This is a genomic window from Sulfitobacter aestuariivivens, from assembly GCF_014763045.1.
Classification (GTDB): Bacteria; Pseudomonadota; Alphaproteobacteria; order Rhodobacterales; family Rhodobacteraceae; genus Sulfitobacter; species Sulfitobacter aestuariivivens.
Genome location: NZ_JACTAG010000003.1, coordinates 1 through 55,635, shown reverse-complemented (window position 1 = coordinate 55,635; position 55,635 = coordinate 1). Strand labels below are relative to the sequence as shown.

General features: G+C 59.9%; 56 protein-coding genes and 1 riboswitch (1 of these 57 only partly in view). Of the genes, 28 read left to right on the top strand and 28 right to left on the bottom strand.

Going from position 1 to position 55,635, the window contains the following annotated elements:
* Positions 1-959 carry the 5' portion of a glycine cleavage system aminomethyltransferase GcvT gene (gcvT, locus tag H9Q16_RS18150; protein WP_191076899.1) on the bottom strand. The gene continues 166 nt to the left of window position 1, outside the view, so 959 of the gene's 1,125 nt are visible here — the first part of the coding sequence; it begins with the start codon at positions 957-959; its stop codon lies off the left edge, out of view.
* Between the two features lie 145 nt (positions 960-1,104).
* Positions 1,105-1,193, bottom strand: a riboswitch (glycine riboswitch).
* 72 nt (positions 1,194-1,265) lie between these two features.
* Between gcvT and H9Q16_RS18145 the strand changes: the two genes are divergently transcribed.
* Complete coding sequence (locus tag H9Q16_RS18145) at positions 1,266-1,817, top strand: gamma-glutamylcyclotransferase family protein (protein WP_191076898.1); 552 nt, start codon at positions 1,266-1,268, stop codon at positions 1,815-1,817.
* On the opposite strand, the gene H9Q16_RS18140 is transcribed toward H9Q16_RS18145, so the two are convergent.
* From H9Q16_RS18140 to H9Q16_RS18120, 5 genes are all read right to left on the bottom strand, one after another.
* A complete protein-coding gene (locus tag H9Q16_RS18140; RefSeq protein ID WP_191076897.1) occupies positions 1,797-3,194 on the bottom strand; it encodes an MATE family efflux transporter in 1,398 nt (465 codons plus the stop codon). The genes H9Q16_RS18145 and H9Q16_RS18140 overlap by 21 nt on opposite strands.
* Before the next feature lie 77 nt (positions 3,195-3,271).
* The gene (gene gltX, locus H9Q16_RS18135; protein ID WP_191076896.1) at positions 3,272-4,606 is read right to left on the bottom strand and encodes a glutamate--tRNA ligase; all 1,335 of its coding nucleotides are present in this window, start codon (positions 4,604-4,606) and stop codon (positions 3,272-3,274) included.
* A 112-nt stretch (positions 4,607-4,718) separates the two neighbouring features.
* Positions 4,719-5,120: a DUF1801 domain-containing protein gene (locus H9Q16_RS18130; protein ID WP_191076895.1), complete on the bottom strand. Its 402-nt coding sequence runs from the start codon at positions 5,118-5,120 to the stop codon at positions 4,719-4,721.
* Entirely contained in the window at positions 5,117-5,647 is a 531-nt protein-coding gene (locus tag H9Q16_RS18125; RefSeq protein ID WP_343067896.1) for an ankyrin repeat domain-containing protein, read from the bottom strand. The genes H9Q16_RS18130 and H9Q16_RS18125 overlap by 4 nt, the downstream gene beginning before the upstream one ends.
* A gap of 5 nt (positions 5,648-5,652) precedes the next feature.
* The gene (locus tag H9Q16_RS18120) at positions 5,653-7,041 is read right to left on the bottom strand and encodes an MORN repeat-containing protein (protein WP_191076894.1); all 1,389 of its coding nucleotides are present in this window, start codon (positions 7,039-7,041) and stop codon (positions 5,653-5,655) included.
* Between the two features lie 176 nt (positions 7,042-7,217).
* Here H9Q16_RS18120 and H9Q16_RS18115 point away from each other — a divergent pair, with 176 nt between their 5' ends.
* The 3 genes from H9Q16_RS18115 (at position 7,218) to H9Q16_RS18105 (ending at position 10,273) form a co-directional block, all read left to right on the top strand.
* Positions 7,218-7,631, top strand: coding sequence for a GFA family protein (locus H9Q16_RS18115; RefSeq protein WP_191076893.1), 414 nt, complete (start codon positions 7,218-7,220; stop codon positions 7,629-7,631).
* Positions 7,632-7,755: 124 nt separating this feature from the next.
* Positions 7,756-9,414 (top strand): NAD+ synthase, encoded by a 1,659-nt coding sequence (locus H9Q16_RS18110; RefSeq protein ID WP_191076892.1) that lies wholly within the window; start codon positions 7,756-7,758, stop codon positions 9,412-9,414.
* Between the two features lie 58 nt (positions 9,415-9,472).
* Entirely contained in the window at positions 9,473-10,273 is an 801-nt protein-coding gene (locus H9Q16_RS18105) for a CE1 family esterase (protein WP_191076891.1), read from the top strand.
* Here the strand turns inward: H9Q16_RS18105 and H9Q16_RS18100 are convergent.
* A complete protein-coding gene (locus H9Q16_RS18100) occupies positions 10,270-10,959 on the bottom strand; it encodes an ArsR/SmtB family transcription factor (protein ID WP_191076890.1) in 690 nt (229 codons plus the stop codon). The genes H9Q16_RS18105 and H9Q16_RS18100 overlap by 4 nt on opposite strands.
* Before the next feature lie 71 nt (positions 10,960-11,030).
* On the opposite strand from H9Q16_RS18100, the gene H9Q16_RS18095 reads away from it, so the two are divergent.
* Positions 11,031-11,354, top strand: a complete 324-nt coding sequence (locus H9Q16_RS18095) for an NIPSNAP family protein (protein WP_191076889.1) — start codon at positions 11,031-11,033, stop codon at positions 11,352-11,354.
* Positions 11,355-11,410: 56 nt separating this feature from the next.
* On the opposite strand, the gene H9Q16_RS18090 is transcribed toward H9Q16_RS18095, so the two are convergent.
* The 3 genes from H9Q16_RS18090 to H9Q16_RS18080 are packed head-to-tail and all read right to left on the bottom strand — an operon-like array spanning position 11,411 to position 13,790.
* Positions 11,411-12,940 (bottom strand): cryptochrome/photolyase family protein, encoded by a 1,530-nt coding sequence (locus H9Q16_RS18090; RefSeq protein ID WP_191076888.1) that lies wholly within the window; start codon positions 12,938-12,940, stop codon positions 11,411-11,413.
* Positions 12,934-13,602: an SDR family NAD(P)-dependent oxidoreductase gene (locus H9Q16_RS18085; protein ID WP_191076887.1), complete on the bottom strand. Its 669-nt coding sequence runs from the start codon at positions 13,600-13,602 to the stop codon at positions 12,934-12,936. Before H9Q16_RS18085 ends, H9Q16_RS18090 begins: the two co-directional genes overlap by 7 nt.
* Entirely contained in the window at positions 13,599-13,790 is a 192-nt protein-coding gene (locus H9Q16_RS18080) for a hypothetical protein (RefSeq protein WP_191076886.1), read from the bottom strand. The genes H9Q16_RS18085 and H9Q16_RS18080 overlap by 4 nt, the downstream gene beginning before the upstream one ends.
* 295 nt (positions 13,791-14,085) lie before the next feature.
* On the opposite strand from H9Q16_RS18080, the gene H9Q16_RS18075 reads away from it, so the two are divergent.
* On the top strand, positions 14,086-15,654 hold the full coding sequence (locus tag H9Q16_RS18075) for a 2-isopropylmalate synthase (protein WP_191076885.1): 1,569 nt from the start codon (positions 14,086-14,088) through the stop codon (positions 15,652-15,654).
* A gap of 347 nt (positions 15,655-16,001) precedes the next feature.
* Here H9Q16_RS18075 and H9Q16_RS18070 read toward each other — a convergent pair whose 3' ends face one another.
* Positions 16,002-17,753, bottom strand: a complete 1,752-nt coding sequence (locus tag H9Q16_RS18070) for an adenylate/guanylate cyclase domain-containing protein (RefSeq protein ID WP_191076884.1) — start codon at positions 17,751-17,753, stop codon at positions 16,002-16,004.
* Between the two features lie 97 nt (positions 17,754-17,850).
* Positions 17,851-18,435 carry a VOC family protein gene (locus H9Q16_RS18065; RefSeq protein ID WP_191076883.1) on the bottom strand — a complete coding sequence of 195 codons (585 nt, stop codon included), beginning with the start codon at positions 18,433-18,435 and terminating at the stop codon, positions 17,851-17,853.
* A 169-nt stretch (positions 18,436-18,604) separates the two neighbouring features.
* Between H9Q16_RS18065 and H9Q16_RS18060 the strand changes: the two genes are divergently transcribed.
* Genes H9Q16_RS18060 through H9Q16_RS18035 form a run of 6 tightly spaced genes read left to right on the top strand, consistent with a single transcriptional unit; the run spans position 18,605 to position 25,178 of the window.
* The gene (locus H9Q16_RS18060; protein WP_191076882.1) at positions 18,605-19,651 is read left to right on the top strand and encodes a rod shape-determining protein; all 1,047 of its coding nucleotides are present in this window, start codon (positions 18,605-18,607) and stop codon (positions 19,649-19,651) included.
* 48 nt (positions 19,652-19,699) lie between these two features.
* A complete protein-coding gene (mreC, locus tag H9Q16_RS18055; RefSeq protein ID WP_191076881.1) occupies positions 19,700-20,626 on the top strand; it encodes a rod shape-determining protein MreC in 927 nt (308 codons plus the stop codon).
* Positions 20,623-21,162: a rod shape-determining protein MreD gene (locus tag H9Q16_RS18050; RefSeq protein ID WP_191076880.1), complete on the top strand. Its 540-nt coding sequence runs from the start codon at positions 20,623-20,625 to the stop codon at positions 21,160-21,162. The genes mreC and H9Q16_RS18050 overlap by 4 nt, the downstream gene beginning before the upstream one ends.
* 4 nt (positions 21,163-21,166) lie before the next feature.
* The gene (mrdA, locus tag H9Q16_RS18045) at positions 21,167-23,110 is read left to right on the top strand and encodes a penicillin-binding protein 2 (RefSeq protein ID WP_191076879.1); all 1,944 of its coding nucleotides are present in this window, start codon (positions 21,167-21,169) and stop codon (positions 23,108-23,110) included.
* Entirely contained in the window at positions 23,107-24,252 is a 1,146-nt protein-coding gene (gene rodA, locus H9Q16_RS18040) for a rod shape-determining protein RodA (RefSeq protein ID WP_191076878.1), read from the top strand. Before mrdA ends, rodA begins: the two co-directional genes overlap by 4 nt.
* Positions 24,249-25,178: an NAD(P)-dependent oxidoreductase gene (locus H9Q16_RS18035; protein ID WP_191076877.1), complete on the top strand. Its 930-nt coding sequence runs from the start codon at positions 24,249-24,251 to the stop codon at positions 25,176-25,178. Before rodA ends, H9Q16_RS18035 begins: the two co-directional genes overlap by 4 nt.
* A 77-nt stretch (positions 25,179-25,255) precedes the next feature.
* Here the strand turns inward: H9Q16_RS18035 and H9Q16_RS18030 are convergent, their stop codons facing one another.
* A complete protein-coding gene (locus H9Q16_RS18030; protein WP_191076876.1) occupies positions 25,256-27,271 on the bottom strand; it encodes a M3 family metallopeptidase in 2,016 nt (671 codons plus the stop codon).
* A 96-nt stretch (positions 27,272-27,367) separates the two neighbouring features.
* On the opposite strand from H9Q16_RS18030, the gene H9Q16_RS18025 reads away from it, so the two are divergent.
* Positions 27,368-28,576, top strand: coding sequence for a trans-sulfuration enzyme family protein (locus H9Q16_RS18025; RefSeq protein ID WP_191076875.1), 1,209 nt, complete (start codon positions 27,368-27,370; stop codon positions 28,574-28,576).
* A 73-nt stretch (positions 28,577-28,649) separates the two neighbouring features.
* Here the strand turns inward: H9Q16_RS18025 and H9Q16_RS18020 are convergent, their stop codons facing one another.
* The 5 genes from H9Q16_RS18020 to H9Q16_RS18000 form a co-directional block, all read right to left on the bottom strand.
* The gene (locus H9Q16_RS18020) at positions 28,650-29,705 is read right to left on the bottom strand and encodes a HesA/MoeB/ThiF family protein (RefSeq protein WP_191076874.1); all 1,056 of its coding nucleotides are present in this window, start codon (positions 29,703-29,705) and stop codon (positions 28,650-28,652) included.
* Complete coding sequence (gene dut, locus H9Q16_RS18015; protein ID WP_191076873.1) at positions 29,705-30,157, bottom strand: dUTP diphosphatase; 453 nt, start codon at positions 30,155-30,157, stop codon at positions 29,705-29,707. The genes H9Q16_RS18020 and dut overlap by 1 nt, the downstream gene beginning before the upstream one ends.
* Before the next feature lie 2 nt (positions 30,158-30,159).
* A complete protein-coding gene (gene coaBC, locus H9Q16_RS18010; protein WP_216859498.1) occupies positions 30,160-31,353 on the bottom strand; it encodes a bifunctional phosphopantothenoylcysteine decarboxylase/phosphopantothenate--cysteine ligase CoaBC in 1,194 nt (397 codons plus the stop codon).
* An 85-nt stretch (positions 31,354-31,438) separates the two neighbouring features.
* Entirely contained in the window at positions 31,439-31,948 is a 510-nt protein-coding gene (locus H9Q16_RS18005; protein WP_191076872.1) for a GNAT family N-acetyltransferase, read from the bottom strand.
* 88 nt (positions 31,949-32,036) lie between these two features.
* Positions 32,037-32,915: an RNA polymerase factor sigma-32 gene (locus H9Q16_RS18000; RefSeq protein ID WP_191076871.1), complete on the bottom strand. Its 879-nt coding sequence runs from the start codon at positions 32,913-32,915 to the stop codon at positions 32,037-32,039.
* A gap of 92 nt (positions 32,916-33,007) precedes the next feature.
* Here H9Q16_RS18000 and cobU point away from each other — a divergent pair, with 92 nt between their 5' ends.
* From cobU to H9Q16_RS17980, 4 genes are all read left to right on the top strand, one after another.
* Positions 33,008-33,529, top strand: coding sequence for a bifunctional adenosylcobinamide kinase/adenosylcobinamide-phosphate guanylyltransferase (gene cobU, locus H9Q16_RS17995; RefSeq protein WP_191076870.1), 522 nt, complete (start codon positions 33,008-33,010; stop codon positions 33,527-33,529).
* Positions 33,526-34,107, top strand: a complete 582-nt coding sequence (locus H9Q16_RS17990) for a histidine phosphatase family protein (RefSeq protein WP_191076869.1) — start codon at positions 33,526-33,528, stop codon at positions 34,105-34,107. Before cobU ends, H9Q16_RS17990 begins: the two co-directional genes overlap by 4 nt.
* Before the next feature lie 60 nt (positions 34,108-34,167).
* On the top strand, positions 34,168-34,851 hold the full coding sequence (locus tag H9Q16_RS17985; protein WP_191076868.1) for a glutathione S-transferase: 684 nt from the start codon (positions 34,168-34,170) through the stop codon (positions 34,849-34,851).
* Between the two features lie 117 nt (positions 34,852-34,968).
* Positions 34,969-36,483, top strand: coding sequence for a YifB family Mg chelatase-like AAA ATPase (locus H9Q16_RS17980; RefSeq protein ID WP_191076867.1), 1,515 nt, complete (start codon positions 34,969-34,971; stop codon positions 36,481-36,483).
* Here H9Q16_RS17980 and H9Q16_RS17975 read toward each other — a convergent pair.
* The 4 genes from H9Q16_RS17975 to rsmI are packed head-to-tail and all read right to left on the bottom strand — an operon-like array spanning position 36,449 to position 39,596.
* Positions 36,449-37,372, bottom strand: coding sequence for an alpha/beta hydrolase fold domain-containing protein (locus H9Q16_RS17975; RefSeq protein ID WP_191076866.1), 924 nt, complete (start codon positions 37,370-37,372; stop codon positions 36,449-36,451). The two genes, H9Q16_RS17980 and H9Q16_RS17975, sit on opposite strands and share 35 nt — an antisense overlap.
* Positions 37,369-38,304 carry a glutathione synthase gene (gene gshB / locus H9Q16_RS17970; protein ID WP_191076865.1) on the bottom strand — a complete coding sequence of 312 codons (936 nt, stop codon included), beginning with the start codon at positions 38,302-38,304 and terminating at the stop codon, positions 37,369-37,371. Before gshB ends, H9Q16_RS17975 begins: the two co-directional genes overlap by 4 nt.
* Before the next feature lie 57 nt (positions 38,305-38,361).
* Positions 38,362-38,736: a YraN family protein gene (locus H9Q16_RS17965; RefSeq protein ID WP_191076864.1), complete on the bottom strand. Its 375-nt coding sequence runs from the start codon at positions 38,734-38,736 to the stop codon at positions 38,362-38,364.
* Positions 38,733-39,596 carry a 16S rRNA (cytidine(1402)-2'-O)-methyltransferase gene (gene rsmI, locus H9Q16_RS17960; protein WP_191076863.1) on the bottom strand — a complete coding sequence of 288 codons (864 nt, stop codon included), beginning with the start codon at positions 39,594-39,596 and terminating at the stop codon, positions 38,733-38,735. Before rsmI ends, H9Q16_RS17965 begins: the two co-directional genes overlap by 4 nt.
* An 89-nt stretch (positions 39,597-39,685) precedes the next feature.
* Between rsmI and H9Q16_RS17955 the strand changes: the two genes are divergently transcribed.
* A complete protein-coding gene (locus tag H9Q16_RS17955; RefSeq protein ID WP_191076862.1) occupies positions 39,686-40,870 on the top strand; it encodes a penicillin-binding protein activator in 1,185 nt (394 codons plus the stop codon).
* Between the two features lie 10 nt (positions 40,871-40,880).
* Positions 40,881-43,658, top strand: coding sequence for a [protein-PII] uridylyltransferase (locus tag H9Q16_RS17950; RefSeq protein WP_343067895.1), 2,778 nt, complete (start codon positions 40,881-40,883; stop codon positions 43,656-43,658).
* Positions 43,659-43,691: 33 nt separating this feature from the next.
* On the opposite strand, the gene H9Q16_RS17945 is transcribed toward H9Q16_RS17950, so the two are convergent.
* On the bottom strand, positions 43,692-45,374 hold the full coding sequence (locus tag H9Q16_RS17945; RefSeq protein WP_191076861.1) for an MltF family protein: 1,683 nt from the start codon (positions 45,372-45,374) through the stop codon (positions 43,692-43,694).
* A 211-nt stretch (positions 45,375-45,585) separates the two neighbouring features.
* Between H9Q16_RS17945 and murJ the strand changes: the two genes are divergently transcribed.
* On the top strand, positions 45,586-47,136 hold the full coding sequence (gene murJ, locus H9Q16_RS17940) for a murein biosynthesis integral membrane protein MurJ (RefSeq protein WP_191076860.1): 1,551 nt from the start codon (positions 45,586-45,588) through the stop codon (positions 47,134-47,136).
* Here the strand turns inward: murJ and H9Q16_RS17935 are convergent.
* Positions 47,133-47,828: a rhomboid family intramembrane serine protease gene (locus tag H9Q16_RS17935; protein WP_191076859.1), complete on the bottom strand. Its 696-nt coding sequence runs from the start codon at positions 47,826-47,828 to the stop codon at positions 47,133-47,135. The two genes, murJ and H9Q16_RS17935, sit on opposite strands and share 4 nt — an antisense overlap.
* Before the next feature lie 74 nt (positions 47,829-47,902).
* Here H9Q16_RS17935 and trpS point away from each other — a divergent pair, with 74 nt between their 5' ends.
* The 6 genes from trpS to H9Q16_RS17905 all read left to right on the top strand — a co-directional run bounded on the left by trpS (position 47,903) and on the right by H9Q16_RS17905 (position 52,438).
* Positions 47,903-48,925 (top strand): tryptophan--tRNA ligase, encoded by a 1,023-nt coding sequence (gene trpS, locus H9Q16_RS17930; RefSeq protein ID WP_191076858.1) that lies wholly within the window; start codon positions 47,903-47,905, stop codon positions 48,923-48,925.
* Positions 48,926-49,010: 85 nt separating this feature from the next.
* A complete protein-coding gene (locus H9Q16_RS17925) occupies positions 49,011-49,424 on the top strand; it encodes a hypothetical protein (protein ID WP_191076857.1) in 414 nt (137 codons plus the stop codon).
* Between the two features lie 94 nt (positions 49,425-49,518).
* Complete coding sequence (locus H9Q16_RS17920) at positions 49,519-49,995, top strand: VOC family protein (protein ID WP_191076856.1); 477 nt, start codon at positions 49,519-49,521, stop codon at positions 49,993-49,995.
* A gap of 59 nt (positions 49,996-50,054) precedes the next feature.
* Positions 50,055-51,161, top strand: a complete 1,107-nt coding sequence (locus tag H9Q16_RS17915; protein ID WP_191076855.1) for a class II histone deacetylase — start codon at positions 50,055-50,057, stop codon at positions 51,159-51,161.
* 6 nt (positions 51,162-51,167) lie between these two features.
* On the top strand, positions 51,168-51,746 hold the full coding sequence (locus tag H9Q16_RS17910; RefSeq protein WP_191076854.1) for a nitroreductase family protein: 579 nt from the start codon (positions 51,168-51,170) through the stop codon (positions 51,744-51,746).
* Positions 51,731-52,438 carry an EI24 domain-containing protein gene (locus H9Q16_RS17905; RefSeq protein WP_191076853.1) on the top strand — a complete coding sequence of 236 codons (708 nt, stop codon included), beginning with the start codon at positions 51,731-51,733 and terminating at the stop codon, positions 52,436-52,438. The genes H9Q16_RS17910 and H9Q16_RS17905 overlap by 16 nt, the downstream gene beginning before the upstream one ends.
* Here the strand turns inward: H9Q16_RS17905 and H9Q16_RS17900 are convergent.
* Both H9Q16_RS17900 and mce read right to left on the bottom strand, forming a co-directional pair.
* Positions 52,398-52,691, bottom strand: coding sequence for a DUF1467 family protein (locus H9Q16_RS17900; RefSeq protein ID WP_191076852.1), 294 nt, complete (start codon positions 52,689-52,691; stop codon positions 52,398-52,400). The two genes, H9Q16_RS17905 and H9Q16_RS17900, sit on opposite strands and share 41 nt — an antisense overlap.
* Entirely contained in the window at positions 52,691-53,095 is a 405-nt protein-coding gene (mce, locus tag H9Q16_RS17895; RefSeq protein WP_191076851.1) for a methylmalonyl-CoA epimerase, read from the bottom strand. Before mce ends, H9Q16_RS17900 begins: the two co-directional genes overlap by 1 nt.
* 132 nt (positions 53,096-53,227) lie before the next feature.
* On the opposite strand from mce, the gene H9Q16_RS17890 reads away from it, so the two are divergent.
* The gene (locus tag H9Q16_RS17890) at positions 53,228-53,947 is read left to right on the top strand and encodes a response regulator (protein WP_191076850.1); all 720 of its coding nucleotides are present in this window, start codon (positions 53,228-53,230) and stop codon (positions 53,945-53,947) included.
* A 27-nt stretch (positions 53,948-53,974) separates the two neighbouring features.
* Here the strand turns inward: H9Q16_RS17890 and H9Q16_RS17885 are convergent, their stop codons facing one another.
* Positions 53,975-54,697 (bottom strand): GNAT family N-acetyltransferase, encoded by a 723-nt coding sequence (locus H9Q16_RS17885; RefSeq protein WP_191077137.1) that lies wholly within the window; start codon positions 54,695-54,697, stop codon positions 53,975-53,977.
* 161 nt (positions 54,698-54,858) lie between these two features.
* Here H9Q16_RS17885 and H9Q16_RS17880 point away from each other — a divergent pair, with 161 nt between their 5' ends.
* On the top strand, positions 54,859-55,053 hold the full coding sequence (locus tag H9Q16_RS17880; protein ID WP_191076849.1) for a hypothetical protein: 195 nt from the start codon (positions 54,859-54,861) through the stop codon (positions 55,051-55,053).
* On the opposite strand, the gene H9Q16_RS17875 is transcribed toward H9Q16_RS17880, so the two are convergent.
* Positions 55,045-55,635: DUF1501 domain-containing protein (locus H9Q16_RS17875; RefSeq protein ID WP_191076848.1), on the bottom strand; the 591-nt coding region annotated here is incomplete at its 5' end. The genes H9Q16_RS17880 and H9Q16_RS17875 overlap by 9 nt on opposite strands.

Below are 55,635 nucleotides of genomic sequence, written 5' to 3'. Positions count from 1 at the left end.
ACCACCCCGACGCGCGAACCGCCGACCTCGGCATCAAATATCTCGACGCCGTCGCGCATCGGCGCACGGCCTTCGGGCCGCAACCCGACCCGCTTGCGCTTTATACCAACGGCAAATGCAGCCTGGATTGCTGCCGCACCGGGAAATCCACCCGCACGGTCTCCGCCCGCCCGGCGCACTTTCTGGATCGCCCAGTTCAGAGCGCCCTCAATCGGATTGGTGTCCGCATCAATATCATTGCCATAAAGGCAAAGACCGGCCTCCAGCCGCAGTGAATCACGCGCGCCCAGCCCAATGGCCTTAACGTCCTCGTGCGCCAGCAACTTCCGCGCCAGCAGTTCGGCCTCATCTGCCAGAACGGAAATCTCGAAACCATCTTCGCCGGTGTATCCTGACCGCGATGCCCAAACCTCAATCCCGTCAAGCGTCAGATCGGCAACATCCATAAACGCCATCTCGTCGGCGCGCGCATCCATCCCTGCAATGACTGCGCCTGCCTTGGGGCCCTGCAGCGCAATCAACGCGCGATCGGTGATCTCGGTGACCTGTATCTCGGGTTCGACTGCCGCGCGCATGCGGGCAATGTCAGCTTCCTTGCAGGCCGCATTGACGACAACAAGCAAATGATCGCCGCGCCGCGCGAACATCAGATCATCCTCGATACCGCCTGTTTCATTGGTGAAGAACCCGTACCGCTGGCGGTCCTGTTCCAGACCCAGCACATCCTGCGGGATCAAGGCCTCAAACGACCTTGCCACATGATCCCAGCTTTCGCCTGACAGGATCACCTGCCCCATGTGGCTGACGTCGAAAAGCCCGGCAGCACTGCGCGTGTGCTGGTGTTCCTTCATGACCCCAAGCGGGTATTGCACGGGCATCTCATATCCCGCAAAAGGCACAACCTTGGCGCCAAGTTCCACATGCAGATCGTAAAGTGGCGTACGGTGCAGATCGCTCATGGGTCCCCTCCCCTTATTCCGGAGCCCACAGACATCCGGCATCAACGCGCTGATTGATCAGCAGCCCTCGATGCCCCCTCTGTCCTTTCGCCTGAGATCGTTATCCCTTCGGCGGCCCGAAACCCGGGCTCTCTCCAGAGTGTCTTTTTCCATCACGGTCCATGAGCCTGAGAGTTTCCGGGGCGGTTGCTCCTTCGGCATCGTCCTTGCGGGCGATTCTCCCATGACGGATACCTTTACGTATGCTGCGGCATACCGTGCCGTCAAGCGCTTGTAGCAGGTCGCTGAAAATGCTCAATAAAGCTCATGACACCTTACTTTTTCGGCTACGGCAGCCTCGTCAACCGCGCCACCCATGCCTATCCTGACGCGCAACCGGCCTCCCTCAGTGGTTGGCGCCGCACGTGGGTGCAGACCCCCGCGCGCGCAGCAGTCTATCTGTCGGTGGAACCCGCAGCAGATGTCAGCATCGATGGACTGATTGCCGCGGTTCCGGGGGCGGATTGGGCAGCGCTTGATCAACGCGAGGCCGCCTATGCCCGGGTCGCGTCTGGCGGCGCGGTTTCACATGCCCTGTCGCCTGCACCCGATGTATCCCACTACACCGTCACCGATACCCGCCATGTCACCGCCAACCCGTTCATTGTGCTAAGCTATCTCGACATCGTCGTGCAAGGATTCCTGCGAGAATATGGAAAAGACGGCGTGGCCCGCTTTTTTGCCAGCACGGCAGGGTGGGAGACCCCCATCCTGGATGACCGCGCGGCACCGCGGTACGCGCGGTATCATCAGTTGACCAAGGCAGAAGAGGCATTGGTGGATGACCACCTCGCGGCACTACCGACGCGCGTGAAATAGCGTCATCAGCCGGCCTTCGCGGCCAAAAATCGCCTCTTTGGGTTCGCGTTCCCCGCCGCCTCGTGCGATGACCCGCAACGCCAGCACCCAGGCGATAACGCCAAAAAGCACACCCGCCGCGGCCTGTCCGATCAGCACCCCCGGTGCGCCATAAAGTGCCGAACCTGCCCAGACAAACGGGATCAGCGCGACCGCATTGCGCCCCCAGTTGGTATAGGTGGAATAGAACGGGTGGCCCAGGTTGTTGAAGGCTGCGTTGGCGACGAACAGAATGCCCGGAAAGAAAAACAGCAGCGATAACGGTCCGCAGAAGAGGTAGATCAGTTCGCGGGTAATCCCGTCAGCCTCAAACAAGGCCGCGATCGGCCCCCGGAGGACAAAAAGCACTGCCGAAACCAGTACTATGACGATGGCCGTGAACCAGACTGCGGCCCTGAAGCCTTCGCGCACGCGGCTCATGTTACCCGCGCCAAAGTTCTGGCCCAGGATCGGGCCAACCGCACCCGACAGCGCAAAGACCACACCAAATGCGACCGGGATCAGGCGCCCCACGATGGCCATGCCAGCCACCGCAGCCTCCCCATAACCCGCCATCGCGCGCGTCACGAACGCCTGCCCCACAGGGGTGGCAATCTGCGCCAGTATGGCGGGAAAGGCGATGGACAGAACCGGCATCAGATCGCGCCGCATTCCCGGCAGGTGCGGCATCGCGATGCCGCCATAAATCCGGATCAGCGGGAGTATGGCCACCAAGGCGATCACGACCCGCGCAATGGACGAGGCAATCGCGGCACCCGTCAGTTCCAGATCCAGCCCGAAAATCAGGATCGGATCCAACACCGCATTCACAACACCCCCTGCAATCGTCGCCATCATGGCGCGGCGCGCATCGCCATGCGCCCGCAATATTGCCCCGCCCATCATCCCCACCATTAGGAACGGAACGGAAGGAAGGATGATCGCCAGAAAATGCACCGACAGATCCGCCGTATGCCCGGTGGCCCCCAGCAGCGCCACAAGATCGGCCAGAAATATCCAGACAATGATGGAAAAAATCACCCCAAAGATCACACCGTAGGTCAGCGCATGCGTGGTCCGCTCGCGCGCCAATGCCTCATCGCCGGACCCCAATGCGCGCGCAACCAATGCGCCTGCCGCAATGGCAAGCCCAATGCCGAACGAGGTCGTGAAGAACAGGATCGCACCCGCATAGCCGATGGCGGCCGCCAATTCGGCCTTACCCAGCATGGCAATGAAAATCATGTCGACAAAGTCGACCAGAAAGACAGCCATCAGACCCACGGAAGAGGTAAGCGCCATTACCGTGGTATGACGAAAAAGGTTCCCCGTCAGAAACTTTGCCTGTGCATCAGCCATGGGGCGCGGTCCCCCGTTTCACCCTTTTTCAAATACCTCAGCGCGCCCTTCGATACAGGCGCGCGGTCAGGGTGACACTAGCCCCGGGCCTTCACGACCTGCAACAGTGGCATCACTTGCGCCATTTCCGGCCCACTTTCCTGCCCGGTCAGCGCCAACCGCAGGGGCCGGAACAAGCCACGCCCCTTACGCCCCGTCGCCTCTTTCACGCCGGCAGTCCAGGTGCCCCAGGTTGTTTCATCAAATGGCATATCAGGCAGCATCGCGATGGCCTCGGCCACAAATGCCGCGTCGTCTGCCTCAATGATTGGCTCCGCGCCGTCGCGAAACATGGCCCACCAGCCGTCAAGATCAGCCAATGTCTGGATGTTCTCGCGTGTCACAGCCCAGAACTGCGCTGCCTTGCCGTCTGGCACACCAACTGCACGGACCGCTTCAGCGACCTCATCCAGCGGCAGTTGCGACAAATACCGGCCCGTCAGCGGGAATAGATCGGCGACATCGAACTTGGTCGGGGCGGACCCGAACTGAGCGATATCAAAACCCTCCGCAATCGCCGCCAGATCATCGTGCAATTCGACCGGGTGCGAAGATCCCAACCGCGCCATCAGGCTCAGCAGGGCTGCAGGCTGCACGCCTTGTTCGCGCAGATCGCGCAGCGCCAGCGTGCCCAAGCGCTTGCTCAGCGCCTCGCCCTTTGGGCCAGTCAAGAGCGAATGGTGCGCAAACAGGGGGTGCGAACGGCCCAGAGCGCCCATGATCTGAATCTGCGTTGCGGTATTTGTCACATGATCTGATCCGCGCACCACATGGGTCACACCCATATCCGTGTCATCCACCACGCTGGCCAGCGTATACAGGATCTGGCCATCGCCCCGGATCAGCACCGGGTCCGAGACAGACGCCGAATCAATTGAGATATCGCCCAGAATGCCGTCATCCCACTCGATCCGCTCCTGGTCGAGTTTAAAGCGCCAGACGCCGTTACCGCGCTCCGCGCGCAGTGCATCCTTTTCATCATCCGACAAGCCAAGTGCCGCGCGGTCATAGACCGGTGGTTTGCCCATGTTGAGCTGCTTCTTGCGCTTGAGGTCCAGTTCGGTCGGCGTCTCGAAGGCCTCGTAAAACCGTCCCATCTCGCGCAGTTGATCTGCGGCGGCGTGGTATCGGTCCAGCCGCTCTGACTGCCGTTCGGTCCGGTCCCAATGCAGGCCCAGCCATTCAAGGTCCTCTTTGATACCGTCGACGTATTCTTCCTTGCTGCGCTCAGGGTCAGTGTCATCAATGCGCAGGATAAAGGTGCCGCCAGCCTTGCGGGCAATGAGATAGTTCATCAACGCCGTGCGCAGATTGCCGACATGGATATATCCGGTCGGAGAGGGGGCAAAACGGGTGACGGTTGCGGTGGACATCTTGACGCTCCTTCTGGTGGGCCGTGATGTGTCACAGGGGGCGTGGCTTGTCCAGCAACCGGGACGTCCGGAACGGGAGTGTCTTTCGCCCCCATCCGGTGGGTGGCGCGGATCAGGTCGGGTGCACCGGCCAGCGCATCCCGAGATCTTTCAGGCCCGCGCGAATAAGCTCACCCAGCACATCGATATCCGCATCCTCCAGCTTATTGAGGTACAGGCACGACTTGCCTTTCGAATGCTTTCCCAGCCGCGCAAGTATATCGCCAAAGTCGGTATAGCCCGGCATGATATAGATGCTCAGCTTGGCCTTTCGGGGCGAGAACCCTGTTGCAAGATAAGACCCGGAGCGCCCTGAGGCGTAGGTATAATCATAGCGTCCATAGCCCAGCATGTCGCCGCGGTAGAGTAGTGGCTGCCAGCCAGTGATCTTGCGAAAGAGCGCATCAAGGCGGGCAGCCTCGGATTTGCGTCGGTCAGGCTCAACTGCGGCAAGGAATGTTTCAACTTCGGTCATGTCGCACCCTTTCGATCCGGGACATGTGCATCGATGAAATCTGCCGACGCGGGATGCCCCAAAAGGCGCGCTTCCTCGGCCGGGGTGGTACAATCGTCAATCCGGGTGCGTCTGTCGCGATCAGCGCCAGCATCCATGAGCATGACCATCGCTCTTTCGTCATCCATCACCGCCGCGCGGTGCAGCGGTGTCCAGTCCTGCGATCCATGCTGGTTCACATCTGCACCGGCCGCGATCAAAACGGAAAGGATTTCGTGACGGGCCTCACCCTCCAGCTCAAGACAGTCATCAAAGACGGTATAGCCATCGTCCCCCCGGAAATTCAGATCGGCACCCTCATTGATCATCCAGGTGACAGCTGCCGGGTTCCCGCTGACAATCGCATATGAAATCCATCTGTTCCCAAACGTGCCGTCGCCCCCTTTGGGAAAGTTGCCGAGGTGCCGCTGCGCGTCGACAAGACCCGCGATATTGCCCTTGGCGCAATAGTCGACAATGATCTCACGATCTGTCCGACCGCCCGTCATGCGCGTCACCCGCCTTCGTTCAGCGCGCCATTCTCCCACTGACCGCTGGCCTCTTCGCCGGTGGCGTAGCGCATCGTGCCTGCGCCCTGGCGTTTGCCGGCCTTGAAGCTGCCTTCGTAGACATCGCCATTGTCGTAGGTTGCAATACCCTGACCGTCAATTTCGCCGTTCATCCAGTCACCGTCATAGCTGAACCCGCTGACCATCGTGATCTTGCCCTTGCCGTGTCGCTGGCCGTTCTCAAAAGCACCTTCGTATACGGTGCCATCTGGATAGGTCGCCTTGCCGATTCCGTGCCGCTGGCCCTCGATCCAGTTCCCCTCGTACCGATACCCATCGGCGTAGGTCATAACACCTTGCCCGTGATTGCGCGCGTTCTTGAACATGCCGTCGTAAACAACGCCGTTGGCATAGGTCGCCTTGCCCTTCCCATCGATCACACCCGCAGCCCAGGCCCCTTCATACGTGGAGCCGTCGGGGTAGGTTATCTTTCCCGTGCCATCCGCCAGATCATCGCGGAAAGTCCCCACATAAACCGACCCATCGGGGTAGGTGACCTTGCCCTGACCTTCGATTTGCCCGGCAACCCAATTGCCTTCGTAGACATAGCCATCTGTGCCGGTAAAGGTGCCCTGCCCCTGACGGCGGTCATCCTTGAACTGGCCCACGTAAACATCGCCGTTCTCGTAGGTGACTTTGCCCTGTCCTTCGCGGCGCCCTCCGACAAGGTTGCCTTCATAGACATCCCCGTTTGGCTGCGACAGTTTTCCGGCCCCATCAATCTGGCCGTCTTTCCACATTCCGACGTAGACCAGACCGTCAGGCATTGTCAGCTTGCCTTGGCCTGAGCGTTTGCCTGCAAGGATTTCGCCCTCATAGACCGCCCCGTCCGGGTAGGTGATCGTGCCCTGGCCCTGTTTTGCCCCATCAACCCAGTCGCCCTTGTACTCGTACCCGCCGGGGCTTTGCATCACGCCCTTGCCATGATGCTTGGCATTGCGAAACTGGCCCTCGTAGCGCACGCCGTTGGCATATAGCGCAACCCCCTGGCCCATGATGGCACCCGCCACCCAATCACCTTCATAGGTCCCGCCATCGGCAAAGATGATCTTGCCGAAGCCCTCTGGTTTGCCTTTCGCAAAACTGCCTTCGTACACCGATCCGTTGGGAAAGCGTGCGGTGCCCTGCCCTTTGATCTCTCCCTCGACCCATGCGCCGGAATACTCATACCCGTTGGGCAACCTATAGGTGCCCTGACCGTGCTGCAGCCCCCCCTGGAAGGTGCCTTCATAGACGCCTCCGTCATCATATTGCTTGGTCTGAACCTGACCCTCCTGCGCCGTGGCCGCCAGTGGCAACAGCGAAAGGATCAGAATAATTCTACGCAACGACATCAGATGCAGCCCCCTGGATCACCGCCGGTACCGGCGTTCCGGCCCGGTCGTGGCCGCACCCCTGCGACCGTGCATCAAGCCTAAGCAATGGAAAGAAATGGAGCAATGTCTTTTCAGGTGCTTGGCAAGAAGCCTCTGTCGGTCATAATCTGCCACACAAGCAAAAGGATCCGCAGATGAGCGATACGGCGACATTCACAGGCCAGTGTTACTGCGGCGCGTTGGCCTACAGCGCTGCGGGCAAACCCATGTTCAAGGCACAATGCCATTGTCGGGAATGTCAGTACTTTTCTGGCGGTGGCCCGAACTATTTCATGATCCTGCCGGTTTCAGGCTTCGAATGGACCAAAGGCGCGCCGCGGACCTTCACCCGGTCCGACCTTGATGCGCCCGTGACGCGCACCTTCTGTGAAACCTGCGGGACACACATCACCACGGAACTGACCGATGGCGAACGGCTGGTTCTGAAAGTCGGAACGCTGGACGATCCTGCAACATTTGGCGGACCACGCGCGGCGATCCACATGGCGGATCAGCAGCCCTTCCACCTTGTCGCACCAGATGTACCTTGTTTCGACCGTCTGCCCTAATGGCATGTCCGCCCCTGCATCATGTGCGGATTAACCAAGCGGCCTATGCGCATCTGCTTTCGCCTTTCCCCCGGTGATTGATCTGCTACATCGCTTAAAGACAGGATAACTCAGGGCCAAAACCATGGCAGACACCTTTCGCATCACACTTGGCCAGCTGAACCCCACCGTTGGTGATCTGGCAGGCAACGCCGCGCGCGCGCTTGAGGCGTGGGAAGCCGGCAAGGCGGCAGGTGCCGATATCGTCGCACTGCCTGAAATGTTTATCACCGGATACAATGCGCAGGATCTGGTGATGAAAAAGGCATTTCAGCTTGATGTGATGACCCACATCACCCAGTTGGCACACGATTGCGCGGATGGACCTGCGTTGGCTATCGGCGCGCCATGGGCCGAGGGGACAGAGCTATTCAATGCCTACCTGATCCTCAAGGGTGGCAAGATCGCATCGCGCAATTTCAAGCATGAACTGCCCAATGAGACAGTGTTCGATGAGGTGCGCATCTTTGACAGTGGCCCGTTGGGCGGCCCCTATTCAGTGGGCAACACGCGCGTCGGTTCACCCATTTGCGAGGATGCCTGGCATCCGGATGTGGCCGAAACGCTTGCAGAGACGGGGGCAGAGTTTCTGCTGGTACCCAATGGATCGCCCTATTACCGCGACAAGATGGACACGCGGCTTAACCATATGGTGGCGCGCGTGATCGAAACCGGTCTGCCCCTGATCTATCTGAATATGGTGGGCGGTCAGGACGACCAGATCTTTGACGGCGCAACATTTGCGCTGAATCCCGGCGGCAAGCTGGTGATGCAACTGCCTCCCTTTGATGAGATGATCCATCACGTGGATCTGAAACGCGGGCCGGACGGCTGGCGGATCGTAGAGCAACCGCTTGCCCCGCAGCCCGACGCATGGGAGCAGGACTACCACGTCATGGTGCTGGGCTTGCGCGACTACATGCGCAAGACCGGTTTCAAAAAGGTCTTGCTGGGCCTGTCGGGGGGCATCGACAGCGCCATCGTCGCCACCATCGCTGTGGATGCGCTTGGCGCGGACAATGTGCGCTGCGTGATGCTTCGGTCAGAGTACACGTCTGAGGGATCACTGACGGATGCAGAGGCTGTGGCGAAAAACCTTGGCTGCCGCTACGACTACGTGCCGATCTCGGAAGGGAGGCAGGCGATCACCAATACGCTGGCGCCGCTGTTCGAAGGCACCGAACCGGGACTGACCGAGGAAAACATCCAGTCCCGCCTGCGCGGCCTGCTGCTGATGGCCCTCAGCAACAAATTTGGCGAAATGCTTTTGACCACGGGTAACAAATCCGAGGTCGCCGTTGGCTACGCAACGATCTACGGCGACATGTCCGGCGGCTATAACCCGATCAAAGACCTGTACAAGACGCGGGTTTTCGAAACCTGCCGCTGGCGCAATGCCAACCACCGCGACTGGATGGTGGGCCCCAAGGGCGAGATGATCCCCGAGACGATCATCACCAAACCACCCACAGCAGAGCTGCGCGAGGATCAAAAGGACAGCGACAGCCTGCCAGATTACCCCGAACTGGATGCTATTCTGAATATTCTGGTGGATCAGGACGGGTCGATTTCCGATTGCGTGGCCGCTGGGTTTGACCGGGACGTGGCCAAGAAAGTGGAACATCTGATCTACATCTCGGAATACAAGCGCTTCCAGTCGGCGCCTGGCCCGCGCCTCACAAAGGGCGCCTTCTGGCTCGATCGGCGCTATCCCATCGTCAATCGCTGGCGCGACCCAAGCTAGTTTCAGCGCCACGTTCTTGTGAATTGCGCCGTCCGTACCTGCAAGGCATGGTTGGCACATGCGATATCTGATTTTTCTGCTGAGTTTTCTTGCCGCGCCCGCATTGGCGTGCGGCCCCGATTCCAATTGCCCGGTCGGTGACCGGCACTACCGAATAGTCATGCCGCAAGGCCATGACGGTGCGTCGCCCGTGGGCGCACTGATGTGGAGCCATGGGTACCGCGGCTCGGCCCAGGGTGTCATGCGCAATGGCAGTCTGCGGCGCATGGTGTCGGACGCTGGCCTTGCCCTGATTGCCATGCAGGGGGTCGGGGGTACGTGGGACCTGCCTTATGGTCCGCGCACATTTGACAGCACCGGTGCGGCGGAGTTCGCCTATTTTGATGCGGTCATCGCAGACGCAGCAAAACGTTATCCAATTGATACGACCCGGATCGTCGCCAGCGGCTTTTCTGCAGGCGGTATGGTGGTCTGGAACCTTGCCTGTTCCCATCCCGACCAGTTCGCCGGCTTTGTTCCGATGTCCGGCACCTATTGGCTAAGACCCCCGGAAGTCTGTAGTGCTCCGGTGTCCAGCATCGTGCATATCCATGGGGATGCAGACAAAACGGTGCCCCTTGACGGTCGGCCGATCCGGGAAACCAAGCAGGGCGAGGTCAGCGAGGCACTCGCGCATTACTCTGCATTCGGCGGCTTTGGTTCTGTGCAGTCTTCAGAAGCGGGGGATCTGGCGTGCGAGAACCGCGCCAATGACGCAGGTGATATCCTGGAGTTCTGCCTCTTTCCCGGTGGCCACTCATTCCGCACCGAACACCTGCGCTACGGCATAGAGCGGTTGCGGGATGCGGGGCAAATCTAAAGCGTCGGCGCGCCGAAGGTCTGATCAAACTCCGCTTTGCCTGAAGGCGAAAACGCCACCACCCGCGTTCCATCGGCCCGCGTACACCAACCCTTCGTCACCATCTGTGCCAACAAAGCCCGACCGACGCTGCCCGCCAAATGAGTTTGCCGCGCACTCCAGTCCAGGCAAGTCCGGCAGAGCGGCGTCTTCGATTTTTTCAGAAGGTGCAGGTCAACACCAAAGTCACACACAAAGATGCACCCTGCGTCGGTCAACGAGACACTGCCGCTCTGCTCTTCAAGATAGCCACGCTCCAGCAAACCCTGATACAGCGCGATGCCCCGCGCGCCTGCCAGATGATTGTAACACACCCGGGCTTCGCGCAGTGCTGCATCCTTGGGGCCGGTGCGCGTGCGCAAGTGGCCCGCGCCTGCGGCCAGTCCCATCAATGCTTCAAGAACTTGACCAACATCGTCCCCTCCAAGCGTGAAATACTTGTGCCGTCCGGATTTGCGCATGCAGATCATATGCGCTGCTTCCAACTTGCTCAGATGCGCGCTGGCCGTCTGCAAGGTCACACCCGCCTCGCCCGCCAGTTCGGTGGCGGTCAGGGCCTTGCCGCTCATCAACGCAGTCAGGATATTGGCGCGCGCCGGATCACCAATCAGCGCGGCAATCCGCGAAATGTCAGGGCCTTCTTTCATAGTTCGACCTTAGCCGAAGCATTCACGCCAGACAATCCGCTAGGCTGCTCACGAACATGAAAGGAAACACCATGCTGACCTGCATTATTCGCTACCAGATCGACCCGAACAAACACGCGGCCTTTGACCGTTACGCCCAGAACTGGGGTCAGGCGATTCCGCGATGCGGGGCAGATCTTGTCGGGTATTACGCCCCGCACGAGGGGTCATCGACGCTGGCCTACGGCATCTACAATATCTCCAGCCTTGCCGACTATGAATACTACCGCGCGCGCCTCAAGGACGATCCGCTGGGTCGCGAGAACTATGCTTTCGCGCAGTCAGAAAAGTTTATCTTGCGCGAGGATCGCACATTCCTGCGCCTTGCTTCCGCCCCGCACAACATTCCGACATGATCGCTGACTACTTGGAAGTCCCGCCTGCCGTGGGACCCTAAGCCAAAAGGGACTTCCTAGACACTTTCTTTCGCCTCCAAACGGGCAAGCCATGTCTCTGCATCCTTCAGCACCGTTTCGCGGCGCTCTTTGTCCATGCGATCCCACGTCCGGTACATATTGCCCATGCGCGGGTTGTTCTCGAACCGCGCGCGATGACGGTCCAAGAAATGCCAGTACAGCAGATTGAACGGGCACGCCCCTTCGCCCACCTTCTTTGACACGCTGTAATGGCAGCCTTTGCAATAATCGGACATGCGATTGATGTAGGCGCCGGACGACACATAGGGTTTGGATGCGATGATGCCGCCATCAGCGAATTGGCTCATCCCGACCACGTTGGGCGCTTCGACCCATTCGTAGGCATCGGCGTAGACCTCAAGATACCATTCATGGACCTGATGCGGGTCAACACCCGCCAGCAGCGCAAAGTTGCCCGTGACCATCAGCCTCTGGATATGGTGGGCATAGGCGTGTTCACGGGTCTGCGCGACCGCCTTGGAAATGCAGTTCATCCGCGTCTCTGCGCCCCAGAAAAAGGCGGGCAGATCGCGTGTGTGGCCCAGCCCATTTCGCGCAGCATAGTCGGGCCCTTCGAGAAAGTAGATACCACGCACGTATTCACGCCACCCGATGATCTGACGAATGAATCCTTCGGCGGCATTGATGGGCACATTGCCCTTTTTCCAAGCAGCCTCGACCGCCTGGCAGACCTCCAATGGCGCCAAGAGGCCCAAGTTGATGTAGGGTGACAAAACCGCGTGATAGAGAAACGCCTCCCCCTCCAACATCGCGTCCTGATAATCGCCAAAGCGCGGCAGGGCCTGCGCCACAAAGTGGTCCAACGCCTGCAATGCTTCCTCGCGCGTGGTGGCAAAATGGAACGGACGTACATCGCCAAAGTTGTCGCCAAAGCGCGCCGCGACAAGTTCAAGCACGTCCTCGACCACCACATCGGGCGTAAATTTAAGCGGGCCCTCACTTGTGATTTCTCCGGGTGCCGGCTTGCGATTGTCGTGGTCATAGTTCCACTTGTCACCCGCTGGTTTCCCGCCCTCCATCATCAGCCCGGTCTTGCGCCGCATATCGCGATAGAAATACTCCATCCGCAGCGCCTTGCGCCCTTCTGCCCACGACTCGAATTCTGCGTGGCTGGCAATAAAGCGGTCATCGTTCAGGATATGGGTCTTGATCGGCGCATGTTTCAGCTTGTTGATGAGCCGCCATTCGCCGGGTTCGGTGCAAATCACCTCTGATGCGCCGGTTTCAGTCGCCCGGCGCAAAACCTCGCCGATGATGGAGCCCGCGTTCTCGGTATCGTCCAATTGGGTATAGCGCACATCCCATCCAGCACTTTGCAAGGTTATTGCAAACTTGCGCATCGCCGAAAAAATCAGCGCGATCTTCTTGGGATGATGTCTGACATAAGTCGCTTCGTCGTTCACCTCTGCCATGACAACAATGTCGTTGGCCTGATCAGCCTCGCGCAACGCGGACAGATCCGCGCTGAGCTGATCGCCCAGCACCAGCACCAATCGCGCTACCATGGCACGGCCTTTCCAGCCCAATCGAAGAATTGCCCGGTATCATCCGGGACCAGCCCGTCAATGACATCCAAAAGATGCGCCGCCGCCTCGGAAGGTTCTGTCGCAGGGTGGCGACCGAGGTACTTTTCAGTGAACTGCGTCTTGACGGTACCGGGATGCATCGCGACGCAGATACTGTGAGGATGACTGCGCGCCAATTCGATAGAGGCCGTGTGCACCACCTGATTGACTGCCGCCTTAGCCGTTCGGTAGCTGATCCAGCCCCCCAGCCGGTTGTCCCCGATGGAGCCTACGCGCGCCGACATAACTGCAAAGACGCCGCGCGTGTCCTTCGGCAACAGATCTGCGGCATGGCGTAGCACAAGTGCAGGGCCCACGGCATTGAGCGTCAACTGATCAGTCATAGCCTGTTGCGAAATCGCTCTGATGGTCTTCTCAGGCTCCGCACCATCAATCTCAAGCGCGCCGGTGGCGACGATGATCAGATCATATGGCCCTTTGAGCGAGCCCAGTGCCCGGTCTACGGATGCCTGGTCCGTTATATCGAACCCATCAACTGACCGCGAAAGCGTTTGCACACGCAGCCCGCGCTCCTCAAGGGCTTTGACCAGCGCCCCTCCGATCCCCCCGGAGGCACCGATGACCAACGCTTGCCCGCTCAAGACGCGTCAGAACTTTGCAGAATTTCGCTCAGCACAAAGGCGACGTCGTCAAGATCGACGTTCATCACCCGCGTGCCGCAGTCCTTGACCCTTTCGGCAAAGTCCAGTCCGTAATAGGCCAGTGCTGCTTCCAGATCATAGACCTGAAGCTCCAATGCGAGTGTCTCGGTATGGGTTGTATCCGACATGCGCAGGCTCCTGTGAAAAAAGAGGATAGAACGCATCAAAGGGTCTTCAAGCTCAGGGCCGATATATGACAGCTGCGATATTCTGCGCGCGGCCCTCTTTTCATTTGCCCAAGCTGGCGTATAAATGACGCCATGACACATGCAGCCCATATGCCGACCCTACCCTGCGCGCGCGCAGGTCTGCTGCGTGCCTCCCTACTGCTGCTAATCCGCCTCTGAGCGTGTCCGTCGGCGCGCCTGCTCAGAGGATCGCATGCGCGCCAATCGGATGAATGCAGATAGAAAGTTCCACACCATGACAAAAGAAGCCAAACAAGACCGCGTCTTGATCTTTGATACCACCTTGCGCGACGGCGAACAGAGCCCAGGCGCCACGATGACCCATGCCGAAAAGCTGGAAATCGCAGGCCTGCTGGATGAAATGGGCGTCGACATCATTGAAGCCGGATTTCCCATCGCCTCTGAAGGGGATTTCAATGCGGTGTCCGATATCGCGCGGCAAACGCAAAATTCCGTCATTTGCGGCTTGGCGCGCGCGCAATTCGGAGACATCGATCGCTGCTGGGAGGCCGTCAAACACGCGCGCGCGCCGCGCATTCATACGTTTATCGGTACCTCGCCCCTGCACCGCGCCATTCCGAACCTCACGAAGGACGAAATGGCCGACCGCATCCATGAAACCGTGACCCACGCACGAAACCTCTGCGACAACGTGCAGTGGTCTCCGATGGATGCGACCCGCACCGAACTCGACTACCTCTACCGCGTGGTCGAAATTGCCATCTCTGCCGGGGCCACCACCATCAATATACCCGACACGGTGGGCTATACTGCCCCACGTGAAAGCGCCGATCTGATCACCAAGCTGATTGAAAATGTGCCGGGCGCGGATGAGATCACCTTTGCAACCCATTGCCACAACGATCTGGGCATGGCGACAGCGAACAGCCTTGCCGCGGTTGAGGCGGGCGCGCGCCAGATTGAATGCACGATAAACGGGCTTGGCGAAAGGGCGGGCAATACCGCGCTGGAAGAAGTCGTAATGGCGATGAAAGTGCGCAACGATATCATGCCCTACCGCACAGAGATCGATTCAACAAAGATCATGAACATCTCGCGCCGGGTTGCGGCTGTGTCAGGGTTCAGCGTGCAGTTTAACAAGGCCATCGTCGGCAAGAACGCCTTTGCCCACGAAAGCGGCATCCATCAGGACGGCATGCTGAAGAACGCAGAAACTTTTGAGATTATGCGCCCCGAGGACGTGGGTCTTTCAGAAACCAATCTGGTCATGGGCAAACATTCAGGCCGCGCCGCGCTGCGCTCCAAGCTTGAGGATTTGGGGTTCGAACTGGGAGATAATCAGCTCAAGGACGTCTTCGTCCGCTTCAAGGAACTGGCCGACCGCAAAAAGGAAATCTACGAGGATGATCTGATTGCGCTGATGCGCACGTCCACCGATCCGGAAGAAGACCGGGTCAAGCTGGTGTCAATGCATGTGGTCTGCGGCACGGAAGGGCCTAATCAAGCGCGGATGACCCTCGAAATCGAAGGACAGCAGCAAAGCACTGAGCAGACGGGCGATGGCCCTGTCGATGCTGCTTTCAACTGCGTCAAAACTTTGGTCGCGCATGATGCAAGACTGCAGCTTTATCAGGTACACGCGGTGACGGAGGGCACGGATGCACAAGCCACGGTCAGTGTGCGCATGGAAGAAGACGGTCGGATCGTGACAGGCCAGTCAGCGGATACCGATACGGTGGTGGCCAGTGTGCGGGCCTACATTCATGCGCTCAACCGCCTGCTGGTGCGCCGTGAGAAGGGCGGCACCGACAAACGAGAGATCAGTTACAAGGATGTCGGATAGCATTTTCGAACCGCTAACGCGGTCCGACAGGTTGGGGGCTCTGCCCCCAAACCCCCGGGATATTTGGCGCCTGCAAAAGAACGATCCTATATGTCGCGTGTGCTTTACGACTTATTAGGTATAGCGCGGCATTCTTCTTTAGCGGTACAGGCGGGGACGCCGATGGCCGTGCCTGCGGAAGAAGACGAAGTGCTTTTTTCGGTCGGGGGGCCGGTGTGCCCCCCGTTTTTCTTTGATGCCCGATCCTCTTCTTTTGTAGGCCAAAAATATCCTGGGGGGTCTGGGGGGCAAAGCCCCCCATGGATCTTAGCACAGCTATTGGGGTTCGAATGGGTCTTCAAAAAACTTTAATGGTTTGCAACCAGCGTAGGACCTGTCGCTGAGACAGCGTCCGGCAATCCAGCTGTTCTCACACGTTCCAGCAACGTGTTCATGATTTCTGGATCCTTGAACAACTCTTGCTGGGCAACGTATTCCGTCGTCAGGATCGGATCATCTGCCAGCACCTCAGCCACCAATGCTCGGGCGCGTGGAACGTCACCACGCGCCACGCGGCTGGCGGCCCGATAAAGCCGCGACCGACGGGTCTGAAAGTTAAGGCTGCGCGCCTCAGCGTTCACCTCATCAAACCGCCCCAGCGCGTAAAGTGCCGCAACCCGTTCCTCGATAATCCAGACCGGAAGGAAAGGATCCAATGCTTCAGCGCGCTCAAGCAAATCAAGCGCCCGATCAAGTTGACCGTCAAATGTATAGAACGCAGCGCACCGGCCCAGGATATAGGCATCATTTGGGGCCAGCTGCAGCGCGCGTTCGTGATGACGACGGCTGGCCTCAAAATCGCCGTTCAACTTGATTTGGACGATGCCAAAGATACGGTGCAATTCGGGGTCTGACGTATCGAGCCCCATTGCCCGATCAAGAATGTTCGAGGCCGCCTGCAGGTCGAAATCAGGCAGGTAGCTCCAGGCGCACACCTCCATCGCCAGCGGTCTTGCAAATCCGGGGTCGGCCTGCTGGGAGCGCTGGAACCATTCTATCGCTTCTTTCGCATGGGCATCTGAAACGCCTCCCATGCGATGTTTGTCCAGCCCGCGCAGATAATATTCATAGGCCGTCATGTTTTCCGGCCGCTTCATGCGCACCGCGCGGATCCCCTCGTGATCAATCCGCCCCGACACGGTCGCTGCGACCCGCGCGCAGACATCTTCCATCGCATCAAGCAACTCATCAAACGGACGCTGAACCCGATCGGTCCAGACGACACCGCCATTGTCGGTCCGCGTCAGCGTGACATTCATCCGCACCCGCGATCCAAGCTTGCGTACAGCCCCGGCAAGGACATAGCTCACGCCCAACGCATCTCCCACGATGACCGGATCATCTGTATCCAGAGATCGGGAAGCTGTCCGCGAACTGACAAAAAGCGATCTGATGAGGCTGAGTTCATGGATGATATCATCCGTCAACCCTTCGGCAAGAAAGTCCTGATCTTCATCCGTCTTGCCGCCGGTCCTGAAGGGCAGGACAGCAATCGAATTGGGCCTTTTGCGTGTTTGTGGGGCCTCGATCGTCGGCGCTGTTTGATACACATGCCGGTCCATCGTGGTGCCAACCCGCATAACCCGCATCGGTTCGCCAAGCCCCTTGAACTGCTGTTCGCCCAGATCTGAGAAACTGCAAGGCGACACACGCCGGACTTGATCATAAAGAGCCGCCGACACGTCGATCTCGCCTGGTTCGGCGTGCTGTTGCAAACGCGCGGCAATATTGACACCATCCCCGCGCAGATCATCGCCTACCTGCACCACATCTGCCAGATGCATGCCAAACCGCATATCTTTTGGCGTAAGTCCCTCAGCAGAGCCCAACAAGGATCGCGCCTCGATCGCAGCCTTAAGCGCATTCACAGGGCTGTCGAACTCTGCCAAAAGCGCGTCTCCGGCGGTGTTGAAAACACGCCCCTTGTGTCGGGCGACGGCACCTGCGGCAACCTCAAGCCCGTTCATTACGCGCGCCAGCGCGCCCTCTTCGTCGTGCTCCATCGCTGCCGTGGAGCCGACGAAATCGCCGATCATGATGGTGGCAAGCTTGCGCTCCAACGGGTATGCTCCTTGTTGCGATCAAGGGGAACACTAAAGCAAAACGCACTGCCCACCAAGACGCCGAAATTTCACAAAAAGACCTTCAGGCCTGCGATCAACTGTAAGGGTTTCTGGCATCCCGGTCCGCACTCAGAGAATTCTGCGAACGCTCGACAATCATGATGCTGGCGTCTGCCAAATGCTGCCGCTGGATATGGGGATCGCCTGCTGCCACCCGCAGTTTATGCGCCTCCAGCATGACTTCGGCGTGGTTTGACCCGCGCGGCGGGATGAAAGTGTAGCATGCCAGCTCAATCAGCAGCCCCAGTGGGTCTTTGAAATAGATTGAATGCATGAAGCCCCGGTCCTTGACGCCGGAGTTTTCGATGCCACGCTCTGCCAGCCGATCCAGCACCTGATCAAACATCGCGCGATCCACCTCAAAGGCGATATGGTGCACGCAACCGGGATCCATCGGGGTTCGGTCGTGCATGGGCTTGCGGTTTTCATTGGTAAAAATCGTGATCAGCCGCCCGTCGCCGGGGTCAAAATATAGATGCCCTTCGTCCGCATTATCCAGATTGGGCTGGTCAAAGATGAACGGCATGCCCAGCACACCTTCCCAAAAGTCGATGGAGGTCTGGCGACCGGCACCTGTCAGGGTAATGTGATGCACCCCAAGGCTCTGGATTTTTTTCATGGCTTGCTCCCTTGCTGACCCACGCATGTTAACGCACTTATCACAAGCGACAACATGCCGAATGGGCGTGGAATCCCCCTTTCGCCCTCGCCCGCACCTGCCTATAAGGGCCATCTGCCAGCCTGCGTGAGAGTCGCGGGCCAAAAGAATTTCATATAGGACTTGAGGCATGTCTTTGTTTGGAAACCTGCGTGGGTTGTTTTCGTCTGATATGGCGATCGATCTGGGCACTGCGAATACGCTGGTCTACGTCAAGGGCCGCGGCATCGTGCTGAGCGAGCCGTCGGTGGTGGCCTACCACATCAAGGACGGGGTCAAGAAGGTGCTCGCCGTAGGCGAGGACGCCAAGCTGATGCTGGGTCGCACGCCGGGCTCCATCGAAGCCATCCGGCCTATGCGGGAAGGCGTCATTGCAGATTTTGATACCGCCGAAGAGATGATCAAGCACTTCATTCGCAAAGTGCACAAGCGATCCACCTTCTCCAAGCCCAAGATCATCGTCTGTGTCCCGCATGGGGCCACCCCGGTGGAAAAACGTGCTATCCGCCAATCCGTTTTGTCCGCTGGTGCACGCCGCGCCGGGCTGATTGCCGAGCCCATCGCTGCGGCCATCGGCGCGGGCATGCCCATCACTGATCCCACTGGCAACATGGTTGTGGACATCGGCGGCGGCACCACTGAAGTGGCGGTCTTGTCGCTGGGCGATATCGTTTACGCGCGGTCGGTCCGTGTTGGTGGCGACCGCATGGACGAGGCGATCATCAGCTATCTGCGCCGCCAGCAGAACTTGTTGGTGGGCGAAACCACGGCTGAGCGGGTGAAAACCTCTATCGGGACGGCCCGCATGCCTGACGACGGGCGCGGCACGTCGATGCAAATCCGCGGGCGCGATCTGCTTAACGGCGTACCAAAGGAAATTGAGGTCACCCAAGCCCAGGTCGCTGAGGCGCTGGCCGAACCCGTGCAGCAGATTTGCGAAGCGGTGATGACAGCGCTCGAAACCACTCCGCCTGACCTTGCGGCAGATATCGTGGACAGGGGCGTGATGTTGACGGGCGGTGGCGCCTTGTTGGGTGATCTCGACCTTGCATTGCGCGAACAAACCGGGCTTGCCGTTTCGATTGCAGACGAATCCCTTAACTGTGTGGCGCTCGGCACCGGCAAGGCGTTGGAGTACGAAAAACAACTGCGCCACGCCATCGACTATGACAGCTGATCCTTGTTAGGATAGTGACGCCCGCCCGCCGGGCAGGAGCGTTTAGACATGGCCAGAGACCGTTCCAGCAGCAGCGACTATACCGGCCCCATGCGCCGGTTGCTCCTGGCTGTGCTGATCCTGCTTCTGGGGGCAACGTTTCTGCTTTGGCGCATCGACAGTCCCCGCGTCGAGCGGTTCCGCGCGCAAATTACCGACAGCCTTGTTCCAAACCTTGATTGGGCCATGGCACCCGTGACCGGCACGGTAAACCTGATCCGGGACTTTCAATCATACCAACGCCTTGCGGAGCAAAATCAGGAATTGCGCAGCGAATTGAGACAAATGCAGGCATGGAAGGAAGCCGCCTTGCAGCTAGAGCAGGAAAACGCGCGCCTGCTGGATCTTAACAAGGTGCGCCTTGACCCCCGCCTGACATTTATCACGGGTGTCGTGCTGGCCGATAGCGGATCGCCCTTCCGGCAATCGGTGCTGCTCAACGTGGGCGCACGGGACGGGCTGGTGGATGGCTGGGCGACAATGGACGGTATCGGGCTGGTGGGGCGCATCTCGGGTGTGGCAGAGAACACCGCGCGGGTGATCCTGCTGACAGACGCCTCCAGCCGTATTCCGGCAACAATCCAGCCTTCCGGCCAACGCGCCATCGTCGCGGGCGACAACTCTGGCAACCCGCCCATCGACTTTCTGGAAAACCCGGACCTCGTGCGTCCCGGCGACAGGGTAATCAGTTCAGGCGACGGCGGCGTGTTCCCGGCCGGGCTGCTGATCGGGCAGGTCGCCGCTGACCCCGGTGGCCGCCTGCGGGTCAGGCTGGCTGCTGATTACGAGCGGCTCGAATTTTTGCGGGTGATGCGACATCACGGCAATGAACCGGTGTCGGATACGGCAAAAGTTGTCGGGGATCGTGCAGAAATCACGACCCCTGTGCTGGCGCCAGCACCAGCCACTGCGCCAGCCGAAGGGGACGATCAATGAACGATCAATCCCCCACCCGGCTGTGGCTGATGCGGGCGGCGTTTTTTGTGCTGGCGCTGGTGATCCTGTTTTTCCACCTGCTTCCGCTGGAGACCACGCCGCGCCGCTGGGCAGGCCCGGACGTGCTGCTGGCCTTTGCCTGTGCGTGGTGCCTTCGGCGTCCTGAGTATGTGCCCTCGGTCATTCTTGCACTAGCCTTTTTGCTGGCCGATCTGCTGCTCCAACGTCCCCCCGGCCTATGGGCCATGCTGGCACTCGCAGGATGCGAGAACCTCAAGTCGCGCGGCAGACCCCTTCGTGATGCAAGCTTTGCCGTGGAATGGATGACCGTGGCAGTCGTCATCTGCGCCATTACCTTCGTATATCGTCTGGTTCTGATCGTCGCGCTTGTGCCCGTCCCCCGGCTAAGCCTCACGCTGTCCGAATTGGGCATGACGGTGCTGGTCTATCCGGTTATCGTTGGATTGACGCATTGGGTGATGGGCGTGCGCAAGGCTGCACCCGGCGATCTGGACGCTTTGGGACAACGGGTGTGATGGCATGAGACGCAATCGCGCAGAGAACGATGCAAGCCACATCAAGCTGACCCGCCGGGCCGCGTTGTTGGGCGGTGCGCAACTGTTGTTTATGGGGGGACTGGCCGCCCGCATGCGGTATCTGCAGGTGGATCAGGCCGACCAATTCCGGCTGCTGGCAGAAGAAAACCGCATCAACATTCGCCTGATCCCGCCCACCCGTGGCGAAATCTTTGACCGCAATGGTGTGCGGTTGGCTGAAAACGTGCCCTCCTATCGGATCGTCATTGTCCGCGAAGATGCGGGAGATGTCGACATGGTGATGGAGCGTCTCGCCCAGATCATCAACATCGACCTTGATACCTACGAACGCGCGCTCGAAGAGATCAAGCGCTCTGCCCCGTTCCTGCCCGTCACCATCGTCGAAGACGTTAGCTGGGACGAAGTCAGCCGTGTGTCGGTCAACGCCCCGGCGCTGCCCGGCATCTCGCCCGAAGTCGGCCTGACGCGGGTCTACCCGCGGGGCGAAGACTTTGCGCACGTGGTTGGGCGCGTCGGTCGGGTCAGCCAAAAGGATCTCGATGCGCTGGAGGACCCCGACCAAGTCCTGCGCATTCCCCGCTTTCATATCGGCAAGATCAACGTAGAAGCCCGGGTCGAGGACAAGTTGCGCGGCACGGCTGGCACCAAGCAGGTAGAGGTCAACGCCACCGGGCGGGTGATGCGCGAACTCGATCGCCGCGAGGGTCAGTCCGGTGCAGACGTTCAGCTGACAGTAGACGCGAACCTTCAGGGTTATGTCCAGGCGCGCCTGGATGGCGAAAGTGCCGCCTGCATCGTCATGGATTGCGAAAACGGCGATCTGGCGGCCATCGCATCCGGCCCCAGCTACGATCCCAATCTCTTTATCGGTGGTATTTCCTCCAAGGATTACAATCCGCTGCTGAACTCCAAATACCGCCCATTGGTCAACAAGACTGTCCAGGGCACCTATCCGCCGGGCTCCACCTTCAAGATGGTCGTCGCTATGGCCGCGTTGGAAGAAGGGCTCGTCGGCCCCGACGAGACGGTCTATTGCCCCGGCCATATGGAGGTGGCAGGCCGCAGGTTCCACTGCTGGAAGCGGGCGGGGCATGGCTGGGTCGATCTGGCCACGTCACTCAAGCGATCCTGCGACGTCTACTACTACGATCTGGCGCTGAAGGTCGGAATTGAAAAAATCACCGCGATGGCCAACCGATTTGGCCTGGGTGTGCGGCACGACCTGGAATTGTCCTCCGTCGCCGCTGGGCTGACACCCACAAAGGCCTGGAAACGTCAGGCACGATCTGCGGATTGGGTGATTGGCGATACTGTTAATGCGTCCATCGGGCAGGGCTTCACGCTGGCCTCGCCTTTGCAACTTGCGGTCATGTCTGCACGCATTGCCACGGGCAACGAAATCCGTCCAAGGCTCATCAAATCGGTGGACGGCGTGGAACAGCCCAGCGGCAATGCGGGCTCCCTTGGGATGAACGAAAACAACCTGCGCAAGATGCGTCGCGCGATGTATCAGGTCGTCAATGACCGGCGTGGCACGGCCTATCGCAGCCGCATCATTGCCGATGAATTCCGCATGGCTGGCAAGACCGGAACAAGTCAGGTGCGCAATATCACAGCCGCCGAACGTGCGCGCGGGGTCACGCGCAATCGTGACCTGCCGTGGGAACGGCGCGATCACGCGCTTTTTGTCAGCTTTGCCCCCTATGAAACCCCCCGCTATGCCGTGGCCGTGCTGGTCGAGCATGGCGGCGGCGGCTCTACCGCGGCAGCGCCAATTGCGCGTGATGTTATGTTACAGGCGCTGGCTGGCGGCACGCCACCGCTCGAAGCGTATCCTACCGCAGACCGCGACCGCATCGAAGAGCAACAGAAAAAGCTGCGTGCCCTGCGCCCGCCGGTGTCGCTTGATGGGGAGGATCAGGCGTGAGCTATCTTGAATATACGGTCAAACACACGCCGTCGGGATTTCGCAAGATCCTCTTCCTGAACTGGCCGCTTGCGATCCTTCTTGCAGCGGTCTGCGGCGTTGGTTTTCTGATGCTTTATTCGGTTGCTGGCGGGTCATTCAGCCCTTGGGCAGAACCTCAAATGAAGCGGTTTGGCGTGGGGTTGGTCGGCATGATCGTCGTCGCGATGGTGCCGATCTGGCTGTGGCGCAACCTGTCGGGTCTGGCCTTTGCCATGGCCTTAGTGCTGCTTGTGGGGGTCGAATTCTTTGGCGAACAAAGCAAGGGCGCACAGCGCTGGATCGATCTGGGTTTCATACGGCTGCAGCCATCAGAACTGATGAAGGTCACGCTGGTGATGTTTCTTGCCGCCTATTACGACTGGCTGCCCACAAAGAAGACATCGCGACCGTTCTGGGTGTTGCTGCCGATTCTGATCATTCTGGTGCCGACGTTTCTCGTTTTGCGGCAGCCTGACCTTGGCACTTCCATCCTGCTCCTGACCGCCGGTGGCGGCTTGATGTTTCTGGCAGGCGTGCATTGGGCATACTTCGCAACCGTCATCGCGGCGGCGGCAGGGCTGGTCATCGCCGTGTTTCAGTCCCGCGGTGCATCGTGGCAGCTTTTGAACGACTATCAGTACCGCCGCATTGATACCTTTCTCAATCCTGCAGTCGATCCACTTGGTGCCGGATACCACATCACCCAATCCAAGATTGCCCTCGGATCAGGCGGCTGGACGGGTCGTGGCTTCATGCAAGGCACCCAGTCCCGACTGAATTTTCTGCCTGAGAAACATACTGACTTCATCTTCACCACATTGGCCGAAGAATTCGGTTTTGTCGGCGGAATATCTCTGCTGGGTCTTTACGCGCTGATCATCATTTTCTGCGTGGTGACGGCCGTGATGAACAAAGATCGGTTCTCGTCCCTGCTGACCCTTGGCATCGCACTGAACTTCTTCCTGTTCTTTGCCGTCAACATGTCAATGGTCATGGGGCTGGCGCCGGTTGTCGGCGTGCCGCTGCCGCTGGTCAGCTATGGCGGATCAGCGATGCTGGTGCTCCTGCTGGCCTTCGGTCTGGTGCAATCGGCGCATATCCACAGGCCGCGACAATCGTGATTAACGTCCTGTTTTCTGCACCGCACGAGCGCTGGGAAGCCTACGCGCCGCACCTGCGTGCCGCGTTTGACGCCGCAAGCCTGAATGTACATTTGGCCCCCGATTTACCACCCGACCAGGTCGACTATGTCATCTATGCACCGCGCGGCGATCTGGACGATTTTACGCCCTACACGCGGTGCAAGGCCGTGCTGAGCCTGTGGGCCGGTGTTGAACAGATTGTCGGGAATGATACGCTGACCATGCCCCTTACACGCATGGTCGATCCGGGTCTGACCAGAGGCATGGTCGAATGGGTCACAGGCCATGTGCTGCGGTATCACCTCGACATGGACCGTGATATCATCCGCACAGACGCCCAATGGGACGTGCATGTCCCTCCTCTTGCAGCGGAAAGATCGGTTGTCGTGCTGGGGCTAGGCGCCCTGGGGTTGGCTGTTGCCGAAACGCTCAAAGGGATCGGTTTTGACGTCTCGGGCTGGTCACGCACCGCCAAATCAATCCCCGGCATGCGTACATTTCATGAACCCGGCGGTCTGACAGCCGCGCTGTCACGGGCCGAGATCGCGATCCTGCTGCTTCCCGACACGCCCGCCACGGAAAACACCCTGAACGCACACACGCTTGCGCAAATGCCAAAAGGCGGGCGCATCATCAATCCGGGCCGCGGCGCTCTGATTGACGACGACGCGCTGCTTGAAGCTCTTGATGCACGCCACATCGCACACGCCACACTCGATGTGTTTCGGGTCGAACCGTTGCCCGCAGATCATCCGTTCTGGTCGCATCCCAACATTACCGTCACGCCGCATATCGCGGCAGAAACCCGGGCCGGCACAGCATCGCAGGTGATCGCAGAAAACATCCGTCGCTGCGAAGCAGGCCAATCCCTCCTCCATCTGGTGGACCGCCAAACAGGCTACTGAAGTGCACAGGTATTTTCAAAAGGTTGAAATCGAAATGCAGCCCCTCTCATTTCACCCTTTTTCAAATACCTATGCCGTCAAGCCGCCGCCAGGCCCCGTCCTCTGAGTAGGGCCTCAACCCCGGGCAGACGTCCCCGAAACGCCACGTAAAGCTCTGCTGCATCGCGGCTCCCGCCTGTGGACAGAATATGTGTTTCCAGCGCATTGGCGCGTTCTGGGTCGAACGGGCCCCCCGCTTGCTTGAAGGCCTCAAAAGCGTCCGCATCCATGACTTCAGACCACATGTAACTGTAATATCCGCTGGAATAGCCGTCCCCTGCAAAGACATGGGCAAACTGCGGTGTCGCGTGTCGCATGCGGATCGCGTCGGGCATGCCGATTGTTTCCAACACCTCGGTCTGCCGCGCCATCGGATCAGAGGGCGCCGGACCATCATGAAAGGCCAGATCGACCAGGGCTGAGGCCACGTATTCCACCGTCTGAAATCCCATGTCGAAGGTGGACGCCCCCAACACCTTTTCGAGCATCTCTTTCGGCATCGGTGCCCCTGTCTCGGCGTGGATCGCAAATTCGCCCAACACTTCCGGCTGGTCGAGCCAATGCTCAAAAAGCTGACTGGGCAACTCCACGAAATCACGCGCCACAGAGGTGCCGCTGACACTTTCATAGGTCACATCCGACAGCATCTGGTGCAGTGCATGGCCGAATTCATGAAAAAGCGTGCGCGCATCATCGTAACTCAGCAAAGCTGGCTCAGCCTTGGCAAAGTTGCATACGTTGATCACAATTGGCGTCTGCACCTCGGGGTGTCTGGCCTGCGACCGCATCGCCGAGCACCATGCGCCAGAGCGTTTTGCCCCCCGTGCGAAGTAGTCACCGACAAAAACAGCGACATGTTTTCCATCGCGCGTGACCTCCCATGCGCGGCAATCGGGGTGGTAAAGCGGGATATCCAGCGGCTGGAACGCCAGCCCAAACAGCCGCGCAGCGCAGGAAAACGCCGCGTCGATCATCCGATCAAGCTGGAAGTACGGCTTGAGCGCAGCCTCATCCAGATCATGTTCAACCGCCCGCCGCTTTTCTGCGTAATAGCGCCAGTCCCATGGCGCCAGATCACCGTTCACGCCATCATCCTGCATCATCTTCTGCAGCACCCGACCATCGGCCGCGGCTTGGGCCTTGGCAGGCTCCCAGACATCCATCAGCAGTTTTCGGACTGCCTGCGGCGTCTTGGCCATCTCCGTTTCCAACTTGTATGCAGCAAAGTTATCATAGCCCAGCAGCTTGGCGCGTTCCTCGCGCAAAGTCAGGATTTCAGCCGCAATGCCGCGATTGTCCGTCTCACCACCATTCGCGCCACGCGCCTCCCACGCGCGAAAGGCTGTTTCGCGCAAATCGCGCCGGGGCGAGAATTGCAGGAAGGGAACGATCAGTGACCGCGACAGCGTCACCACAGGGCCCTCCACGCTCTTCTCCGCTCCAGCCGCATGGGCCGCGGCAACCACAAAATCGGGCAACCCTTCCAGGTCGTCCTCAGAAAGCGCCATGTACCAGTCACGCTCATCCGCCAGCAGGTTCTGAGTGAAGGATGTTCCAAGCACGGCAAGCCGCGCCTTGATCTCTTTCATGCGGTCCTCAGCAGCGCCCTCCAGGGCCGCACCTGAACGCACGAAGCCACGGTGGGTGAGCATCAGAACGCGCGCCTGCTCGTCCGTCAGATCCAGCGTGTCGCGCTTTTCCCACAAGTCGGCGATGCGGGCGAAAAGCGCCTTGTTCGCGGAGATATCAGAAAAATGCGCGGCCAGTGTCGGGGAGAACTGCCTTTGCAGCTCTTCGCGCTTGGGATTGCTGTCCGCGCCGGCGACTGTAAAAAACGCACCCAACACCTTGTCAAGCGTCTCGCCTGCGGCTTCCAGTGCGCCGATCACGGTATCAAAGGTGGGCTCGGTCACAGATGCTGCAATGGTATCTATCTCAGCTTTGTGCTCCGCAAGCGCCACCTCCAACGCAGGCGCAAAGTCTTCGTCGGTGATACGGTCGAACGGGGCGACCTCAAAGGGCGTGTCCCAGTCCTGCAGCAGGGGATTTGTCATAAAGCTCTCCTTTACGGCATAGGTAGGGCGCGTAGCGGGGGGTTGCAATCGGCAGCCTGCCGAACGACGGTCCGTCAAAGACCAAGGGAGTGATCTATGACCAAGCGCAACACCTACGAGGGGCTCATGACCCGCGCCATTCATGCAGGCGAAGGACCAGACCCAACCACAGGGGCCTCGGCGCCCGCGATCCATATGTCCTCCACATTCGTGTCTGACAGCGTCGCGGGGTTCTCTGCCCATGATCTGCAAGATGACAGCCCCTACCTCTATGCCCGCTGGTCAAACCCGTCAGTGCACATGCTGGAACGCAAGATCGCGGCCCTTCAGGGCACTGAGGACTGCCTGTGCACCGCATCCGGCATGGCCGCAGCCGCCGCGATCCTGCTGACGTTTCTCAGCAAGGGCGATCATCTTTTGATATCTGACGTGTCCTACGCCGGGGTGGCCGAACTCGCGCGGGACACCCTGCCGCGCTACGGCGTTGAAGTCACTGCAGTGGACATGTCCAACCTTGACGCAGTGGCCGCCGGCCTGCGTCCGAACACAAAGCTGGTCCATGTAGAAAGCCCGGTTAACCCCATCATGCGACTGACAGATATTTCGGCAGTAGCGACATTGGCTCATGACGCAGGTGCGTTGCTGTCATGTGACGCGACCTTTGCCTCGCCGCTGGGGCTGGATGCTGCGGCCCTTGGGATCGACCTGGTGATGCATTCCACGACCAAATACTTGGGCGGACACGGGGATGCGGTAGGTGGCGCTGTTGCTGGCACTTCGGATCTGGTCAAACAAATGCGGCTCGAGGCCGGGATACACCACGGATCAATCCTGTCCCCCTTCAACGCCTGGCTGATCGCTCGCGGCGCGTCGACCCTGCCCCTGCGCATGCGGGCCCACCAAAGCGGCGCGCAGGCGGTGGCCGAATGGCTCGAGGCGCAACCGGGTGTCACTCATGTGGCCTATCCCGGCCTTGCATCCCACCCGCAACACGATCTGGCGCAGGCGCAGATGCAGAACTTTTCAGGCATGCTGAGCTTTCAGGTGGGCGATGTGGCGGCTGGCGAACGCGTCGCCCAAGCGATGATCGACAAGTTGAAGATCGTGCACTACGCCGTATCCCTCGGCCACCATCGCAGTCTCATTTTCTGGATGGAAACCAATGGACTGATGGAAACTTCCTTCCGTTTGCAAGGGGAGGCACTTGAAAGCTACAGGGCCTTCGCGGGCGACGGTATTTTCCGCATGTCCGTCGGGCTGGAAGACCCCGAGGATATCATCGCGGATCTTTCACAGGTCCTCTGAGCCTTGGCGCACCCGTCCGCGCTTTCACCCTTTTGAAAATACCTGAATCTGCCCGCCGCGTCTCGGTACACCCTCAAAGGGGGGCGCCTTGCCCACCACAAACCGCACAATCCGCGCGCCGCGACACCCCAATTGTGCGGCTTTCACCATATAGCGCATCATAGATCACCATCTGCCCGCGCAGTGGCGTCCCGGCCTGCGTGATCAGCTTGATTGCCTCAATTGCCATCATCGACCCGATGACACCGGGCAAGGGACCAATCACACCGGCCTCGGCACAGCTGGGCGCCAGGTGCGGCGCAGGTGCCTTTGGAAAGATACATTGATAGCACGGCGCCCCCTGTGCGGGGTCAAAGATCGACAGCTGTCCTTCCCACTGGCTCAGCGCGCCTGAGACCAGCGGCTTGCCTGCGGCAACGCACGCGCGGTTGGCCAGATAGCGCGTTTCGAAATTGTCGGTGCCGTCCAGAACCAGATCAAAATCCGCGATCAGATCGGCGGCGATGTCTTCGGTCAGGCGACGGTTGTAGGGCCTTACCGTCACAAAGGGGTTTTGCGCGCGCATGGCGGCCTCGGCGGAAAAGACTTTTGGCATACCAATATCGGCATCGCGATGAATGACCTGCCGCTGCAGATTGGCATTATCAACCACGTCATCATCAATGACGCCGATGGTTCCGACCCCGGCTGCGGCAAGGTATTGCAACACCGGCGCTCCAAGTCCCCCGGCCCCGATGACCAGCACTGCCGCATCTTTCAGGGCCTTCTGACCCGGCCCGCCAACCTCGCGCAGAACAATATGGCGGGCATAGCGGTTGAGTTCGGTTTCCGAAAAGTTGCCCTTCGGCTTGTCCGGAAGAGAACTTGCAGGCCCGGACGCGCGGGCGCGCAACCAAATGAGCCCGGCGCGATAGCCAAACACAAGCACGCCAAACCCGCATAATATCAACCAAAGTGCCGCACTGCCTCCGGTGACCTCCTTCAGCGGGTTGCCCTCGGGAAAGACAAGCTGCACGCCCAGCACAGCGACATAAAGCAATCCCAGAAGGGTCAGCCGCAGCTTGCGCGGCATCCCGGCAACGCCACCAAAAAACCAGATGGCCGCTGCCATGATAAATACGAATAGCATCAGCCCGCCCCGGTGGAGCCATAGCCCCCCGCACCGCGCGCCGTGCTGTCCAGCTCCGGCACCACATCAAATGTCGCTTGCACCACCGGTGCGACGACCATCTGTGCGATGCGCATGCCGTGGGTAATCTCGAACGCAGCATCCCCACCGTTTTGCACGATCACCCCCACCTCGCCGCGATAATCGCTGTCGATGGTGCCGGGGCTGTTGGGCAAGGTGATCCCGTGTTTCAATGCAAGCCCGCTGCGAGGTCTGATCTGCACCTCAAAACCGTCGGGGATAGCCATGCGCAGACCCGTCGGTACCAGCAGGCGCGCTCCGACCTGCAGGGTGATGGTGCCGCGCGGTAAATGGGCCCGCAAATCGGCCCCTGCTGACCCCGAGGTCGCATAAACAGGCAAACCGATGCTTTGGTCCGCGCCCTCTACCCATTGCAAGTTAATCGTGACCACGCTTAGCCCAGCGCCTCTGCAATCCGCTGGGCGAGCTTTTGCGCAACGTCATCCTTGCGCATGCGTGGCCAGCTCTCTGCGCCTTTGTCGTCGATCAGGATCACCGCATTTTCACTGCCACCCATGATCCCGGTGCCAGGCGAAACATCATTGGCGACAATCCAGTCACATCCCTTGCGTTCGCGCTTGGCAGTGGCGTGATCCTGAACGTCGTTGGTTTCAGCCGCAAACCCCACGACCAGCGCGGGTCGGCCGTTCTTCATCTGGCTCACCGTCTTCAAAATGTCAGGATTCTCTGCAAATTCCAGCTTTGGCAAACCATCCTTGGATTTCTTCAGCTTGCGGTCGCTGGAGCTGCTCACACGCCAGTCAGCGACAGCGGCGGCAAAGACGCCTGCGTCGACCGGCAGTGCCGCTTGAACGGCATCAAGCATCTGTTGTGCGGTCTGGACAGCGATCACTTCGACCCCATCGGGGGGCGGCACATCGGCAGGTCCTGTGACAAAAACCACATGCGCACCCAGCGCGGACAGGGCGCGTGCGACGGCGGCACCCTGCGCCCCGGAGGACCGGTTTGCAATGTAGCGAACCGGGTCGATGGGCTCGTGCGTGGGGCCCGACGTCACCAGCACGCGTTTCCCTTCAAGCGGACCGCCTGCTAAACTTGCCTCAATGGCTGCGACAATCTCCAGCGGCTCGGCCATGCGCCCGGGGCCAAACTCTCCACAGGCCATGTCACCATCATTTGGACCAGCCACCGTGATCCCGTCAGCCCTGAGTGTTTCAAGATTGCGTTGGGTCGCTGCATGTTCCCACATACGCACGTTCATCGCGGGCGCTATCAGGACAGGCGTGTCCGTGGCCAGCAACAGGGTCGAAGCCAAATCATTGGCATGCCCCTGCGCCATTTTTGCCATCAGATCCGCCGTTGCCGGCGCAACAACCACAAGGTCGGCCACGCGGCTCAGCTGGATGTGCCCCATCTCGGCCTCATCGCCCAAATCAAAGAGATCGCGGAAAACCTTTTGTCCTGCCAACGCAGACACCGACAACGGCGTCACGAATTCCTCGCCCGCTTTTGTCAGCACTGGCGTCACCAGCGCCCCGCGCTCGCGCAATCGGCGGATCAGATCAAGCGATTTGAATGCCGCAATGCCGCCGCCAATGATAAGCAGAATATGTTTGCCAGCCAGCATGATGCGCCTTTCCGTGGCTTTCGGTCAGCGCCGACAATAGGACGGGCGGGCGTGTTCTGCCAGCCCTGCCGCAAACCTCCGCGTCTCAGTCAAACCGATAGGCGTAGATGTTGTTGAGATAGCCCTCATCTTTTATGGCAAAATGCGTCTCTCCCACGTGCTCAAAACCCTGCCCAAGATAAAACGATATCGCCGGGTCATTTTCCGCATTGGTGGTCAGCCAAACACAGGCTGCAGCCTGATCGCGGCAATGGTCCAGGGCCGCGGCCAGCAGGCGTTTTCCGATGCCTTTGCCATGGTGCCGCGGCTGCACGTAAAAGGTGGCGATCTCGTACTTTGACAGGCCATCAACAGCAGCCAAGCTGGCTGACGACACCCGGACAAACCCGTCGATCCCATCTTCGTTCTCGGACACGACAATGAATTGGTCTGGGTCACGAATGAGGGCGTTGGTCTTGGTCGGGGTGAATTCCGCCAACACATAATCGGCGAAGAACGCGGTCACACCGCGTTTCAGATACGTGCCGACCCAGACCTCGATAGAAATCGCAGCAATGCTCGAAGCGTCTGAAATGTCGGCCGTTCGAAGTGTCATGGCAGATAGATGCCATGATCCACGCAAGGGTCAATGTGATTCCCTGTCATCTGACCTGCAAGAAAAACGGGCCCGAAGGCCCGCCGCATCAGTTCAGGAAATGAAATACTTCGCGGGACTGCCCCTCAAGTGACTTGCGCATCTTGATAAAGGCGGCCGCTTCAAGCTGGCGCACCCGCTCTTTGCTGAGGCTCAATTCATCGCCCAGGCTTTCCAACGTACGCGGTTGGTCGCGCATCTTGCGTTCACGGACAATGAACTGTTCGCGTTCGTTCAACGATTGCATTGCCGTCACCAGCCAGTCGCGCAGTTGCGCGGTGTCGTGGCTTTCCTCGACCTGTTCTGCCGCCTGTGCGCTTTCGTCGACCAGCGCATCAATCCACTCACGCCCCTCATCCTCTGCCGACTGGGTGGCGTTAAGCGAATAGTCAGACCCGGAAAGGCGCCCTTCCATCATTTCAACATCATGCAGCGGCACCCCGATTTCGGTTGAGATCAGTTGACGCAGCTGATGCCGGTCCAGCGTCTCTCCACTGGCGGCAGCCTCACGCTCAAGCTGCGACTGCACCCGGCGCATGTTGAAAAATAGTGACTTTTGCGAAGACGTGGACCCTGTGCGCACCATCGACCAGTTGCGCATCACATGGTCCTGAATGGAGGCTTTGATCCACCAGACAGCGTAGGTCGAAAACCGCACGCCCCGATCAGGGTCAAACTTGTTTGCCGCCTTCATCAGACCCAGACCAGCCTCTTGAATCAGATCATTCATCGGCGCGCCATACCGCTTGAACTTTGACGCCATGGAGATCGCAAGACGCATATACGCCTGGATCAATCGATGCAGCGCTGCCTCATCCTGATGGTCGCGCCAGGCGTACGCCAGCGCCAGTTCCGTTTCCGCATCAAGCAGTTCAGCTTTCATCGCGGTTCTCGTCAGAGAAAAGTCTCGTGCCGTTTGAAGTGTCATCGCATTTACCCCCTGAATTCGGCACAACTTGAGGTCGCGCTTCTTAAGATATACGCATCAACCTCGATTTGGTTCACTTGAGAGTTAATAAAATGTTGCCATCAGGCACGTTCGTCCTAGGTGGCGCAGCCTCTGGAAAATCCGCTTGGGCGGAATCCTTTTGCGAGTCGAGCGACTTAACGCTCAACTACCTTGCTACAGGGCAAGCCCGCGATGCCGAAATGGATCAGCGCATAAAAATCCATAAAGATCGACGAAATGACCGATGGCAGACAATCGAAGCACCGTTTGATCTGGCTCCCGCGCTGGCCGCTCTGGACGGTGACTCAATTGTTCTGATCGACTGCGCCACAATGTGGCTCAGCAACCACATGCTTGCCGAAACTGATCTGGCTGCGGCCCAGGACGATCTGCTTCTGGCGCTTCAATCCTGTGCGGCCAAATGGGTCATGGTTTCCAACGAGGTGGGTCATGGCGTCGTCCCGGACAACGCACTTGCCCGGCAATTCCGCGATGCCCAGGGTCGGCTCAACATCGCGCTTGCGGCGCATGCGGACCTTGCCGTTCTTGTCACAGCCGGGCTGCCCCTGACCCTAAAGGGGACCTTGCCATGACCACGTGGCACTGGGTTCGCCACGGGCCGACGCACGAGAAATCCTTTGTCGGCTGGCGCGACGTCCCGGCGGACCTGTCTGATACCGCTCAGATCGCGCGGCTTAGCGCACATTTGCCATCCGACGCACTTCTGATCTCCTCTGATCTCGTGCGCGCCAGCGCCACGGCGGACGTGTTGGCAGCCTCAGGCCGGAACCGCCTGCGGCACGAGGCCGACTTGCGTGAACTTCACTTTGGTGAATGGGACGGCCTGGGATGGAAAGCCGTCGCCGAACGCGATCCTGTGCTCTCGCGCACCTATTGGGAAAGTCCGGGCGACACCGCACCACCCGGCGGCGAAAGCTGGAATGCTGCAGCAGCCCGCGTCACCGCCTCCGTCGACCGCCTGACACAAGCCCATCCGGGCCAACACATCATCGCTGTGGCGCATTTCGGAACCATTCTCACGCAAGTGCAGCGCGCACTGGGCGGGGACGCGGTCAAGGCGATGGGTCACAAGATCGATAACCTTTCGGTCACCACACTGGTCCATGCGTCGGGGGGCTGGCAGGCAGAACAGATCAATCACCTTCCGTGATCGGCACCGCCACAAATCTGCATTTGTTTTCAGCCCTGTCCAGAGCTTAGCCTACGCGGCATGACATATGATATCTACATCGGCGATCGCACCTTCTCCAGCTGGTCCTTGCGGGGCTGGCTCATGCTGGAAAAGTTCAACTTGCCTCACAGAACACACCTTGTGGGACTTTATACCGGCACAATGAAGCAGGACATGGCGGATTTGGCACCGGCTCAACTTGTCCCGGTTCTGCGCACCCCTGAAGGAACAGTCGTTGCCGAAAGCCTTGCGATGGCCGAAACGCTGGCCGAACGGCATCCGGCCGCAGGAATGTGGCCTGAGGATGCGGCGGCACGTGCCACCGCACGCTGGCTATGCGCATCCATGACCAGCGGATTTGGGGCCTTGCGCGGGGCCTGCCCGATGCAATTGAACCATGTGAATGTCGGCTTCGGGGTCTCTGACGACGTGCGAGAGGACCTTCGGCAGATCGAGGCACTTTGGCAGCACGCATCTGCCTTCCGAGACGCAGACAGCCCTTGGCTTTTCGGGCGCTATTCCCTGGCGGATGTTTTCTTTGCCCCCGTCGCCGCACGCATCATCGGGTATGACCTGCCGGTCTCGGATAGCGCACGCGCCTATTGCAACGCCACTATTGCAGACCCCGTTTTCAAAGCCTGGCGCGCCGAGGGCCAAAAGGTTTCATACGACCCGCTGCCCTATGACATGGGCCTGCCGACGCGCACCTGGCCTGAGAAATAACGCAGTCCATGCGGTCTCCCCTGAACCGGCCCACACGATCACCGGCCACAGGCATTAACCATTCCTAAATACCCCTGACCTACCCATTAACCACGAAGACGGGAAAGATGGGTCCACATGGTTTCACGCGCCTACACCGTGGCGTTTCAGGGGGTTGAGGCCCGAATGGTCGAAGTGCAATGCGCCGTGACAGCGGGGCTGCCTGCATTTTCCATTGTCGGTCTGCCCGACAAAGCCGTGTCTGAGGCGCGCGACCGGGTGCGCACCGCGCTGACCTCCATGGCCATCGCCTTGCCTTCCAAACGCATCACCGTAAACCTCAGCCCGGCAGATTTGCCCAAGGAAGGCAGCCATTTTGACCTGCCCATCGCGCTGGCGCTCTTGTCGGCGCTGGATATCCTGCCCGATGATGTGGTTCAGAACGTTGTGGCGCTGGGAGAGCTGTCACTCGACGGCACCCTTGTCCCGGTGGTGGGGGCCCTGCCCGCCGCGATGGCTGCCGCGACCCAAAACCGTAGCCTGCTCTGCCCGGCCGCGTCCGGCGCCGAAGCTGCGTGGGTCGGCAATGCGCAAGTTATTGCGGCGGCCTCTCTGGGCGATGTCGTGCGCCATTATACCGGCCAGAGCCCCCTCAACCCAGCGGAACCCGGTGAAGTCGCCGCAGCGCCCATGGGCCGCGATCTGCGTGACGTGAAAGGCCAGGAACGCGCCAAACGCGCGCTCGAAATTGCAGCGGCCGGGCGGCATCATCTGATGTTTGTTGGCACGCCCGGATCCGGCAAGAGCATGCTGGCCGCGCGGTTGCCTTCCATCCTGCCCCCGCTGACTGCGCCAGAGGCGTTGGAAACCTCGATGATCCACTCCCTCGCCGGGTTGCTGGACGAAGGCGGCATTTCCCGGGCGCGCCCTTTCAGAGAACCGCATCACACCGCGTCGATGGCCGCGATCATAGGAGGCGGCAGGCAGGCCAAGCCTGGCGAAGTCAGCCTAGCCCACAACGGCGTCCTTTTCATGGATGAGTTTCCCGAGTTTCCGCGCACCGTTCTGGAAACCCTGCGCCAGCCCATCGAGACCGGCGAAGTGATGATTGCCCGGGCGAACGCCCACGTGAAATACCCCTGTAAGTTCATGCTGGTGGCGGCCGCAAATCCCTGCAAGTGCGGCTATTTGAGCGATCCGGCCCGCGCCTGCGCCCGGGTGCCGCACTGCGGGGAAGACTATATGGGCCGAATTTCCGGCCCGTTGATGGATCGCTTCGATTTGCGCGTTGACGTGCCGCCCGTTTCCTTCACAGATCTGGACCTGCCCGCAAGTGGCGATACGTCAAAAGTTGTCTCAGACCGTGTGGCTGCGGCGCGGAGGCGTCAGCAGAACCGTTTCGCCGATCTGGATGGCATGTCTGTCAATGCAGATGCCGAAGGCGACATGCTGGAGGAAATCGCCACCCCCGACACCGAAGCCCGCGATCTGCTGACCCGCGCTGCTGAGCGGTTCCATCTGTCCGCGCGGGGCTATCACCGGGTGATCCGCGTGGCCCGCACCATTGCCGATCTGGATGGTTCGGAAACGGTGCGCAAACCGCATATGTCCGAAGCGGTCAGTTTTCGCCTTGCGACGCCCGCCTCTGGGTGATCCATGCTGCAAGGGTGTTCAGCGTGTGCCGTGCCTCTGGCAGAATGTTGTGAAACAACGGCCAGACATGCGGCAGATCCCGTTCTTCGACAAACGTCACATCTCCCCCCTGATCCCTGACCCGCTGCGCGATTCCGCGTGCGTCATCGCACAGGATTTCGCTGTCCCCAACGGTAAGCCACAGCGGTGCCGCACCGATGAAATCGGCAAAAAGCGGACTGACTTTGGGGTCATCCGCCGCGTGACCGGCAAGATAATGACGGGTCATTTCGCCGGCACGCTCGGGCGGCAAGATCGCTTCGCGCTGCGCATTTGCGGCAAAGCTCTTGCCCGAATACGTGAGATCAGCAAGCGGCGAAAAGCAGAAAACCCCTGCGGGCATCGCGTCGCCCTCGCGGGCCAGTTCCGACATCAGGCCCAAGGCAAGCGCCCCTCCCGCGCTGTCCCCGCCGATGAATATGTTGTACGCAGGCACGCCGGTAGCACGCAAACCTTTCCAGGCGGCGCGCACATCCTCCGCTGCCGCCGGATAAGGCGCTTCGGGCGCCAGTCGGTATTTCGGCAAGACCGCGCGCGCGCCCAATCGCCGCGCCAGTTGGGCAACCATTGCAGCATGGGTGCGCGGGCTGCCAAAAACAAAGCCGCCACCATGAATGTACAAGATCACGATATCCGAACTGTGAACACGTGGCACGATATCCAACGCATGAACCAGCCGCTGACCGGCCTGCAGACGTATCCACTGCTGCTGGGTGCCGCGCGGGGCATGAAACAACAACCGCGCCTTGCGCTCGAACGAAACGCGTAGGCCCTGCGGCGTGCTGCGTGCCATGTGCCGCCGTTCGGTCAATCGCAGATAGGTGTTCAGAACGGGGCGCAGCAAGCTCACGCAATCTTGCCCTCGATCGCCTCCCAGATCTTGCCGGCGATGTTGACGCCGTCAAACCTCTCCAGTTCCTGAATGCCTGTGGGCGACGTCACATTGATCTCAGTCAGGTAGTCGCCGATGACGTCGATTCCGACAAAGATCTGACCGCGCTCTTTCAGAAGTGGGCCGATGCGCTCGCAAATCTCCTTGTCACGTGCAGAAAGCCCGATTTTTTCAGGTCGACCGCCAACGTGCATATTCGACCGCGTCTCGCCTTCGGCAGGAACGCGGTTGATCGCACCCACGGCGTCGCCGTCCACAAGGATCACCCGCTTGTCACCCTTGGACACGGCGGGCAAGAACTTCTGAACGATCAGCGGCTCGCGCGAGAACCCCGTGAAAAGCTCGTGCAAGGAAACGAGGTTTCGGTCATTCGCGTCCAGACGGAAAACTCCTGCGCCACCGTTACCGTAGAGCGGCTTGAGAATAATATCTCCGTGCTTGGCCTTGAACGCCTTGATGGTTTGCAAATCCCGCGCAATCGTTGTGGGCGGCGTCAGGTCCGGGAAGTCGAGGACCAGCAGCTTTTCTGGGAAATTGCGGACCCAGAATGGGTCGTTGACCACCAGCGTGCTCTCTTTCAGGCGGTCCAGCAGGTGGGTGGACGTGATGTAATGCATATCAAAGGGCGGATCCTGACGCAGCCAGACCACGTCAAAGTCCGCCAGATCGACCTCTCGCTCCGGGCTGAGGTGCGCATGATTCCCCTGTACCCGCTGGACGGAAAAATCCTGCCCGCGCGCTGTGATCCGACCTTCCTGATAGGCAAGTTGGTCAGGGCCGTAAAAGAACAGCTCATGCCCGCGTGCCTGCGCTTCTTCTGCCAGTCGAAAGCTGCTGTCGGCGGCAATGTCCACGTCCCCGATCGGGTCCATCTGAAAGGCGATTTTCATGCGGCTCTCCCTGCTTTTGCTCTTTAGATGGCGCAGCAGAGAGGTCAGTGCAATGGGTCAGCCGTGACCAAAGGCATTTTCGATGATCTGCGTCTGGCCATGCTGATCGACCAAAGCCACGTCAAATCGAACGTTCGTAAGACTGCCGCTGGGTTCATCGGCCAGAAATTCTTCGGCGGCATTACAGATGCGTTGCATCTGTCGCGCAGTGAGGTTTTCGGCCGCCCGGTGGAAATCGCGTGATTTCTTGACCTCCACAAAAATCAGGTCGTCGCCATCACGCAGGATCAGATCAATTTCACCGCCCTTGCCACGCCACCGGCGGCGCGCAACCGCATAACCGCGACGCGCGTAGTCCTGTGCAATGCGGCATTCGGCGGCGGCCCCCGCTTCGTACGCCATCTGGCCACGATGCTGTCCGATCCGGGTCATTGAGTATCCTTTTGAAGCGAAAGTGCCATTTGATAGACCTTGCGGCGTGGCATTTCCAACGCTTGAGAAACGGCATCCACTGCATCCCGCATCGACATTCTGGACAATGCATCGCGCAACGCGGCGTCCACCTCATCAACACTTGTCGTTTCTACCTTAGTCCGTTCAATCAGAATCACGAACTCCCCTTTAGGTGCCTTTTGATTAAATTTTTCCGCAACTTCCTCCAGTGATCCCCTGACCACCTCCTCAAATTTTTTGGTCAACTCACGGCAAACCGAACAGTATCGCCCTGGCCCCAGCACATCTGACGCATCCCGTAGCATTGCCAGCACCCGCTTGGGCGATTCGTAGAACACAAGTGTGCCCGGCACTGTGCGCAACGCTTCCAGCGCCTTGCACCGCGCGGACTTTGCGTTTGGCAGGAATCCGGCAAAGAAAAAGGCATCCGTGGGCAGCCCGCCCACCGCCAATGCCGTCGTGACTGCAGAGGGGCCGGGCGCTGACGTGACGGCCAGGCCCGCGTCGCCCGCAGCGCGCACCAGCTCGAAACCGGGGTCGGCAATAAGCGGCATGCCCGCCTCTGACGCATAGGCAACTGACTGCCCTTCCCTGATCGCTGTCAGCAGACGCTCCTGAACGGCGCGGCCCGAATGGTCATGCAGCGCATGAACACGCCTGTCGCCAAGTGGCACGCCGTGAATATCCATCAGCTTGCGCAGGCTACGTGTGTCTTCGGCGGCCAATTGATCCGCGCTGGCAAGCACATCAAGCGCACGTAACGTGATGTCACGTGCTGTACCGATCGGGACGCCGACCAGATACAAACCGGCGCTTAGCCGCTGCATTTGGTAATTCAACGCTGGACCCGCCTTTCGCACGCTCTATGATCGCCGCAAAATGAACACCGCCCAGACGTGCGGTATGATATCCGGGGGTTACTTTGACGATGATTGCTTTTTTCGACGCAGGCCGCAAGAAGATGCGCCTTTTGCTACTGCCACTCTTTGCGCTGTTCCTGGCCGCGTGCGACATGGGCTCGATCGGCTCACTGGCCAACGCGGGGGGGCCCAGAATTAACACAAACGCGCCGGTGCCTGTGGCCCTTCTGGTGCCGCGCGGCGGGTCGTCTGCGGATGATCTGCTCGCACAGAACCTTGAAAATGCAGCGCGTCTGGCAATGCGTGATCTTGACGGCGTAGAGATCGACCTGCGCGTTTACGGCACAGCGGGCAATGCCGCAACAGCCGCAAGTGCGGCCTCTCAGGCCGTGTCCGAAGGGGCCAAGATCATTCTTGGTCCGCTCTATGGCGAGGCCGCGAATGCGGCAGGTGTTGCGGTGTCAGGACAGGGCGTGAACGTGCTGTCCTTCTCCAACAATGCGACAATCGCAGGGGGCAATGTCTTTGTGCTGGGCCCCACCTTTGAAAATACCGCGGATCGGCTTGTCCGATTTGCCAAGAAGAATGGCAAAGACCGCATCGTCATTGTGCATGCGGAAGGCATTGCCGGACAACTTGGCCGGAACGCAATCCAGCAGGCCATTGCGGCCAACCGGGCAACGCTGGCAGGCACCGTGGAATATGCCCTCAGCCAAGAAGCCGTTACCGCCGCCGTGCCCCGCGTCAAAGCCACGATGGAGGGCAGCGGCGCGAACGCGCTTTTCCTGACGTCCAACTCGGCCACGGCGTTGCCGCTCTTTGCTCAATTGCTGCCAGAAGCCGGGATCTCACCAGCAGGCACGCAGTTCATCGGCCTGACACGCTGGGACATTCCGCCTCAAACGCTGGCCCTGCCGGGCGTTCAGGGCGGGTGGTTCACGTTGCCGGATTCTGCGTCGTCCAGTGCCTTTGCCCAACGCTATATCGCCGCATATTCAGAACCGCCGCATCCTCTGGCGGGGTTGGCCTTTGACGGTATCGCCGCTGTCGGCGCGCTGGTGCAATCGGGAAAATCAAAAGCGCTGTCCGGTGCGGCCCTGACACAAGGGTCGGGGTTCCGCGGGGCTTCGGGCATTTTCCGTCTCCGCCGCGACGGGACAAACGAACGCGCACTGGCTGTTGCGACAATCCGCAACCAGCAAGTGGTCGTATTGGAAGCAGCACCACAGGCCTTTGGTGGCGCCGGGTTCTGATTTGAACCCTGTGGGCTCCTCTGAAACACTGCAGGAAGCGGCCTCGGAAAGGCCGCTTCTCATCTGCCCATCACAGGAAATTTTTGACATCGAAGCGGTCAAGGCAGACCTGGTCTCCGCCCTATCGGGTACCGAAGGCACCGCCAGACGCAGCGCCGCTGTCGCCGTTTTGCGGGTCGCGCGCAAGACCGGTCGGGACCGCATCGCGGCCGCCTTTGCCGCGCACCCATTTGATGCGCGCGGCATGACCCGCGCCTACACCTACCTTGCCGATTGTCTGGTCCAGCAAGCCCTCTACGTTGCCACCGCCCATCTGCACCCCAATCCGAACCCGACCGAAGGCGAACGCCTGTCGGTGATCGGCGTCGGCGGCTATGGCCGGGGCGAAATGGCACCGTTCTCGGATGTCGATCTGCTCTTTTTGATCCCGTACAAAGCCACCGCCTGGACCGAGAGCGTGGTGGAAAGCATGCTGTACATCCTGTGGGACCTGAAGCTGAAGGTCGGCCACGCCACGCGCACCGTGCAGGATTGCGTGCGTCTGGGCGGCGAAGATTTCACGATTCAGACCGCGCTGCTGGAACATCGGTTCATCGCCGGAGATCAGGGGCTGGAACAAGAGCTTGCCATCCGGCTGGAAGCGCACCTGTTTTCTGGTTCCGGCACCGACTTCATCGAAGCCAAGCTTGAAGAGCGTGATCGCCGCCACTTGCGTCAGGGCGCCCGCTATGTGGTTGAGCCCAATGTGAAGGAAGGCAAAGGCGGGCTGCGCGATCTGCATTCTCTCTTCTGGATAGCCAAATATATCTACAAGGTCGCCGACGTGGCTGATTTGGTCGAACGCGCGGTCTTTACCCATGAAGAACACCGAACCTTCGAGGGTGCAGAAGACTTTTTATGGGCCGTGCGCGGTCATCTGCACCTGCTGACAGGTCGGGCCACCGAACAACTCACTTTCGACATGCAGGTCCAGGTCGCCGAAGCCATGCACTATCAGGACGCGGGCGGCAGGCGCGCGGTCGAGGTCTTCATGCAGGCCTATTTCCGCCATGCGACGGCTGTGGGCGATCTGACGCGCATCTTCCTCACCGGGCTTGAGGCCGAGCACCTCAAGGCAGAGCCCCTGCTTGAGCGCATCTTTCGACGCCGTCCGAAAATGCGCGATGGCTACACGCTGGTGCACAACCGGATCGGCATCGTAGACGACGCAGCCTTTCTGGCAGACAAGCTGAACATTCTGCGCATCTACGAAGAAGCGCTGCGGACAGGGACGCTTATTCACCCCGACGCGATGCGTCTGATAAAAGCCAACCTGCATCTGATTGACGATGACATGCGCAATACGCCTGAGGCCCAGCGCATCTTTCTTGATCTGATGCTGAAACACGGCAACCCGGAACGCGCGCTGCGGCGCATGAACGAACTGGGCGTGCTCAGCGCGTTTATTCCCGAATTCGAACCCATCGTCGCGATGATGCAGTTCAACATGTACCACAGCTATACGGTGGACGAGCATACGATCCAGTGCATCGCCAACCTCGCACGCATCGAAAAAGGAGAGCTGGAGGAAGAATTGCCCGTTGCCTCCTCCATTCTGCAAAAGGGTGTAGACCGCAAAGTGCTTTATGTGGCGCTGCTGTTGCACGACATCGGCAAGGGGCGGGACGAGGATCATTCGATCCTCGGCGCCAAGATCGTGCGCAAGGTCGCCCCGCGACTTGGGCTCAAGCAAGACCAGGTCGATACCGCCGAATGGCTGGTCCGCTACCATCTGCTGATGTCAGACATGGCGCAAAAGCGCGACATCGCGGATCCCCGGACGGTGCGCGATTTCGCCAAGGCTGTGCAAACCGTCAAGCGCCTGGATCTTTTGTGCGTGCTGACCGTCTGTGACATTCGTGGCGTGGGCCCCGACACCTGGAACAACTGGAAAGCGGTACTGATCCGCGCGCTCTACCGCCAGACCGAAAGGGCGCTTGAGACCGGGCTCGAAGACCTCAACCGCGAAAATCGCGGCAACGAGGCCAAGCGGACACTGCGCGATGCACTTGATGACTGGCCGCGCAAGGCATTGCAGGTTGAAACGGGCCGCCACTACGAACCCTATTGGCAAGGGCTGCACGTCACCGCGCACAAGGTCTTTGCAGATCTGCTGCGCGACATCGAACCCGACGATATCCGCATTGATCTGCACCCTGACGAAGACCGCGATGCCACACGCGCCTGCTTTGTGATGGCCGATCACCCCGGCATCTTTGCCCGGCTTGCCGGCGCGCTGGCTCTGGTAGGGGCCAACGTGGTCGATGCCCGCAGCTACACCACTAAGGACGGCTATGTCACAGACGCGTTCTGGATACAGGACGCCGAAGGCAAACCCTATGAGGCCAGCCGCCTGCCCCGCCTGCGCCAGATGATCGAAAAGACCCTGCGCGGTGAAGTGGTGGCACGCGACGCGCTCAAGAGCCGCGACAAGGTCAAAAAGCGCGAAAAGGCCTTCAACGTGCCGACGCACATCGCCTTTGATAACGAAGGGTCAGAGATCTACACGATCATCGAAGTCGACACCCGCGACCGTCCCGGCTTGCTTTACGATCTCGCGCGCACGCTGGCGGATTCGAACGTCTATATCGCAAATGCCGTCATAGCGACCTATGGCGAACAGGTTGTGGACACCTTCTATGTCAAAGACATGTTCGGGCTGAAGTATTACTCGGACACCAAGCAACGGACGCTTGAAAAACGCTTGCGCACCGCCATCGCGGAGGGGGTCGAACGCGCAGAGAAATAGTGTTGCCGTTGTCGTTCCACGCGCATTGCCGGCTCACTCTGAGAGCACTCGCAGGCTGCCATCGTCCTGCACGGTGACGTTGTTGAGGGCGAGCTGATCCTCTGCGCCGCGCGCACCTTTGTTCTCATCAAAGACCAGGGTTGTGCGCGCCTCGAGGATTTCCGCGCGTAATTCCACTGGCAGATCAGCAGTCTCAGCCGCAATCCTCTGGGCCTCGGCCCGCGCGGCCTCACTTTCGGCGTCAAGTTCGCTCAGCAAACGGTATGAGACGTAGTATTTGAAGATGTTGCGCACATAGACAGCCGGTTCACGGCTGACCACACGGGTGATCGCCACTTCGACATTTTCAAACCAGACGTTGGGATCAAGGCCCATTTGGCGGGCCTTTGCGCGCGCGCGTTTCACGCCGCCGGGTCCGGCGTTATAGGCTGCAAAGGACAGCAAGGTCCGGTCCAGCGGATCGATAGCGGGATCATCGAAATAGGTGTCGCGCAGCCAGCGCAGATATTTCACCCCCGCATGTACATTGTCCTCCACGCGGCTGACATCCGGTATCGCGACAACCGGATCGGCCGCTGTCGTGGGCATCACCTGCATCACGCCCAGCGCGCCAACGTGGCTGACGCGTGACTGATCAAGGCGGGATTCCTGATAGGCCTGCGCCAGCACCAGGTCCGCCTCAAAGCCATATTGCTCGGAAAACTGGCGCACAATCGGTGCCACGGCATCAAGACGCGCGCGCGCGGCGGGGCTATTGAGGTTCTCGATCCACTCTCCGTCACGGGTAAACCGGTTGAGGATCACGTTCCCGATCAGCGTGCCTTTCTTGACCTTGCCCGCAAACCCGTCAAGGACCCTCTGCAGCTCAGGATTTTCGCTGCGCACTGCCCAGGCAATATGCCCGTCGAGAGTCAGCGCAAGATCTTCGCGGACGGCGACAGACGGATAGACCGTCTGCCAGAAACGTGCCTTGAAATCGGACGCGACAGTTGCCGGCAACAGTCCGATCTCGACCAGTTCGATCAGGTCGAAATCATCCAGCCGCCCGTCTACCAGCTTGATGCGGAACGGGCGTTTGCCGTCGGCCTCTCGTTCGGCATTAAGTTCAAGCAGATCACGGGCATAGCGCCCATTCTCACTGACGTAAATCGGCACCCGGGTCAGATCTTCAAGTGTCTCAACAGGCCCGATGTCAGGTCCCAGCACGGGGACATCGTTGACAGATCTGATCAGGGGCTGGGTCAACGCAAGCCCCTCATTGCGCGCGCGGCTGACCGTCAGCGCGGTAAAGTCACTGCGCCCGCGCTCGATGCTTTCGGCGATCACCGCACGCGGCGTTGGGGTGGGTACCACGACCATGGGTGTGCCACCGGCATCCGGCAGGCTGGCCAGGTACTTTTCCATCTCGACACCGATGGCAATCGCCACGCCGATCGCATCCTCGCCATCATAGGCGATCATCAGCGGGTCCGGAGCCACGGCCATGCGCAGATAGCCCCGCTCCCGAATACCTTGCAGGTCTGACACATCCGGATCGCGCACTGCTTCGATCAGATGATCACCGTCGCGCGCGTTGGCGTTTTCATCGACCAGCTCTCCAACCAAGTGATTCAGCGGCGCAGGGGTTTGAGGTGCGACGCGCAACGTTTCACCCTGCGCAATCGGCGCAGCAACGAGGGCGCATGCAACCCACCCGGCACGGATAAATCTCAACAAACCAACACTTCCCCGGCAGCAATTGGCGCGAAAACATGCAAAATTGCGCACGCCTACGGCCTCTACGACGTTTCGCCTATAACGCCCGCAACGTGGTTGCTGTTCCATGTGCCCGCTTGGGCAGCGGCGCTGGCACGGCCCCATTGGTTCCATTGCACCGACGCAACAGGCACGGTAGGCACAGGGCAAGCACAGTCTCAAGAGCGTATCCATGAAACCCATCCGCCTTATGTCCGGCTTTTTCACCGTAGGGTTCTGGACCTTGCTCAGCCGCGTTCTGGGCTTTGTGCGCGAGGTGCTGATCCTGTCGCTGATCGGACCGGGGCCGGTGATGGACGCATTTGTGGCGGCCTTCCGTCTGCCCAACATGTTCCGCCGGTTCTTTGCCGAAGGAGCTTTCAACGCGGCATTTGTGCCAATGTTCGCCAAGCGGCTGGAGGGGGGCGAAGGTGCGGCACAATTCGCGCGCGAGGCGTTCAGCGCACTGGCCTTTGCGGTTCTGATCCTGACCGCACTTGGCATGATCTTTATGCCGGGGTTGGTCTGGCTGACTGCCGAAGGGTTTTCGGGGGATGCCCGCTTTGACATGACGGTCGGCTACGGGCGCATCGTCTTTCCGTATATTTTCTGCATGTCGCTTGCGGCACTGTTTTCCGGGATCCTGAATGCCACCGGGCGATTTGCGGTGGCCGCCGCAGCGCCGGTGATGCTGAATATCATCGTGATCATCGCCATGGCGCTTGGGGCATGGATGGGCGGCGCCGTCATCAACTGGCTTGTCTGGGCAATCCCGGTGGCCGGGGTGGCGCAGCTGGCGCTCACCTGGGTGGCGGCGTCACGGGCGGGATTTCCGCTGCGCCCCTCCCGTCCGCGCTGGTCTCCGGATGTACGGGCCCTTGTGGTGATAGCGTTGCCTGCGGCTCTGGCATCCGGTGTAATGCAGATCAACCTTGTCGTGGGCCAGTTGGTCGCCAGCCAATACGACAGCGCGGTCTCGTGGCTTTTCGCTGCAGACCGGCTTTATCAGCTACCCTTGGGTGTGGTGGGGATCGCGATCGGAATCGTCCTTTTACCGGACCTGTCGCGCCGCCTTCGGTCCGGGGATGACGCAGGCGCAAATCATTCGCTTAGCCGCGCCGCAGAGCTTTCACTGGCCCTGACCATTCCGTCATCTGTCGCATTGATGGTGATCCCCTTTGCCCTCGTGACCGTACTGTTCGAGCGCGGCGCTTCGGACGTGGATGACACCGCCGCCATCGCAACGGCCGTGACCATCTATGGCCTTGGCTTGCCCGCCTTTGTCCTGCAGAAAATTCTGCAACCTGTGTACTTCGCCCGCGAAGACACCAAACGGCCCTTCTACTTCGCGCTTGTAGCGATGGTGGTCAATGCCGCGCTTGCCATCGGGCTGGCCCCTGTCGTGGGCTGGATTGCCCCGGCGCTGGCAACCACCTTTGCGGGCTGGGCGATGTTCGCGTGCCTTGCCATCGGCGCGCGCCGTTATGGCGACGCGGCAAAGTTCGACGCGCGCTTTCACAAGCGCATCTGGCGGGTGATCGCGGCCTCAATTGCGATGGGCGTGGCGCTCTGGTTCGGCAATGCCGCGCTGCAACCCTTCCTTGGGCTGCCGTGGATCCGCGCCTTTGCACTGATCCTTTTGCTGCTGATCGGCGCGGTCAGCTATTTCGGCGTGGGCCAGATGATCGGCGCGTTCCGGATCTCCGAGTTCAAAAATGCACTGCGGCGAAGCAAAAACCCCTAGCGCCGTCGCATCCGATCGCGCATCCGCGCCCATTCCCCGGGGGCCATGACAAAGGACAGGGCAAAGCCGCAGACAAAGCCTGCAAGTTCCGCCACCCACTGCGTACCCACAACAAAGAGGATGCCCCAGATCAGCTGAATAGCCATCAACAGCGCAATCAGTGTAAAGGCCCGCAACTGTTCCGCTCCCCGCGCGCCCTGCCCCTCAAGCGTGCGCCACAACACAAAGGTATAGCCCCCGATCAGCCCGTAAGTGCTGGGATAGCCACCGACCAGCCAGATCGGATCATTCAGCAGCAGCGCATAGATCACCGCACCGCCAATACCAGAGACGAAAAAGAGGGTCAGAAAGGCAAACTGCCCCATGACCTCGGCCACCATCTTGCCCAGCGCCAGCAACAGGACCATCGCAAACAGCGATTGGGTAAAGCCCAGATGGATGAATGGATAGGTCACTAGCCGGGCGACCTCTTGCAGCGGAAAGCGCCCGTTTGCCAGCATCCAGTCGAACAGATCACCCGAAAAGCCATAGTCCCGGATCATGCCCAACCGCCAACCGACCGCATCGCGTCCGCCGATCATGCCAGCTTCGCCCAGAGACAGCATCGCTTCGATCCCCGCCATAATCAGGAACACGACCACCACCGCAGGCGGCAGCGGATTGACGGGAGGCTGGTATTCGGGGTCCTGCATGGGCGCTCCTTGACGTCTTGTTGCCCCCTCAGTAAGCCCACACAAACGATCTTGCCAGCCCTGCGGAGCCCCAGATGTCAGACAGTCAATTCACCCCACGCGTGTTTTCGGGCATTCAGCCGTCCGGAGGCCTGACGTTGGGCAATTATCTGGGCGCGATCCGACGCTTCGTGCAGATGCAGGAAGAAGACTACGAGACGGTCTATTGCATGGTCGATCTGCACGCGATCACCGCCAAGCTGCTGGATCCGGCAGAGCTGTCGCACAACACCCGCGAACTGGCCGCCGGGTTCATCGCAAGTGGCCTGAGCCCCGATAAATCCATCCTCATCAACCAAAGTCAGGTGCCCGAACACGCCCAGCTTGGCTGGATATTCAATTGTGTGGCCCGCATGGGCTGGATGAGCCGCATGACGCAATTCAAGGACAAGGCCGGCAAGAACGCCGAAAAGGTATCTCTGGGTCTCTTCGGGTATCCCGCGTTGATGGCCGCCGACATTCTGATCTATCATGCGACCCACGTGCCAGTGGGCGAGGACCAGAAGCAGCATCTTGAACTTACCCGCGACATCGCGGCAAAATTCAATCACGACTACGGGGTCGATTTCTTCCCGATGACCGAACCTGTGATCGAAGGGGCCGCGACGCGCGTGATGTCGCTGCGCGATGGCTCCAAGAAAATGTCGAAATCCGATCCGTCAGATGCCAGCCGCATCAACATGACCGATGACGCCGACACGATTGCCAAGAAAATCCGCAAGGCCAAGACCGATCCTGATGCGCTCCCGTCCGAGGTCGCAGGGCTGGCCGACCGCCCCGAGGCGCGTAACCTGATCAACATCTATGCAGCGCTGAGCGATCAAAGCGTCGATGCGGTTCTCAGGGATGTGGGCGGCCAACAGTTTGGCACTTTCAAACCCGCGCTGGCTGAACTTGCAGTTGCCAAGCTTGGCCCGATCTCTGAGGAGATGGCCCGCCTGATGGCAGATCCGGCCGAGATTGATCGCATCCTGGCCAAAGGGGCCGGTCAGGCGCGCGAGATCACCGCGCCCATCCTGAAACGCACCTACGAAATCATCGGCATGGTCGGCAGTTGACAGCCGTCAACCGTGCCGCGACGTTTTGCTTTGAAACGTCACCGGGGTAGGTCACGATAGGCCCACCCAACACGGGGGCACGGTCATGCACTACCTTTATAGACGGTATCGTCTGTGGATCCTTTATCTGATCTTCCTGATCTGCGCCGTCCTCTTTGGCAGTCGCGAGGGGTTCCTCAGCACGAACGGTGACAATGGATTTGCAAAAGGCGTCGTGCTGGCAATCTATCTGGCATTTCTGGCGTTCTCTCTTTACGCTACACATCGCGAGAACTTCTTTCGCAGCATCGGCAAAATCAACGCGCTACTTTGGGGTCGGCAGGTTGGCATTGATCTCTATATCAGCGTTTTCCTCTCGCTTGCCCTGATTTATCTGGTCGAAGGGTCCGTGCTGGTCCTGCTCGCCTGGTTTCTGCCCATCGTGGTCTTTGCCAATCTGGCGATCCTGCCATACCTCCTGCTCAATTTCGCGGAAGTCGTCGGCCACTTTCAACTGTGATGCACATTTTTGCACAGACCCTCTGCACCCCACACGGTTGAACAAACGGATGATGGCAGCCAATTTGGCTTTACCCCTGTAAGAAAGGCCAGTCATGACCCCCCCAACCCCCTGCGTCGGACACGTCCACCTCAAAGTCGCCGATCTGGATCGCGCGATTGCTTTTTACCGCGACATTCTGGGATTCGAGGTGACGGCCCGCTACGGCGCGCAGGCCGCGTTTCTGGGCGCAGGCGGGTACCACCACCACATCGGCCTGAACACCTGGGAGAGCAACGGGGCATCCCCACCGCCCGAAGGGCATACCGGGCTTTATCATTCCGCGTTTCTCTACCCTGATCGCGCCACGCTGGCGGCGGTCCTCAAGCGCGTGACAGACGCAGGCATCCCAATCGACGGGGCCGCCGATCATGGCGTCAGCGAGGCGCTGTACCTGCGCGACCCGGATGACAACGGGGTCGAGATTTACCGCGACCGCCCGCCCGGGGATTGGCCACGCGATGCGAAGGGCGCATTGGCGATGGTAAACGCACCCCTGGATGTCGCGGCCCTGTTGGCAGAAGCACACTAACCCGCCATGGACAATCACGCCCTACTGCGCCAATTTCCGGCCACAAGGGGGATGTCATCATGACGACTGGATTTTTCTGGGATGAAAGCTGTTTCTGGCACGCGGGCGGCAATTATGCCTTCACCATGCCAATCGGCGGACTGGTGCAACCGCTGGCCGCCGGAGGGCTGCCCGAAAACCCCGAAACCAAACGACGCCTGAAGAACCTGATGGACGTGACAGGCCTGACATCGCAACTTGCCAGCCAATCGGCGCCCCCGGCCGCTTACGAGGACTTGGCGCGCGTGCACCCGAAATCCTACCTCGATGAATTCAAACGCCTCTCGGATGCTGGCGGCGGAGAGCTTGGCCGCCGCACGCCCTTTGCTGCAGGCGGATATGAGATCGCCGCCCTTTCCGCAGGTCTGGCGCTTGCGGCTGTCGACAAGGTCGCCTCCGGCGCGCTCAGCAATGCCTATGCCCTCAGCCGCCCGCCAGGTCATCACTGCCTGCCGGATTTTCCGAACGGGTTTTGCCTGCTTGCCAACATCGCCATCGCCATCGAAGCCGCTCAATCCAAGGGTCTGGCCAAGCGTGTTGTCGTGCTGGACTGGGATGTGCACCACGGCAACGGCACCGAAGGCATCTATTATGACCGCGACGATGTGCTGGCGATTTCCTTGCATCAAGAGGGGAATTATCCCCTCGATACCGGTGCCCTGACAGATCGCGGTACGGGCGTGGGCGAAGGGTTTAACATCAACCTTCCCATGTACGCTGGCTCTGGCCATACGGCCTATCTGCATGCGATGGACCGCGTCGTGATCCGGGCGATTGAGGCCTTCAAGCCCGACATGATAATCGTTGCCTGCGGTTTTGACGCGTCCATGGTTGACCCACTGGCGCGCATGCAGGCGACAGCAGAAACCTTTGCCGAAATGACGCGCAAGATCAAAGCCACAGCAGAGCGGCTATGCGACGGCAAACTGGTGCTTGTGCATGAGGGCGGGTATTCCGAATTCTATGTTCCCTTTTGTGGTCATGCCACCATCGCCGCTTTAGCGGGCCTCGAAAACGTCGCCCCCGATCCGATGCAAATCGGGTTCGATATCCGCCAGCCAAGTGCTGCATTCGATGCATTCCTGCGCCAGTCGATCGATGACATGGCCATCCAGTTAGAAGTGTAGGCCCATATGCCCCCCGCCAACCCTGACGCCCTTGATTTCCTGTTGACCCGACGCTCGCGCCCGGCAAAGACGCTGGGCCTGCCTGTTCCGGGGCGCGACGCGCTGATACAAATCCTGACTGCTGCGGGCCGCGTGCCGGACCATGGCAAGCTTGAGCCGTGGCGCTTTATTGTGCTGGAAGCCGGCGCGATGGGACGGCTGGCCGCCCTTTCACAGCAACGCGGCGAGACCTTGGGGTATGATGCGGAAAAAACAGCCAAGGGTCGCAGCCAATTCGATCAGGGCAATCTCGCAGTTGTCGTGGTCGAGGTGCAGAAACCGTCCGAGAAAATACCCGCGCTGGAGCAGACCTATTCCGCAGGCGCGGTGTGTCTGGGCCTGCTCAACGCAGCGCTTGCAGCGGGCTGGGGGGCCAACTGGCTTAGCGGCTGGCCCTCTCATGATGTGATCTTCGCTCAAGAGGGGCTGGGCCTTGCCGCGCACGAACGCATCGCGGGCATCATTCATATCGGTACGGAGAAATCCGCCCCACCAGAGCGCCCGCGCCCGGATATCGAAAGCATAACGTCGTGGCAGTCGATCTGATCTTTCGCGCTTTCGGGCTGGCGGTCGCGCAGCTCTCCGACGGCCGCTTTCGCCGCGTGTTCCTGATCGGCATCGCGCTGGCATTGCTCTTGCTTGTGGGGGCCACAGCCGGATTCGCGTGGTTCATTGAATGGATCACACCCGAAGAGGCCTGGTTGCCGGTCCTGGGCGAGGTCCGCTGGCTGAATGACCTGCTGTCCTGGGGGGCGGCGTTCCTGCTGGCCTTCCTGTCGATCTTCCTGATGGTCCCTGTCGCCTCTGCCATCACATCGATGTTTCTCGACGATGTGGCCGACGCGGTCGAGGCCACCCATTATCCGACCCTCCCACCAACAACGCGGGTTCCCTTTTGGGACGCGGTCAGGGATACGGTGAATTTTCTGGGCGTGCTGGTTGGCGCAAATATCCTAGCACTGCTGCTCTATATCCCGTTTGCCCCTTTCGCGCCCATCATCTTCTGGGCGCTGAACGGGTTTTTGCTAGGCCGCGAGTATTTTACGCTTGCGGCGATCCGCCGCGTGGGCCGCAAAGGCGCCAAGCAGTTGCGCCGCCGCCATTTCGCGACCATCTGGGCCGCAGGTATCCTGATGGCAGTGCCGCTCTCAGTCCCGCTGATTAACCTGCTGGTTCCGATCCTCGGGGCTGCGACCTTTACCCACCTGTACCATCTGTTAGCGCCCGCACGGGACTAAGCCATCTTTCGATATCGTCGACCGTAATCCATTCACGCAGTATGATGGTGGCGACAACACCCCAGATGACAAGCGCGACGACGGTGGTCCAAATCGCCTTCTTCTTGAGATGGTGGTGTTCCGGTGCACCGGCATGTGTCCCGGGCACAATGTCTTTGAGATCCCCTTGGGTCTGCACGCGAATGGGCAAAGCGACGAAGAAAGTCATCGACCAGATGACGGCAAACAGAACAAGGCCCGAGACAGGTCCCATCAGACCTGCTCCAGCTCGACAAGCGCGCCGTTGAAATCCTTGGGATGCAGGAACAGCACGGGTTTGCCGTGGGCGCCGATCTTGGGCTCTCCGGTGCCCAATACCCGCGCGCCGGTCGACAACAGGTGATCGCGCGCTGCGATGATGTCGTCGACCTCGTAGCAGATGTGGTGGATGCCACCCGACGGGTTCTTGTCCAGAAATCCCTGAATGGGGCTGTTTTCGCCTAACGGGTACAGCAATTCGATCTTGGTGTTGGGCAATTCGATGAAAATGACCGTGACGCCATGGTCCGGTTCATCCTGTGGCGCGCCCACGTTGGCACCCAGAGCATTGCGGTACTGGTCTGCCGCGGCGTCCAGATCTGGAACGGCGATGGCAACATGGTTAAGACGGCCGATCATCAGGGCCTCCTGTGGTTTGTCTGCGTTGCGGCCTTATGGAACGCAGCGCCCGCAACCGCAATGCGACACGTTAACGTACTGTTAGCGGATGATGGTTAATCATTACCTCACATGCACCGGCAGGAGGCGACGATGGACACCAACGACCCCTTTGCAACAGCGGTACCTACACCAACCGCCGCACGGCCCCTTCTGGGCTTGACCATACTGGTCGTCGAAGACAGCCGTTACGCCTGCGAAGCAATAAGACTGCTTTGTCTGCGCTCCGGCGCACGGATCAGACGCGCGGATTGCCTACGATCCGCCCGGCGGCATTTGCAGGTCTACCGCCCGTCCGTTCTGATCGTGGATCTTGGCCTGCCCGACGGGAACGGCCTTGACCTGATTGCGGAGCTTCATGAAACCCAGCCACGGGTGGATGCGATCCTGGGCATGTCTGCGGATCTGCATTTGGAAGAGGACGCCATCGCCGCCGGGGCAGATGGCTTCATGCCCAAACCGATCACCGCCATCGGGGTGTTTCAGGAATGCATCCTGTCCCTATTGCCGGTTGAGCGCCGCCCCCGCGGCGTTCGGGTACTGAACGAGGATACTGTTCATCCCGATCATATCGCGTTTCAGGATGATATGGCCCATATTGCCGAAGTGCTGGAAGATCCACCAAACGAGACCGCGTTGGATTATGCTGCACAGTTTCTCAACGGACTTGCACGTTCCACGCAAGACACGCGGCTTGGCGAAGCGGCACAAGCCCTGGCCGACAAGCGCGCAAAAGGGGCCGCATCAGCTTCTGAAACCGCCGTGCTGGCCGCGCTTGTACAAACGCGTCTGTCACAAAAAATCGCAATCTAGCTAAAGCCGTCGGCGCTCAATCAGCGGTTACAGTGATGGATCGCCCGCACTGCGCACCAGACCGGTCAGATCACCCAACCGTTCGCGTTGTTGGCCCTGCGCATCGAAATTCGCCGGAGAAAGCCAGGCTTCGAACGCTTCCTTAAGGGCGGGCCATTCGGCGTCGATGATCGCAAACCAGGCGGTGTCGCGGTTGCGACCCTTGATCACAGCCGCCTGACGAAAAACGCCTTCAAAGGAAAACCCCAGCCGCTGCGCCGCCCTGCGGGACCCCGCATTCAGGGCGTTACACTTCCATTCATAGCGGCGGTACCCCTGTTCAAACGCCCACTTCATCATCAGGTACATGGTTTCGGTTCCCGCACGCGTCTGTTGCAGGGCCGGGCTGTAATTGATGTGCCCGACCTCGATGGATCCTGCAGCAGGTTGGATTCGCAAATAGCTTGCCACTCCTTCCCAATCACCCGTCTCAAGGTTGCGGATCGCATAGAAGAACGGATCGTGCTGGCCACCGTGATCCCGCACCCAGCGATGATAAAGGGCTGCGGAATGAAACGGACCGTAGGGCAAATAATCCCAGACATGATCCTGCCCCTCATAGGCCCGGTAAAGAAGCGCCGCATGGGATTCAGCCGACAGCGGTGCCAACATCGCATAGCGCCCTGTCAGCACGGCACCGTCCGGGGCCATGGGCGGCACCCAATCGGGCACGGCGGCCCCAAGCCTGCCTGCGTTGTTCGGATCAGTCATCGCCATGGCGGCACGTTAGAACCAAGTGCTGCGTTCGCCAAGGAAAGAAACGCGCGGGGCTACTTGCGACAATCGTCCCAAACTCAGCAAGCATTTTGCGTAATTTCGCCACATTGGATTGGCAGATTGCAAAGACTGATCGGGGGTTCAGGTAACCAGGAATGGCTATGTTCGCCCGACGCAAACCCACTTCCAAGTACACAACCGGCGCTTTCGGCATCGACTGGATTGTGATCACGGCAAACGCTTTGGGCGTTGCGGTCGTGGTTTTTGCCGCGTCAAATTCTCCGGCCAATCAGGGTCCGGCGTTCGATAACAACGTCATCGCCAGCGCCGAAACCTACGCGTCAGAGTAACAGACCGGGATCCGTTCCCATATCAAGCCCCGGAAAAACATCGCGCTCCAACACTGACCGATCCGCGCCCGCGACCGCGCGCAGGATCCATGCCAGAGGCGCACGCACATCGCGCATCGGCATCAGGTCGCGCCGTTGATAAAGTGCACTTTCAGAGACGCCCGGCCAGGCCCCATAGACCTTGCCCCCCCGCACGGCCCCGCCTGCCATCACCATCAGCCCAGCCGTTCCATGATCTGTCCCGATGGTGCCATTCTCACGGGCGGTGCGGCCAAATTCAGTGATCGCCACCACCGCGGTCTGCCCCCAGATCTGCGGGCCCAGATCGTCCTTCAGGGTTAGAATCGTCTCAGAGAGCTGCGCCAAGGCACGTGGCAATGTCTTGTCCTGCCGCCTGTGTGTATCCCATCCGTTCTGCGAAAACGCCGCAATCCGCGCGTCCCGCCTAAGGCGGGACGCCGCAAATCGTGCAACCTCCTGCTGTCTGCGCGTGCCTTTTCGCCGCTGAAGGTTCTGTCCATCTGAAAGTTGCAACGCCTCGGAGAGGGCGGCATGCATCGCGGGATCATCCTCCATCACCAT

What these genes read in the sequence shown, in the direction of transcription:
- H9Q16_RS18145 (WP_191076898.1), top strand. Translation starts at nt 1,266, where the DNA reads ATGACACCTTACTTTTTCGGCTACGGCAGCCTCGTCAACCGCGCCACC.
- H9Q16_RS18140 (WP_191076897.1), bottom strand. Translation starts at nt 3,194, where the DNA reads ATGGCTGATGCACAGGCAAAGTTTCTGACGGGGAACCTTTTTCGTCAT.
- gltX (WP_191076896.1), bottom strand. Translation starts at nt 4,606, where the DNA reads ATGTCCACCGCAACCGTCACCCGTTTTGCCCCCTCTCCGACCGGATAT.
- H9Q16_RS18130 (WP_191076895.1), bottom strand. Translation starts at nt 5,120, where the DNA reads ATGACCGAAGTTGAAACATTCCTTGCCGCAGTTGAGCCTGACCGACGC.
- H9Q16_RS18125 (WP_343067896.1), bottom strand. Translation starts at nt 5,647, where the DNA reads ATGACGGGCGGTCGGACAGATCGTGAGATCATTGTCGACTATTGCGCC.
- H9Q16_RS18120 (WP_191076894.1), bottom strand. Translation starts at nt 7,041, where the DNA reads ATGTCGTTGCGTAGAATTATTCTGATCCTTTCGCTGTTGCCACTGGCG.
- H9Q16_RS18115 (WP_191076893.1), top strand. Translation starts at nt 7,218, where the DNA reads ATGAGCGATACGGCGACATTCACAGGCCAGTGTTACTGCGGCGCGTTG.
- H9Q16_RS18110 (WP_191076892.1), top strand. Translation starts at nt 7,756, where the DNA reads ATGGCAGACACCTTTCGCATCACACTTGGCCAGCTGAACCCCACCGTT.
- H9Q16_RS18105 (WP_191076891.1), top strand. Translation starts at nt 9,473, where the DNA reads ATGCGATATCTGATTTTTCTGCTGAGTTTTCTTGCCGCGCCCGCATTG.
- H9Q16_RS18100 (WP_191076890.1), bottom strand. Translation starts at nt 10,959, where the DNA reads ATGAAAGAAGGCCCTGACATTTCGCGGATTGCCGCGCTGATTGGTGAT.
- H9Q16_RS18095 (WP_191076889.1), top strand. Translation starts at nt 11,031, where the DNA reads ATGCTGACCTGCATTATTCGCTACCAGATCGACCCGAACAAACACGCG.
- H9Q16_RS18090 (WP_191076888.1), bottom strand. Translation starts at nt 12,940, where the DNA reads ATGGTAGCGCGATTGGTGCTGGTGCTGGGCGATCAGCTCAGCGCGGAT.
- H9Q16_RS18080 (WP_191076886.1), bottom strand. Translation starts at nt 13,790, where the DNA reads ATGTCGGATACAACCCATACCGAGACACTCGCATTGGAGCTTCAGGTC.
- H9Q16_RS18075 (WP_191076885.1), top strand. Translation starts at nt 14,086, where the DNA reads ATGACAAAAGAAGCCAAACAAGACCGCGTCTTGATCTTTGATACCACC.
- H9Q16_RS18065 (WP_191076883.1), bottom strand. Translation starts at nt 18,435, where the DNA reads ATGAAAAAAATCCAGAGCCTTGGGGTGCATCACATTACCCTGACAGGT.
- H9Q16_RS18060 (WP_191076882.1), top strand. Translation starts at nt 18,605, where the DNA reads ATGTCTTTGTTTGGAAACCTGCGTGGGTTGTTTTCGTCTGATATGGCG.
- mreC (WP_191076881.1), top strand. Translation starts at nt 19,700, where the DNA reads ATGGCCAGAGACCGTTCCAGCAGCAGCGACTATACCGGCCCCATGCGC.
- H9Q16_RS18050 (WP_191076880.1), top strand. Translation starts at nt 20,623, where the DNA reads ATGAACGATCAATCCCCCACCCGGCTGTGGCTGATGCGGGCGGCGTTT.
- mrdA (WP_191076879.1), top strand. Translation starts at nt 21,167, where the DNA reads ATGAGACGCAATCGCGCAGAGAACGATGCAAGCCACATCAAGCTGACC.
- H9Q16_RS18030 (WP_191076876.1), bottom strand. Translation starts at nt 27,271, where the DNA reads ATGACAAATCCCCTGCTGCAGGACTGGGACACGCCCTTTGAGGTCGCC.
- H9Q16_RS18025 (WP_191076875.1), top strand. Translation starts at nt 27,368, where the DNA reads ATGACCAAGCGCAACACCTACGAGGGGCTCATGACCCGCGCCATTCAT.
- H9Q16_RS18020 (WP_191076874.1), bottom strand. Translation starts at nt 29,705, where the DNA reads ATGCTATTCGTATTTATCATGGCAGCGGCCATCTGGTTTTTTGGTGGC.
- coaBC (WP_216859498.1), bottom strand. Translation starts at nt 31,353, where the DNA reads ATGCTGGCTGGCAAACATATTCTGCTTATCATTGGCGGCGGCATTGCG.
- H9Q16_RS18005 (WP_191076872.1), bottom strand. Translation starts at nt 31,948, where the DNA reads ATGACACTTCGAACGGCCGACATTTCAGACGCTTCGAGCATTGCTGCG.
- H9Q16_RS18000 (WP_191076871.1), bottom strand. Translation starts at nt 32,915, where the DNA reads ATGACACTTCAAACGGCACGAGACTTTTCTCTGACGAGAACCGCGATG.
- cobU (WP_191076870.1), top strand. Translation starts at nt 33,008, where the DNA reads ATGTTGCCATCAGGCACGTTCGTCCTAGGTGGCGCAGCCTCTGGAAAA.
- H9Q16_RS17990 (WP_191076869.1), top strand. Translation starts at nt 33,526, where the DNA reads ATGACCACGTGGCACTGGGTTCGCCACGGGCCGACGCACGAGAAATCC.
- H9Q16_RS17985 (WP_191076868.1), top strand. Translation starts at nt 34,168, where the DNA reads ATGACATATGATATCTACATCGGCGATCGCACCTTCTCCAGCTGGTCC.
- H9Q16_RS17980 (WP_191076867.1), top strand. Translation starts at nt 34,969, where the DNA reads ATGGTTTCACGCGCCTACACCGTGGCGTTTCAGGGGGTTGAGGCCCGA.
- gshB (WP_191076865.1), bottom strand. Translation starts at nt 38,304, where the DNA reads ATGAAAATCGCCTTTCAGATGGACCCGATCGGGGACGTGGACATTGCC.
- H9Q16_RS17965 (WP_191076864.1), bottom strand. Translation starts at nt 38,736, where the DNA reads ATGACCCGGATCGGACAGCATCGTGGCCAGATGGCGTACGAAGCGGGG.
- H9Q16_RS17955 (WP_191076862.1), top strand. Translation starts at nt 39,686, where the DNA reads ATGATTGCTTTTTTCGACGCAGGCCGCAAGAAGATGCGCCTTTTGCTA.
- murJ (WP_191076860.1), top strand. Translation starts at nt 45,586, where the DNA reads ATGAAACCCATCCGCCTTATGTCCGGCTTTTTCACCGTAGGGTTCTGG.
- H9Q16_RS17935 (WP_191076859.1), bottom strand. Translation starts at nt 47,828, where the DNA reads ATGCAGGACCCCGAATACCAGCCTCCCGTCAATCCGCTGCCGCCTGCG.
- trpS (WP_191076858.1), top strand. Translation starts at nt 47,903, where the DNA reads ATGTCAGACAGTCAATTCACCCCACGCGTGTTTTCGGGCATTCAGCCG.
- H9Q16_RS17925 (WP_191076857.1), top strand. Translation starts at nt 49,011, where the DNA reads ATGCACTACCTTTATAGACGGTATCGTCTGTGGATCCTTTATCTGATC.
- H9Q16_RS17920 (WP_191076856.1), top strand. Translation starts at nt 49,519, where the DNA reads ATGACCCCCCCAACCCCCTGCGTCGGACACGTCCACCTCAAAGTCGCC.
- H9Q16_RS17915 (WP_191076855.1), top strand. Translation starts at nt 50,055, where the DNA reads ATGACGACTGGATTTTTCTGGGATGAAAGCTGTTTCTGGCACGCGGGC.
- H9Q16_RS17910 (WP_191076854.1), top strand. Translation starts at nt 51,168, where the DNA reads ATGCCCCCCGCCAACCCTGACGCCCTTGATTTCCTGTTGACCCGACGC.
- H9Q16_RS17900 (WP_191076852.1), bottom strand. Translation starts at nt 52,691, where the DNA reads ATGGGACCTGTCTCGGGCCTTGTTCTGTTTGCCGTCATCTGGTCGATG.
- mce (WP_191076851.1), bottom strand. Translation starts at nt 53,095, where the DNA reads ATGATCGGCCGTCTTAACCATGTTGCCATCGCCGTTCCAGATCTGGAC.
- H9Q16_RS17890 (WP_191076850.1), top strand. Translation starts at nt 53,228, where the DNA reads ATGGACACCAACGACCCCTTTGCAACAGCGGTACCTACACCAACCGCC.
- H9Q16_RS17885 (WP_191077137.1), bottom strand. Translation starts at nt 54,697, where the DNA reads ATGACTGATCCGAACAACGCAGGCAGGCTTGGGGCCGCCGTGCCCGAT.
- H9Q16_RS17880 (WP_191076849.1), top strand. Translation starts at nt 54,859, where the DNA reads ATGGCTATGTTCGCCCGACGCAAACCCACTTCCAAGTACACAACCGGC.